Origin of the sequence: Rhizobium sp. P28RR-XV (assembly GCF_012641385.1) — a bacterium.
Taxonomy (GTDB): Bacteria; Pseudomonadota; Alphaproteobacteria; order Rhizobiales; family Rhizobiaceae; genus Rhizobium.
On sequence record NZ_JABAIG010000005.1, the window covers coordinates 229,980 to 286,201 of the forward strand.

Consider the following 56,222-nt stretch of genomic DNA (forward strand, 5'->3'; position numbering starts at 1 on the left):
GTAATCCAGCCCTTTGACGGCATGATCCCGGCGCTGAATGCCGGCAAGTTCGATGCGATCGTCTCCGGCATGTCGGCAACCGCCAAGCGTGAGGAAGTCATTGCCTTCAGCGATTCCTACGGCACGACGGGTCAGACCTTTGCGACATTGAAAGACTCCCCGCTTGCCAATCTGCCTTTGAAAGGTGAGGTATTTTCGCTGGCGACGGACGAGGCCGGTGCCGCCACCGCGCTGAAGCAGGTCGAACCGCTGCTCAAGGGCAAGACGATCGGCGTACAGACCGCATCGATCGCTGCGACCTTCCTCGACAAATATTTGAAGGGTATCGCCGATATCCGCGAATACAAGACGACCGAGCAGCACGATCTCGATTTGAAGGCTGGCCGTGTCGACCTCATCATGGCATCCATGGCCTATCTTTCGACAGCGGCGGCAAAGCCGGGCAATGAGGACATGATCGTCACAGGCCCGCGTTTCCAGGGCGGGATGCTCGGCCGGGGCAGCTCGGTTGGTTTACGCAAGGACGATACCGACCTGAAGGCCATGTTCAACGACGCGATCGCTGCAGCCAAGGCGGACGGCACGATCGCCAAGCTGTCGCAGAAGTGGTTCGGCTTCGATGTCACGCCGAAGTGAAACGGAATTGAAAACCGCGATCACAGCAGTTCACAAAGCCTGCGCGGCCCTCATGAACCTTGAGACCGAGGGTATCACCATGGCTGCCTGCTAACGGCCTTTCCGACGCAATTGAACGGTTCTGAAGCTCGGCGCACGGTCGCCGAGCTTCATCGTTGCAGGCCGATACTGGAATACCGATACTGCTACGAACTTTAAATGTCACTTGCCGCCTCAACGGCATGCATGAGGGACCTCTTCAACTGGTGAATGTGTCCCGCGCCAATCCCGCAGCAACCGCCGACCATGGTTGCGCCGGCATCGACCCATGAACAGGCGAAGCGTGAATAGGCGTCGTCGTTCAGGTCGTCGCGGGTCGCATGCAGGCCTTCGTTGGCGGCGGATTCGCCTTGTTCGCCCTCGAAGGCGTTGGCATAGACGCCAATCCGGAGGGCAGAACCGCCGCTCTTGAAGACCTGTCCAGCCGCGTCGACGGCTTCACGCATGACTTCCGGCTTGCTGCAATTGAACAGAAGCGCCTCTGCACCCGAAGAAGCGGCCCATTGGGCCGCATCCTCCACCGTTTCTCCGGATCGGAGCTTGGGAGAGGCGCCGTTCCGCTGTGCTGCGTCATCGGCGAGCGTGAACGAGATCCAGAACGGCTTGCCGGTTTCGGCGACGGCAATGCGAACGGCTTCCCCCTCGGCGATCAGGCTCAGGGTTTCGCCGAGCCAGACATCGACATAGGGATCGAGATTTGCCACCAGAACCTTGAGATAGTCCTGGACCCGAGACGGATCGAAGTTCTGCGGCTCATAGGAACCGAAGATCGGCGGCAAGGAACCGGCAACCAGGATTTTACGGTCCTTACAAGCGTCGGCGGCGTCGCGCGCCAATTGCCCCGCGCGCGCAATCAGGGCAGCTCCCTCCGCCGAGAACCGCTCTTCACCGATGTGGAATGGTACCAGCGCGTAGCTGTTGGTGGTTATGGCGTCGGAGCCGGCGGCGATAAATTCGTCATGGACCTGTCGAACGATCTCGGGCGAATTGATCAGCGCGAGTGCCGACCATTCCGGCTGCTTCAGCTCGGCGCCGAGGCGAAGAAGTTCACGGCTCATGCCGCCGTCGAGGATCAAGAGTTTGCTCATGAATGGGATCTCCAGAATAGATTGGACATGCGGAGAGGTGGGAGCCTGCGCGACATGCCGTGGTTAGCGCCGCACGGGAACCTGCGCCTCCAGGAAGCGGAAGGCTCGCGCGATAATGGCGGTGATGATGAGGTAGAAGATGGTCACGACGATCAGCGGCTCGTAGACGAGCAGTGTGTCCTGACGCACCTTCGTAGCAACGGCGTAGAGATCCATCACCGTGACGGTGAAAGCCAGCGGCGTCGCTTTCAGCTGCATGACGATTTCGCCGCCGATCGTCGGCAGCGCAATGCGAATGGCGCGCGGCATCCAGATGCGCCGCGTCAGCGTCAACGGCCGCATGCCGAAAGCGCGCCCGGCCTCCAGCTCGCCTTTCGGAACGGCAAGCAATGCGCCGCGCAGCACCTCCGCTTCGTATGCCGCGTAATTCAGCGTGAAGCTGACGGCGGCGAAGAAAAAGCCTTCGCGCAAGATCGGCCAAAGCAGGCTCTGGCGAAGACCGGGGATCATCGGCAAAAGAGAGCCGACGCCGTAATAGAGCAGCCAGAGCTGTATCAGCAGCGGCGTGCCCCGGAAGAAGGTGCAATAACCGCTGGCGAGATATCGGAGAAGACGACTGCTGCTAATCTGCGCGAAGGCGAGGCCGATTGCGATGATGAAGCCGAAGATGACCGAAATGGCGAGCAATGACAGCGTTTGCCAGGCCCCCGTCAACAGGAGCGGCCAATAAGAATTTATCCATGAGAAGGTCATGCCAACTCTCCTCACGCGAGCTTCGGTTGGCCGCGCCGCACCCGGCGTTCGATCAGCTTGAACACGGCATTCGAAACGAGCGTCAGGGCGAGATAGATGAGGGCGGAGGCCAGGAAAAAGATGAAGTAATGCTTGGTGCTCGCACCGGCGAGGCGCGTGGCAAGAGCGAGCTCCTGGTAGCCGACGACGGCGACGAGCGCGCTGTCTTTGGTGACCGACATCCATAAATTGGCAAGTCCAGGTAGCGCGTTCGGCAGCAGGGCCGGCAGGATGATGCGGCGGAAACGCAGACCAGGCCCCATGCCGAAAGCCTTTGCCGCCTCGACTTGGCCGATGGGAATGGCAAGGATTGCGCCGCGCAGCACCTCCGTCATGTAGGCGCCCTGCACGAAGCCGAGCACGGCGACGGCGACCGCGAAACCATTCAGTTCGAAGACCGGGAAATTAAGCGCCGCGAAGATCCGGTTGAGACCGTCCATTCCCGCATAGTAAAGCCCGACGATCAGGATCAGTTCGGGGACCGCACGGACGGCGGTGGTGTAGAGTTCCAGCAAAAGGCTCAGTGGCCTGATGCCGGAAAGCTTGCCAAGCGCACCGCCGATGCCGAGGGCGAGGCCGATCATAAAAGCACCGGCGGAGATGGCGACCGTGGAGGCGGCTCCCGTCAACAGTACTCCGCCCCATCCGGGCGGATAGGGGGAGAGCAGATCGAGAATGCCTTGCTGGGAGATCGCCATCGTCGCGTCGTTTACTTGGCGCCGTAGATGTCGAAGCTGAAATACTTCTTTGTGATTTCGTCGTATTTGCCGCTGGTGCGCACCGCCGCGATGGCTGCATTGAGCTTTGCCTTGAGCGCGGTGTCTTCCTTGCGCAGGCCACCGGAAACGCCGGCTCCGAGGATTTCCTTGTCGTCGGCCACGTCGCCCATCTTGGCACAGCAATCCTTGCCGCCGTCGCTCGTCAGGAAGGCATCGAGAGCAAGTGAATCACCGAAGACATAATCGATGCGACCGGCGGCAAGATCCTGAAACGCCTCGTCGAGCGTCTGGTAGGTCTTTTCGTCCGCGACCTTGGCAAAGTACTTCTTGTAGTATTCCGACTGAATGGTCGACACCTGGATGCCGATGGTCTTGCCCTTGACATCGTCCGCCGTCGCTCCGGGCTTCTGATCCTTCGGACCGATCAGCGTGCTGGGCGTATTGTAGTATTTGTCCGTGAAATCGATGACCTTCGAACGTTCCGCCGTGTTCGACATCGACGACCAGATGACATCGAACTTCTTGCTCTGAAGCGCCGGAATGAGACCGTCCCAGGAAAGCTCGACGATCGAGCACTTTTCTTTCATCTGCTCGCAAACGGCGTCCATCATGTCGATTTCCCAGCCCTGCCATTTGCCGGAGGCATCCTTGGCGAAAAATGGCGGATAGGATTCGTTCATGATTCCGAAACGGACCTCGGCCTGTGCCGTGATGGTGGAAAGGGCAAGTGTTACGCCGGCAAGCAGCATGGGAAGCAGTTTCATGTGCGGAGTTCTCCTGGTGTTGTTGTCTGTGCGGGGAGGATCAAGGTGAAAGCATGCCGGTGAATTCACGGCAGCGGGCGCTGAGCGGCGCATCGAAGACCTGCTCCGGCGCGCCTTCTTCTTCGATCCGTCCCTGGTGCAGAAAAAGAACGCGGCTCGAGACGTCGCGGGCAAAGCGCATTTCATGCGTGACCAGCAGCATGGTCCGGCCTTCTTCCGCGAGATCGCGGATGACCTTGAGCACTTCGCCGACCAGTTCCGGGTCGAGCGCCGATGTCGGCTCGTCGAAGAGCATCACCGCCGGGTCGATGCAGAGGGCGCGAGCGATCGCTGCCCTTTGCTGCTGACCTCCGGAGAGAAAGGCCGGATAGGCATCGCGCTTGTCATAAAGTCCGACTTTGTCGAGAAGAGCCTGCGCCTTTTCGATCGCCTCGCGGCGAGGGACCCCTAGAACATGCACCGGAGCCTCGATGACGTTTTCGAGTACGGTCATGTGCGCCCAGAGATTGAAGCTCTGGAATACCATGCCGAGGCCCCTGCGGATCCGCTCGATCTGCCGCCAGCTTTTCGGCTGCGTCCGTCCTTGGCGTGCCTGCTTCAAGGCGATTTCCTCGCCATTGACGACGATGCGTCCGCGGTCGGGCATTTCGAGCAGGTTTATGCATCGCAGCAACGTGCTCTTACCGGAACCGGACGAGCCGATGATGGCAATGACATCGCCTTGCCTGGCCGTGGTTGAAACGCCCTTGAGGACTTCGTGTGAACCAAAGCTCTTGTGAAGATCTTCCACACAAAGTGCCTGGGGGAACGGCTCTGCCATGCATAATTCCGATAAAAGACAATTCGCGGAGAATATCGCGAAGATGAGCGGAGTTTGCGCGCAATTTCCAATCATTTTGCACAAAAAAGGCAAAAATCTATTTCAAGCGCGTCTTTTGTGATAGAACAGGGATCTCACCACGCAATTTCACCGACCTGCCAGAGGAATGGGCCAGAGGAATGGGGATGGAAAGTCTGGATCGTTTTGATCGCGATATTCTCGATATCGTCCAACGCAACTGTCAGCTCACCGCCGAAGCAATCGCCGACGAGGTTGGCCTTTCGACCTCCGCCGTGCAGCGGCGTCTGAAGCGGTTGCGCGAGGATGGTATCATCAAGGCGGAAATTGCGGTCGTGGACCGCAAGGCGACCGGAACCTCGATGGTCTTCATCGTCGGCATGGAGATCGAGCGGGACAACTACGACGCGCTTGCCAAGTTCCGCCTTTGGGCGGAAAAACAGGATCACATCCAGCAGGTCTATTATGTCACCGGCGCTGTTGACCTCATTGCGATCGTCACCGCCAGCAATGTCGAGCACTATGACGACATCGCCGCCTTGATTATGGCGGAAAATCCCCAGATCCGCCGCATGCATACGAATGTGGTGTTGCGGGACGTGAAACTCGGATTATTCGTTCCGCTGGCAAATGGCGGCGAGGACGGCCGATAAATGGCAGATACGTGCCACGCATTCTTGCTAAGAGTTTGCCGGCAATGAGCGATCCTCAATAGGATCGACCCGCCTTATGGCGTTCACGGCGGCTATCATATCGCCATGCGTGTACCGTGTTGAGGCGGGCCTCTGTGCGTTTCGGATTTAAAGCTTGTAGTTTGTAGGCCTGGGATTGCCGGTCTCCGCTGACGTCTCTGAACATCAAAGAAAGCAGCACGACGAATATTTCGGTAGTGCTTTCTTTCCAGGAAAAGCGCTGCTGGCTTTTGGTGGAATTGCCGCAACATTGATATTACAGCAACCGTGCAAGCAAACGATCGTAGAGCACTATGCCGACCGCCATGGTAGCAACGAAGAGGAAGATGAGCGGCAGTGGCATCGAAAGGGCGGAAACGGCCGGGCCGGGGCAGAGGCCAGCCAAGCCCCAGCCACAACCAAAGATCGCTGAGCCCACAAGAAGGCGTGTATCGAGCGCCGTCGCCTGTGGCATGTGAAATTGCCCATCGAGCATGGGCTTCCGCAGCCGGCGTATAAGCATGACGCCGGGCGTTGCAACCAGCAGCGCGCCGCCAAGCACGAAAATCAGGCTGGGATCCCAATGACCGCCCGCCACATCGAGGAAGCCGAGGACTCGCGCGGGATCGATCATTCCGGACAAGGAGAGACCGAAGCCGAAGATTACCCCCGCAAGCATGGAGGCGGCTGACATTGCTAAGGTTTGGCTGTTCATCTCAGGGTTCCAATGATCGTCGCCATGACGATCCCTGCTGTAAGGAAGGTGACAGTCGCCGCGAGAGAGCGCTTTGAAAAGCGGGCAAGGCCGATAATGCCGTGGCCAGAGGTGCATCCCGATCCCATGCGGGTGCCGATGCCAACAAGTAGGCCGGCGGCCAGGACCATCGGCCAGGAGGTGGCAATTCTCACCACTGGCAGGTGCCCGAAGGTTGTCGCGTACGCAAGAGGTCCCACGGCTAGACCGAGGATGAAAGCCATGTTTGTCGCAACCTGATGCCCACCGAGAAGACGGCCGACAATGCCGCTGATACCTGCGATCCGGCCATTGACGAGCAGGAGCAGCACCGCCGACAGGCCGAGCAGCATGCCGCCGAGGAGTGCGGGCAAGTATGGGGTCATGACCTTTCCTCCGGCAGGCAGAAGATCGAATAGAGCGCTTCGATGAGCTGCGCGGCTTTCTCCTCCGTCAATCGGTAGAAGATCTGCTTGGCCTCTCGACGGGTCTCGACAATACCCGCTTCGCGCAACACGCCGAGCTGTTGCGACAGATTGGGCTGATGGATGTCGAGCTTTTCCTCCAATTCGCTGACCGAATATTCGCCTTCAGCCAGGGTGCATGCGAGTATCAGCCGCATGGGATGCGCCAATGTCCGCAAGAGAGATGCGACCTCGGCCGACCGCCTCGCCATATCCTCGAGTGACATGGCGGAGAGAACCGATTTTTCGATTTCCGTTACCATGCAGCCCCCTGCAATGCGTCGAGCGGGAACTTGAGATAACGGCGGCCGTTGCCCTCAGGCTCCGGCAAGCGACCACCCTGGACATTCACCTGAAGTGCGTGGAGAATCAGCTTCGGCATGGGCAGTGTCCGGTCGCGCGCTTCGCGCAGCGCCACAAATCGGTCTTCCGTCATGTCGGCGAGATGCGGATTGGACCGCTTCTGCTCATCGAGCGTGCTCTCCCATTTGGGGTTTCGACCGCCAGGTTGATAATCGTGGCCGGTGAAAAGGCGCGTTTCATTGGGAAGCGTCAGGATCGCCTGAATGGAACTCCACAAAGCCTTGGCACTGCCGCCCGGAAAATCCGACCGCGCCGTGCCCGAATCGGGCATGAATAGCGTGTCGTGAATGAAGGCTGCGTCGCCGACGACGTAGGTGACGGAAGCAAGCGTATGGCCGGGCGAGAATATTACGCGCCCCTCAAGATTGCCGACTTTGAACGTGTCACCATCGGCAAATATCCGATCCCATTGCGAGCCGTCGGCAGCCATATCCGGCTGATTGTAGACGTCTTTCCAGAGCTTCTGGATGTCAACCACATGCGAGCCTATCGCGGTCGATGCGCCAGTCTTCTGCTTAAGGTAGGAGGCTGCCGTGAAATGATCGGCATGGGGATGGGTATCGAGAATCCATTCAACGGTGAGTTCTTCGGCATGCACGTAATCCAGGATCGCATCGGCGTTGAGGGTTGCGGTGGCGCCGGATTTTTCGTCGAAATCCAAGACAGGATCGATGATGGCGCAAGTCCGAGTTGCCGGGTCGCTGACGACGTACTGGATGCTGCCGGTGCGCGCGTCGTAAAAGCCCCTGACATGGGGGATTTTCCTCTCTTTTCGAGCGAGCCAGTCGGCCGCGCCCGTCAGGTCAAACCCATGACCCTTACCGAAGGCCACCACGTCTTCGCGCTTCATCCGCCCGTCGAGCACCTCGCCGATCGCATAGAGCGCCAGCGCGCGCGTCCCGCTCTTGCAATGAGCAAGGACCGGCCCTTTCGCATCTTTCAACGTTTTCTGAAAGGCCTCGATATCCGCGTCGGTAATGGTGGAGTTGGTGACCGGCAGGAAGGTATAGCCGAGACCGACAGCGCGAGCGGCGGCGGCCTCGGCGGCGTTGCCGGGTTGACCCTGCTCTTCGCCGTCCGGACGAGCATTGATGACCGCCACGAAGCCGCGTTCCGCAAAGCCGGCGAAAGCGGCGGTATCCGGTTGGGCCGATACTGTCAGTCGATCATTGATTTGTGCGGCGTTCATGGCGCTGTTCTCTATTCAAATTAATATACATTATTATATATTGTATATTGAGTTGCGTCAAGAGAGCCTACAAGCCTCGCAAGACGGCAATGAGACGCTGTTGCCGGGCTGTCAAAGGTTCAGATTGCGGTAAATCCGTTGTCGACGAAAAGATGGATGCCATTGACGAAATTGGACTCGTCGGAGGCGAGGTAGAGGGCGGCGCGCGCTACATCTTCCGGCTCTCCGATCCGGCCTTGCTGCGCGGCGATTGCTGCATCCGAAACATCAACACCAAGGGCCTGCAGCGCTGCCACCTCGTGCAAACCATGCGGCGTGCGGATGAAGCCGGGGCAAACGGCGTTGCAACGAATATTGCGATCGCGAAACTCGACGGCAATTGCGCGGGCGAACATGTGCACGGCGCCTTTCGTCGTATCGTAAAGCACTTCCATCGGCGTTGCCGCAACCGCCGAGATCGATGATGTGCAGACGATGGAGCCGCCGCCGGCCCCAATCATGCCCAGCAGCACTGCCTTCGTCATGAGAAACATGGATCGCACATTGACGCCATGCAACCATTCCCATTCCTCCAATGTTGTCTCGAGGAACGGCTTGATGACTATGGTGCCGGCATGATTGAAGAGTACGGTCACGGCGCCGAAACGCTCTTCGATACCTTTGACGGCCGCATTGACGGCTGCTTCGTCCGAAACGTCAGCCACCCAATAATCGGCAACGCCACCTGCGTGTTGAATGGCCTGCACCGTCTCCGCCGCCGCTGTGGCATTTCTGTCGATGATCGCGACCTTCGCACCTTCTGCCGCGAACAAGCGCGAGGCGGCTCCGCCCATGCCGGTGGCCCCGCCTGAAATAATGGCAATCTTGCCCTTGAGCCTATCCGCCATTCGGTCCTCCCGATGTTCTTCACTTTGGCATGCGGCATTGATGCGTAATATAATTCTATGTATTCGCGGCGTCTCGCAAGCCCGGTGCGAGAGTAAGCCGTCTTTTGCTAGTAACGGAAAAGGATGTCACGGTCCGTATGTCCGCTTACCGGATCAGACTGCTTCGATCGCATGCCGCCCGCAATCGAGAGGACAGGTGTTCGCTTCAAGTGACCTATCGCAGATAATGGATATGCGGCCGCTCGTGATGAGGCGAGATCTCGACCCGGGCTTCCACGGCGAAGACGTCCCGCATAAGGTCCTCGGTTAGCACATCTCCCGGGGCGCCGGTGGCCACGATCCGGCCGTGCTGCATGATGATCAGCTCGTCGCAGAACATGGCGGCATGGTTGAGATCGTGAAGAGCGATGATGCTGGTGATCGGCAGGCCGGAAACCAGCCGCATCAGGCTGATCTGATGCTGGATGTCGAGATGATTGGTCGGCTCGTCGAGGATGAGCTCCTTCGGTGCCTGTGCCAGGGCGCGGGCAATGTGGGTCCGTTGCTTTTCACCGCCCGACAGGCTCTGCCAACGGTCGTTGCGCTTCTCCTTCATGCCGGCGCGCTCAAGGGCATTTTCCACCGTCTCGTCATCGGCCGAAGTCCAGCCTGAAAACATCGACCGATGCGGAAATCGGCCGAGCTTTACGACGTCGATGACCTGGAGATTGGCATTGGTCGTGCTGTGCTGCTCGACAAAGGCCACACGCCGTGCGATCGCCCGGCGAGGCATCTTCTCAAGATCGCGCCCGTCAAGCGTGATGCGGCCGGAATTGGGTCTCTTCAATCCGGCCAGTAGACGCAGGAGCGACGTCTTTCCCGATCCGTTCGGCCCGAGCAGGCCGAGCATTTTTCCCGCGGGCGCTTCGAAGGAGACGCCGTCGAGTATGGTCTTCCTGCCGATTTTCCAGATGATGTTATCAGCCTTGATGCTCATGATGCGCGCTGGAACCGGTAGAGAATGATCGCAAAGAAAGGGACGCCGACAAGCGCCGTGACCACCCCGATCGGCAGAACCTGCTGGGGGATGAGTGCGCGCGAGGCGATATCCGCCAGCACCATGAACATCGCGCCGATGATGGCGCAAGCCGGCAACAGCCTGACGTGAAGCGGCCCGACGACGAAGCGGGCCGCATGCGGGACGACGAGGCCGACAAATCCGATCGAGCCGACCATGCTGACGATGGTCGCCGTCATTATCGCGGTCAGCGCAAAGAGACCCACCCGCGCTCGCCCGACATTAACGCCAAGGGACGAGGCTGCCTCGTCGCCAAAGGCGAAGGCGTCGAGGACGCGGGCGTAGAGCAGACAGGCAGCAAGCCCGAAACCGACAACGGTCGATACCAGCGTGAATTCCGGCCAGCGGACACCGCCGAAACTGCCGAGCAGCCAGAACATCACATCCCGTGCCTGTTGTGCGTTTCCCGATGTCGTTACGATGTAGGACGTCGCTGCGTTGAATAGCTGCGAGGCGGCAACGCCGGCAAGGATCGTGCGGTCGGCGCCACCTCGTGTGCCGTTGGAAAGGAGAGCGACGAAGAAAAAGGCCGCGAAGGCACCAGCAAAGGCACCGGCCGACAGCGAAGCCGCCCCGGCGCCGATGCCGAGAATGACGATCGCGACGGCACCGGTCGAGGCGCCCGCCGAGATGCCGAGCACATAGGGTTCGGCAAGGGGATTTCGAAGGAGCGACTGCAGGATTGCCCCGGACAGCGCCAACCCCGCACCGCAGAAAGCCGCCACCAATGCCCGGCTGAGACGATAGTCCCAGATGACCGTTTCGTGGATGCGGTTGAGCTCCACGCCCGTCCAGCCGAGCCTATTGGTGATGGCGTAGAACGTCGTTGATAGCGGGATCGGCAGATCACCGATGCCGACGCTGACACCGATGATCAGGCCGATCGCTGCGAGGCAGGCCAATAGAAACAGGCCGAAGACAGCCAGGTGCTGGAGATTGCGATACGCGTCGATCACTTCAGCAGACCAAGCGCCTTGAGCTGCGCGGCCACCTGCTCGGCGCCATAGATCGTGCGGATGGTCGGGTTCATGGCCTGGCCGTCCATGACGACAATGGCCTTGTTCTTGACGGCCGGAAGCTGGCTGACGGCCGGGTCGCTGGTGAGAAATTTGATCTTGGCTTCCGGCTTATCGAGCTCCCAGCGATTGCGGTCGAGACTGGCGACGACAATGACGTCAGGATTGGCCGCGATGATGCTCTCCCAGCCGAGTGTCGGCCACTCCGCTTCGGCAGTAATGGCATTGCGGCCGCCAAGAAGGTCGGCGATGAAGCCGGAGGCGCCGTACTTTCCGCCCAGATAGGCGTCGGAAGAGGGGGATTGGCTCGAAAACCAGAAGACATAGGAAAGCTGCTTGCCGTCTTTCGACACGCGAGAGCGCAGTGCGGCCTCGCGCGCCTTGAAGTCCGTGATCAATGTCTGGCCGCGGTCGGACACATCGAAGATCTGTGAGAGCTCGTCGATCTCCTTATAGAGGAGATCCATGTTCCATAGTTCTTTGCGGCTGCCATACTGGTCCTTAACCGCGGCCGTGCTCAGGCACGTGCTGGGAGACAGATAGGTCGGGATGCCGACCTTCTCGAAATCCTCGCGCTTGGCAACCTTGCTGTTCGGTCCCATCAGGCTTGGTAAGGCAACAGCCACGAAATCGGGATTTTCCGAGAGGATCGATTCAAACGTCGGGAACTCGACGGTCAGCAATTTGACCTTGGAATTCGCCTCGGCGAGCTCAGGCAGAACCTTGCTCGGCCAGAAGGCGGTGGCAACCATTTTGTCCTGCAGACCAAGCAAAAGAAGAATTTCGGCACCGTTCTGGCCGAGCCCGATCGCCCGTTCCGGTGCTTTCTGAAATGTGACCTTGGCGCCGCAATTGTCGATTGTCAGGGGATAGCTGGTCGATGCGGCGGACGCCGCCGGTACAGCAAGGCCGAGCGCCGCGCAAAGGGCCGAGACGGCCAAAAGTGATTTCAATATGGTCACGAAAAACATCCTGATCGTTTGCGGCCAAATATGAACGGGTAAAAACACCCGCGGCGGTATAGCCTTGTCACCCGGTCACAAACAAGAGGAATTTACTCATATTTCTGCAGATTCCGCTCAAGGCAGATCACCTTCGCCCGGAAAGAAACAGCGGCATTTGGCCTGTGTTCCATCTCAATTTACGGTCGTTGGCGGAATGATATCTCAAATGGGCGACAAGATTTTCGATAACGAGATTGCCCATGGCGATCCATATTTCATGGGTCGCGCTGCCCCAAGGGGCATGAGAAGGCATTGCTCTAAATATTCGCTGCCGTGTGGATCTCGAAGGGGAGGATATGTTGAGACACTGTCGATGTTCTATGGGTATCCATGGCTTCGGCCATCGCGCGGACAAGCGTATCGGCAAGCAGCTTTGCGGGATGGGATAGGACAACCTTGATCAATCCCTCGGCCAGCCCAGCTCTCGTCTCGTTTGTCAATTCATGAGCAACGACCACCAATCGTTTGGCGGCGGGACCGCCATCTTCGCGCAGCGCTCTCATTACGCCCGTGACGCCACCTCCGGCAACATAGAGGCCAACCCAATTGGGTTCGGTTCGAAGCAGCCTTTGCGTTAGCTCGTAGGCGATCTGCGGCTCCTCGAGCGTGCCCAGCGTTTCCATCATCTGGAATTCCGACGCGCTTTCTCGGAAATAAGACCTGAATCCCATCTCGCAGAGTTCCTGCGACAGATAGCGATGGCTGCCGACGAAAACCCCGACTTTTCCCGGAGCTGAATTGACGTTGTCAATGAACCAGGCGGCAGTTCGGCCCTTTTTAACGCAGTCGTTTCCGACGTAACCGGCCCTTCCTGGCGCCGTCAGATCGGAAATCATCGTGAAGAGGGGAATGCCCTCCGCTTCCAGTCCGTCGACGGCATGGTTTACCTGGGGATGGTCCGAAGTAATGATGCTGATGGCATCGACCTCGCGGCTAAGGGCAAGGAGCGCGTCCGCAGTACGTTCCGGAGCGAGTTCGTCGTCGAAGCGCACAACCGCGCGCCCATGAGCATCAGGATAGGCCTCGACTGCCTTGGTCAGGACCTCCCCCCACATTTGATAGAGCTTGCGATGGGACTGCTTCAGCAGGAATCCGAACTTAATCACCGGCTTATCGTTTTCGAGCCGCCGTTTGATCGCGGTCACGCCATGAAAGCCGATCCGTTCGGCTGCAAGGAGGACACGCTCTGCCGTCTGGGGACGAACAGGATCGCGCCCGTTGAGAACGCGGTCGACCGTGGAAATCCCTACGTTTGCGGCCTTTGCCAGATCTGCGATGGTTGGTCTACTCATGATGATCTCTCAGAATTTGAAAGCAATCTTGGAATGTTTTGAAAGAAACGTCCAGGTGGAAATTGACAGAAACAGGGAAAGTATGGTGGTTTCACTTCACTGGAGGAAGCATTCAGTCATCACAAAGAATGCCGGAAGGGCGAATTGAGGGAGGAGGGCAGAGATGCCAGCAGCCGTTGACCAGGCGCGTCTCACCGAGCGCGCCAGCGAACATGTTTTGCCGAACGACGACATCGTTCTCGAGATGCGCGACATCGTAAAGGCATTCCCCGGCGTGCTGGCGCTCGATGGAATGCACCTCAAAGTCCGCGCCGGCACCGTCCATGTGCTTGTCGGCGAGAATGGAGCCGGCAAGTCGACGCTCATGAAGATTCTTTCCGGCGTCTACACGATCGACAGCGGAGAAATCGTGTTTATGGGCGAGACGCTGGGCGGACAGAATACCACTGCGGCGCTGGCGCGCGGCATTTCCATGATCCATCAGGAACTGAGCCCGGTCCTGGACATGACAATCGCGGAAAACATCTTTCTCGGGCGCGAGCCGGCAGTTTCGAAAAAGGGCTTTCTGTCCCCTTTCGTCGATTTCGCGAGATTGAATGCGGACACTAAGGCGCTTCTCGATCGGCTTGGCTTGAAATACAGCCCGGAAACAAAGATGCGCGATCTTTCGATCGCCGCCATGCAGCTTATCGAGATCGTGAAGGCGATTTCGAGGAAAGCATCGCTCGTCATCATGGACGAGCCGACTTCGGCCATCAGCGATACCGAGGTGGCTATGCTGTTCCGGCAGATTGCGGATCTCAAGGCGAATGGCGTGGCCATCATCTATATCACCCACAAAATGGATGAAATCTTCCAGATTGCCGACGATATCACCGTCATGCGGGACGGCCAGTTCGTCGCCGCCGCACCTGCCAGCGAATATGACGCATCCAAGCTTATTTCACAGATGGTCGGTCGTACCATTTCGAGCATCTTCCCGAAGGAAGAGGTTCCGATCGGAGACGTCGTCCTCTCCGTCGAGAATCTTTACCGCACTGGCGCATTCGAGGACGTTACCTTCACGGTGCGTGCCGGCGAGATTGTTGGCTTTTCGGGTCTGATCGGTGCCGGTCGTACCGAAGTCGCCCGCGTGATCTTCGGCCTCGAGCCGCCTGATGGCGGCACCATCCGGCTAAACGGTTCCACGTTGAAGCTGAGGTCGCCGAAGGATGCGATCTCGCACGGCATCGCCATGGTGTCCGAGGATCGGAAAGCTGAGGGACTCGTGCTGTGTCGTTCGGTCGGCGAGAACATTTCTCTTGCCAACCTCAAGAAGTTTGCCGGCGGTCTCTTCATCAGCGAGCGGCAGGAAGAAACCGCAGCCCAACGCATGATCAAGATGCTGCAGATCAAGACGCCCGATACAACGATGATTGTGGAGAACCTCAGCGGCGGCAACCAGCAGAAGATCGTGCTCGCCAAGTGGCTTCTCGGGGATCTCAAGCTGCTCATTCTGGATGAGCCGACGCGCGGCATCGACGTCGGATCGAAATCCGAGATCCACCGACTGATGACGGAATTCGCACGGCAGGGGCTGGCGATCATCATGATCTCGTCGGAACTGCCGGAAATCCTTGGAATGAGCGACCGTGTCGTCGTTATGTGCGAGGGCCGCGTCGCCGGCGAATTGACAAGAAGCGAGGCCAATCAGGAAAGCATCATGCGCCTCGCAACGGGAGGACAGTGATGAATACCGAACCGATGACTGCGGTCACCAAAGGCATGGCGCCGAAAGCCAAGGCCAAGTCGCGCGGGATCGACTTCGCTTTGATCTATCGCAAATACGGCACCGTGCTGATTTTCGTCGGTATCTGCATCCTGGCGTCGCTCCTGAGCCCGACCTTTCTGACGGAAGCCAATCTCACGAATGTTCTGCGCCAGGTTGTTGTCGTCAGCCTGCTGGCATGCGGCGTGACATTCATCATCATTCTCGGCCAAATCGACGTTTCCCTCGGATCGGTCCTGGCGCTGTGCGGCGTGATCGCGACCAGCGTCATGGCGACGACCGGAAGCATAGCGCTGGCCGTAGCAGCAGGCGTCGCGGTCGGAATGGTCACGGGCTTCGTTAATGGCTTCGTCATCACCTTCTTCCGCATTCCATCCTTTATCATGACATTGGCGATGACGACTGTCGCACGCGGCGCGGTGCTGCTCTACACCGGCGGAGCCCCGGTTTCGGGTCTGGGTGAATTCAAGGTGATCGGGCAGGGCTCCCTCGGACCGGTCCCCGTCTCCGTTCTGATCCTAGCGGCCTTTGTCGTGATCTCGTGGATATTGCTCAACAAGACCAAGTTCGGGCGCTACGTCTATGCCGTCGGCGGCAATGACCGCGCGGCTCGCGCTTCCGGCATCAATCCCAACAGCATCATCATCAAAGCGTTCATCTTCAACGGAATCCTATGCGCAGTCGCCGGCATAGTCCTCATGTCCCGCATCAATTCCGGGCAGCCCGCTGGTGGCGTCGGCTATGAATTCGATGCGATCACGGCAGTCGTCGTCGGCGGCACCAGCCTGATGGGCGGCACCGGGACCATCACCGGCACGGTCATCGGAGCGATGATCATCGGTGTCATCAACAATATCCTCAATCTTATGAATGTCAGCTCATACTGGCAGCAGATCATCAAGGGCCTGATCATCGCCATTGCGGTCGTCCTTGATGTTTGGACGAAATCGGCCCGCAGCAAGAAGAAGGCCTGATCAAAATGTCCCCGGAGAGCAGCGAACCGCTTTCGCGGAGGACCACCTGTGTGTCGGCGCAAATCGGCGCCGGAAAACCTCAAGTTTTGAAACGCCTATGGGAGGAGAACCAATGAAACTCATTGCCAGAATTGCACTCGCCTGCGCCGTATCCGCCGCCGCTCTTTCAGCAACCGGTGCGCTCGCCGCCGACAAGTTTGTCGTCGGCTATGCCAACATGGCAGACACCGACGTGTTCGTCATGGCGCGCAAGACAGCCTTCATCGATGCCGCGAAAACCGATCCGAACGTCGACATCAAGTTTGCCGACGCCAATAACGACGCCAGCAAGCAGCTCGATCAGATCGATAACTTCATCGCCCAGAAGGTCAACGCCATCGTCGTCGTTCCGGTCGACTATCAAGGCATCGTGCCTGGTGTCGAGAAGGCGAATGCCGCGGGTATTCCGGTCGTCGCGCTCGGCATCCAGTCGGCCGGCGGCAAATATACTTTCGTCGGATCAAAGAATATCGACGCAGGCAAGATGCAAGCCGAATACATGAAGGAACATCTGCCGAAGAATGCTCAGATTCTCTATCTGGAAGGGACTCCGGGCCTTTACCATTCGCAGGAGCGCAAGAAGGGTTTTGAAGAGTCTCTCGGCCGTCCCGATGTCAAGATCCTCGCGAGCCTAACGGGCAACTACGATCGTGCCGAAGGCATGAAGGTCACCGAAGACTGGGTCCAGAGCTTTCCGAAATTCGACGCGATCGTCGCCGCCAACGACCAGATGGCGCTTGGTGCTCTTCAGGCACTACAGGGCGCCGATCGCCTGAAGGGCGTGATGATCGCCGGTGTCGACGGCGTCCCGGACGCGCTCAATGCCATCAAGGCAGGCGAGATGTCGCAGACGATCTTTCAGAATGCCGATGGTCAGGCCAAGGCCGCTTTTGAGGTCGTTGAAGGTATCAGGAAGGGTGAGCAGCCGCCGGCCGAAAAGCTCGTGCCGTTCGAGTCGATCACCAAGGACAACGTCGATCAGTACATGAAGAAGTAAGTCCTCCTGAGCAAGCGTGTCGGGGCGGTTAGCCCCGGCACGCAGGGACATCATGCAAAGAATTTCCGGAGCTATGAAATGATGCGATTAAGTCTGGTAACCGACATTCTCGGATACCTCCCATTCGAGGATATGCTCGACACCGTTTCCGGGCTGGGCTTCGAAGCCGTCGAACTAGGTTGCGGCAACTGGTCGAAGGCGCCGCATCTGAAGCTCGACGAACTCTTGTCGAGTGAGCTTGCGCGGAAGAACTTTCTCGGCAGCCTCGAACGCCGCGGCCTTTCGATTGGTGCTCTCAATTGCTCCGGAAACCAACTCCATCCCGGGCCCAACGGAGAGGAGCATCGTGCCGTCGTCGACAAGACCCTCCGGCTGGCAGAAAAGCTTGGTGTCAAGACAGTCGTCATGATGTCCGGCTGCCCGGGCGGCACGCCGAAGGACGAACTCCCGAACTGGATTACGCACGTCATTCTGCCGGAGCATGAAAAAGCGCTGGATTATCAGTGGAACGATGTCCTAATTCCGTATTTTCAAAAAGCAGGAGCGCTCGCCAAGGAATGCGGCGTGCGGATCGCAATCGAGAATCTCGGTGCGACCATGATCCACAATCCGGCAAACATGCTCAGGCTGCGTGAACATGTCGACCCCGTCGTCGGCATGAATTTTGATCCGAGCCATCACATGTGGATGGGCGGCGATCCGATCGCGGCTGTCCGCCTGCTCGGTGATGCGATCCACTATATGCATGCCAAGGATGTTCGGCTCGAGCGAACACTGGCCGAAGCCAATGGTCTGATCGACACCTATTGGATCAACGACATCGCGAAGCGCTCATGGAACTACGTCGCACTCGGCCACGGGCACGACGTTCGGTGGTGGAAGGAGTTTTTCGCCGTCGCCCGTTTCGTTGGCTACGACGGTCCCGTCAGTCTCGAAATGGAAGACGCTGGCATGGAGCCGCTCACCGGCGTCAAGAAATCTCTGACCACACTGAAGCTCGCATTGCCCCGCGATCTCGACTGATACCCATTCAACAGGACAAGCCAAAATGACCCTCAAAATCGGCGTTATCGGAACCGGAGCCATCGGCCAGGAACACATCGAGCGCCTCCATAACCGCCTTGTCGGATCGACGGTCGTTGCCGTGAACGATATCAACAAAACGCAGGCGGAAGCCGTCGCAAAAAGCCTAACACCGGCAGCGCGCGTTTTTGACAGCGCACAAGAGCTGATAGCTGACCCTGACGTTGATGCCGTTGTCGTCGCCTCCTGGGGCCCGACGCACGACGAATTCGTTCTGGCCTCGATCGCGGCCGGAAAGCCAGTCTTTTGTGAGAAGCCGCTTGCGACAACCGCTGCGGCCTGCCGCAATATCGTCGATGCCGAGATCGCCAGCGGGCGGCAGCTTGTCCAGGTGGGCTTCATGCGCCGCTACGACAGGAGCTATCGCCTGCTGAAGGAGCAGATCGTCAACGGAAACCTGGGCGAGCCACTCATGGTGCATTGCGCCCATCGCAATCCGTCCGTCCCGGACGTCTATGCCGGCGATATGGCGATCACCGATTCCTTCGTCCATGAAATCGACGTGCTTCGCTGGCTTCTGGATGATGATTATGTGTCGGCGCAGGTGATTATGCCGCGCAAGACGAAGCATGCCCGCCAGGATCTCGATGATCCGCATATGATCCTTCTCGAAACGAAGAAGGGCATTAGGATCGATGTCGAGGTCTTCGTGAATTGCCCCTATGGTTACGATATCCAGTGCCAGGTCGTCGGCGAAGATGGCATCGGCTACCTACCCGAACCCATGAGCGTTCTGCTGCGCAAGGATGCCAAGCTCAGCCATGAAATCCTTCAGGACTGGAAACTTCGCTTCATCGACAGCTACGACGTGGAGCTTCAGGAGTGGATTGAATCCGTCAAGGAAGGCGTTGTTCGCGGCCCGACCGCCTGGGACGGTTATTTCGCCTCGGTGACTGCCGACGCCTGCGTCGAAGCAAAGCACTCCGGTCGGATCGTGCCCATCCAGATCGGCGAGCGGCCTTCGTTTTATGCGCACAGCGTCCTGAAGCCCGCAGCCTGATTGGTTCCAGCAAGGGAAAATAGACATGAAGATCGCGCTAGATCCCCACATGCATCGGCATCTGCCGCTTAACGATCTGTGCCGTAAAGCCGCGGAGCTGGGATATGAGTATATCGAGGTCTCGCCGCGCGACGACCTGCTTCCGTGGTGGGTGCGACCGCGTGCTCACAAGGAACGCATCAACGAATTCAAAAAGGCACTGAAGGATCATGGCGTTCAGGTGGCTTCGCTGCTGCCGATGTATCGCTGGGCAAGCCCACATGAAGATGAACGCAAGGCAGCCGTCTCTTATTGGAAGGAAGCCATTCATCTCGCCGTCGAGCTCGGCGTCGATACCATGAACTCCGAATTCGGCCGTGGCCCGTCTCCGGATCGCGGCCATCGCTCCAATTGCTGCGGCGGCCACTTCACGCACGAGCACAGCGAAGCCGCATGGTGGCGCTCGATCGAGGAACTGGTGCCGGTCTTCGAAAAGGAAGGCGTCAATCTCAATATGGAACCGCATCCTGAAGACTGGTGCGAGGCGCTGCATCCGGCGATCGACATGCTGAAGACGATCGGCTCGAAGAACGTCAGGTTTCTCTATTGCGCACCGCACACCTTCTACTTCGGCGACGATATGGCGAAGATGATCCGTGACGCCGGCAATCTGATTGCACATGTACATGTGGCCGACACATATAATCACAAGGCATCGTCGGGATTGCGGTACATCATCAACCCGCCGGGCGCGAAGGTGACCATCCATCAGCACATGGATATGTACCAGGGCGAAATCGATTGGGACGCATTTTTCTCATCGCTGGCGGAAGTCGGTTTCGACGGGATCGTTACGGCCTGCGTATTCGGCTGGGAAGATCGGGCTGATGCTTCCGGACGATTCATGCGATCAGAGATTCAGAACTATGTAGACAAGTACTGGAAGAAGTAACAGCTGCCAGCGGACCCAGCCTGATTGCTGATCTTGGAGAGACGCTATTCGCTGTGAATGGCGCTCAACCGGTCTTCCAATACCCGGTGCAGTGTGAGTCGGAAACCATGTGGGGTCGCCCGGATGAAGATTACCGAGCTGGGAGTAGTTCCGAGGACAAGGTTCTGCACGATATCACAGATCGTTAGGATGACCGGATACGGAAGGGCGACCGTGCACAGGGCGCTCGAGAACGACAAATCTGTCTTGCTGGAAACGCGCATTGCAATTTCGCATGCCGTGCTCGTCTTGAATCAACAAGCTATCGCCCGTTACGAGGCCGAGCTTGGCTGCTATGAGTGAGCCAAGAAGGGCGTAGCTTCGCTAGAGCAATTCCAGTGCATCGCGGTTTCCCGTCCGGAATTGCGTAGAAGCAAAAACGCTCTAGGCCCGAACCATGCCGAGTCAGATCGGCGGTATAGCTCCCGTGACCGACCGTCAGATACCGAGATCGAGCTGCGATTGTGATCGGCTGTCGTCGGTTCCTTCGTTCGTCAGGGAGGAAAGCGTGATGCCGAGCAGCCGAATGGGTCGCTTGAACGGATGGACGGTTGCCAGAAGCGCGGTTGCCGCTTCAAGGATTTCACCCATATTTGTGACCGGAAATAGGGTTGTCCGACTGCGCGTTGCCTGCGTGAAATCCGAATATTTGATCTTCACGGTCACCGTCTTGCCGCTGATGCCGCTTGTCTCGCAGTAGCGCCAGACCTTTTCTGCCAACGGCCGCAATTCTGCCGTCGCCGGACCGAGCTCGTCGATATCCTCGGGAAACGTATCTTCCGCGCCGACGGATTTACGGACCCGGTCGGGCCTCACCTGGCGTTGGTCGATGCCGCGGGCAATCCCATAGAAATATGGCCCGGCCTTTCCGAAATGCTCCTGCAGGAAGGCCAGCGACTTCGATTTTAGATCGAGCCCGGTTTCGATCCCGTACTTGCGCATACGCTCGGCGGTCGCCGGTCCGACACCATGGAATTTGCTGACCGGGAGAGCCTCGACAAATGCCGGTCCGTTCTTCGGCGTGATCACCGCCTGGCCGTTGGGCTTGTTCAGATCGCTCGCCATCTTGGCAAGGAACTTGTTATAGGAGATGCCGGCTGAGGCATTGAGTCCGGTGATCTGCTTGATCCTCGCCCGGATCTCCAGCGCGACCTCGGTGGCGATCTGCATGCCCTTGAGGTTTTCGGTGACGTCGAGATACGCCTCGTCGAGCGATAGCGGCTCGATCAGTGGCGTATATTCGGCGAAGATCTCGCGGATCTGCTGCGATACGGCCTTATAGACGTCGAAGCGCGGCGGCACGAAAATCAAATCCGGGCATTTGCGCTTCGCCGTCACCGACGGCATGGCCGAGCGAACGCCGAAGGCGCGGGCCTCATAGCTTGCTGCCGCCACCACGCCGCGCGCGGCGGACCCGCCGACCGCAAGCGGCTTGCCGCGCAGTTCGGGATTGTCCCGCTGTTCGACCGACGCGTAAAAGGCATCCATGTCCACATGGATGATTTTGCGGACAGGCGTCGAGCTCATATCGTTCATTATCGTCTCGGCAATCGGAGTTCCGTTTCAGCATTACCGCAAATCGTGGCGGACTGAAACAAATGCGGAACATATCATCCTTAGCGGCGATATCAAACCGACTGCGGAGCTTGTCGGACAGAGCTTAGTGACATCGCGGCAAGCCGGATTGTCAAAGCCCAAGCGTGCTGAGCCAATTATCGAAACTCGACACAGCCGTGCGCGACGGCGCTTCCATCTTGAAATCCCGTGAATGCCTGCGCACTTCGCTTGGATTGTAGCCGAACTCATGCGTGAAGGCCCGGCAGAAGTTGGCGGCGGACTCGAAGGCGAATTGATTGGCGATCTCGCCGATTTTCCGGCCGTCGGCGGGATCGTTAAGTGCGGCGCGCGCAGCCAGAAGCCGTCTTCTTCGGATGTAGTTGAGCACTCCGCTCGAGGTTTGGAACAGCTCGTAAAGACGGGTCCGCGAAATTGCCAGTTCACGGCTTAGCGTTTCCGGCGTCAATTCCGCGGATCCGAGATTGTTCTGAATGAAGTGCCTTGCCCGGGTCATCAACCCGCTTTGCGATATCTCGCCATCGATCTGGCCGTGCACCAAGGGGGAAATTGTGTGAAACACCATCTCGCGAAGCTGATTCCTGATGCTTGGAAGATCGTCTCTGGTTAAACGAAGAAGATTGACTTCGAGAAAATCTATGTAACTCGAAAGTAACGAGACGCGCTCACCTCCAAGCACAATATTGCTGCTGGCGCTCGGCAGTCCACCATGAGCGGCAAACAGATCGCATGGCAGGATCAGCGTCGTGGATCGCGCCGGCAAGGTCCGTCCGTAAAAGGGGTAGCCCAGCATTCGGATTTCCATCATGCCGGGCTCGTTTTCCACGACATTGCCGTTGACGCTCGTCCATGTCTTTCCGGTGCGCAGGAAGGTGATCTGCCAGTGATCTATCGAACTGAAGCGCACCTTTTCCGCGGAGCGTTCGAAGCTGAACGCTGGGGCCTCCTGCTGAATGAGCAAGACACCTTCGAGGTTCCATGCGACCTGCTTAACCGCGAACGGCTCATCGGCTTTTGCTTGATTCTGCAATCGCATATCGATCAGCGGGGCCATGCGCTCCTGCCAGGCCGCAAATTGCCGATCGGGACGCAGTTCCTCCGTTGAAAACGGCAGCGACGCCAATTCCGTACTTTCCGGGATCTCGCTGTAAAGCGGCATCTGCGCAGAACGAGGCCAGCGCCGCCGCTCGGCAGCCTTGGGCTGTTCACAAGAAATATCTGCTTTGCCCCACATCATTGCGGCGATCCCTCGATACTACATGGCGAGTTTAGTTGCCGTGATTGCAGCGCGCCCACCGAAAATTCCGCAGCTGACGCACAGCAGTTGATCATATTAAAGCCGGAATTTGTTTGTGGATTAGCCGCCGTCTCGTGATACCCAGCCTGATTTCCAACTTTTCAAGCCGGCACAAATCTGATCCCATAGTGTAACAGGAAGAGAGAGGGATAAACGCACGATAGGTTGCGTCCTCATCGTTGATGAGGCGGACATTTCTGTTCGGTAGCGCGGCGAGCAGCCTGGCAAAAGGCCAAACTGCCCGGCTGATGATTTCCTGCGGCCATCGCAAGGAACGCAAAACTAATACCCGAGAGGGTCGCATTGCCGCAAACCTTACTTCAATACTTGTAACGGTTACTTAAGCATTATTCTCTAATAATTTCAAGAATTTTATCGAGAGACCGCAATAAATTAATGGCTACACAAACGAACGTAGAGGATATGGAAGTAAGCAAATGGTAGTAAACCCGATTGAGCCGAAGTTTTATCTTTCCCGCCTTGTATCAAGCTTGACTTCTGTTTGCTTGTGCGCCCTTTTTCTTGTCTATCCGGTGGAAAATGCGGTTTCCGCACCTGTGGACAAATATAAGTACAAGACCATCGATCTGTACATGAAGAAAAGCGAAAGCAATATGTACTTTTATGGGACCGGTCAGATTCGCAAGAGGGCAACGGTTTCCGCTGATGAGTATTTCAAGGGGGCGCCCTATATCTGCACGCCAAGCGGCTTTGGACACACGTCACATTGCTACAATCGGTGACCAAACGGAAACCGCCTGGCAATTGATCCCGCCTTGCCAGAACGGTCCCGGATGTCTCGATCCATCGCGATGCGTCGGTTGATCTCGACTGCTCGATATCTTTTCCGTGTCCGGTCTTAGCTGGGCAAGTGCCGGATGACGTCGTTGCTTCCGCGCAGTTTCATTGCCTCGTCGTCATGTCTTAGCGGGTTGTGACGAAATACATACCACTTCCCGTCAGGTAGACGCTTCTGATAGACGGCGCCGTCTTTTTCACGGTGCAGAAAGCAGGAGGTCTTTTCCACATCGTACTTCTTGCTTTGCCAACGTGCCTTCATGCATAGCTTGCCGTTGAAGGTCGCGTACCAGGTGCCTTTGGCATAGGTTCTCTCGGCACCGTTATGCGACCAGGCGATGAAGGTGCCTTGTTTGGCCGAAAAGTAGCCGGCACCGTCTTTCCAGATCCAGGATCGGCCGGAGTAGAGGCTTCGCACGTCTGAAGCGCTGATCGATGTTGCTTGAATGGCCGAGCGCTCGGTCATCCAATCGGCATGCTCACGGCTCGCAGCATGTGCCGGTCCGCCCAGCAGTAACAGCGATATGGCTGCACTTGATATCGAGAGTCTTAAGAGGGACATCTTTGCCTCCACTTCCGTTGTTGTTGGTTCAATTCAACAGAGGGCTGGCCACACGCCAGTCCGGCCGTCCGAGACCATGGGGCCACGGATAAACCTCGCGATCGTCGAAATACACCACCGCCACGATGTTCTTGAATTCGTCATGCGGTTTGGCGGCCTCTTCAGCCCAGGCATGGACATAGGCTTCGCTTCCCTGGTAGCCCAGCTCGGCGATAACAATCGGCTTTCCAAAGGCTTTGACGCGGTCATAGCCCGGTTTGGTCGCTTCGACGAAAGTCGAATCACGCCCGAGCATGAGCTGATCAAAAGGTTGATAGCCGAAGACCGAGAGGCCCACGACATCGACATATCGATCGCCAGGATAATAGGCTTTGAGCCCTTCCTTGCCCATCGGCGACCACATGTATTTGGCGGATGGAAGATCGCGACGGCAGACGTCGACGGCATGTCTATATGCCTTTACATATTGCGACGGGCTCCAGTAGGCCCAGGTGAACTGCCCGTTCTTCTCGTCCATTTCATGGGCCCAGCGAATGGTCACCGGTTGCTTGAGCTTGGCGGCGGCCGAGCATATCGATGCCATGTTCGTATCGTAGTGCCCATCCATGATCCCCTGGAAAAGATCGTCTGGCGTGACGCGCCAGTTGCGCGCCCAGGACCAGGGCTCGACTGTAATCAACAAGGAGCGACCACGTTGGCGGGCATAGGTGTCCGCGACCCCAAGTGTCGACAGATCGACATCCTCCCAGGGAAGGAAGACATGCTCGATCTTGGGATTGGGGTCATTTGAGAAATCGCCGTTCGGATCGTATGCGCCTGACGGCAACGATTGCGGCGTGATGATCGGCCTCTTGTCGTGGAACATGCTTTGACCGCCGCCCGCCGTTTCGAGACCATTATTTGCTGCGTAAATCGCTCCGGACAAACCTGCGAAGCAAACGACGGCTGCGGTAAACTTGAATGCCGTTTTCATTGGACTGCCTCCTTCTTCAGTTCGGCCTTGCTCGTGCTCAAGGTGGCTTTCACGATGCTCAGTCGTTCAGTAACCAGATCGTTGGCGACCAACTTTTGCGCCTCATCGGCGTCTTTGGCCGCGGCATGGCGAAATATGAACCATGCCCCACCGGGCTCACGCTTCTGGTATACGGTTTCATTGAGAATGCGGTGCAGGAAGCAGGTCTTGGCCGGGAACTTGCCGTTCGCCGCGTACCAGGTTGCTTCGAAGCACATACGTCCGGCATCGCTGACGCTCCAGCGGCCCTCGGCCCAGGATTTACCTCCCTTGCCGTCGACCCAGGCAGCGAAATGACGATTTGCGTCCTGCATTTGCCCTGCGCCATCCGGCCACTGCCAGTTCTTGTCGCGATATAGTTGGTAAAGCTCAAACGCCGTCATGGGGCGAGCGTCGACCGGCAGTTTAAGGCCCTTGCTCGCGGCAGCCGCGCTGCTTGACGCGACGGATCCAAGGGCGATGACGGCGGCAAGCGTCGCCGCGCCTAGGCGGATGAGGGCGCGCGGTTTGTTATATAATGATACCATTGTCTTTCTCCCGCATAGCAATTGGTATGATTTTCGCGGTCCCTAGGGACCTGTTCCTCTGTCTCGCCATGCTACGAACATCGCCCTTTGTGCTGGCCGAATTTCCGATGGTGGAAATGCGGAATCCGAGTTGCACGGCAGCGTCCCTGCGAAAAGCGTTTCTGAGATCCACCAATATCGGCTGGCGCATGTTCGCCTTGATCTGGACCAGGTCGAGATCCCTAATGATTGCCCATTCCGTCACGACGACCGCTGCGTCAGCGTTTCGCGCACATTCATAAGGATCGTCGCAGAACACCACATCATCGAGGACCTTCGCGGCATTCTCGATACCCATCGGATCATAAGCTCGAACATGACCGCCAAAGCGCTGGAGCGCTTCGATCAGCGGGATTGAGGGGGCTTCGCGCATGTCGTCCGTGTCGGGCTTGCAGGTGAGGCCGAGAATGGCGATGGTCAGACCGTCTATGTTGCCGCCAAGCGCTTCGACGACCCTGAGCGCCATGCGCCGTTTGCGGGCATCATTCGCCGCAACGGTTTCCTCGATCACACGCAGCGCGACGCCATGATCCTGTGCGGTTCGCAGAAGAGCGAGCGTATCCCCAGGAAAACAGGAGCCGCCAAAGCCGGGACCTGCCGTCAGGAAAGTCGCACCTATGCGCTTGTCCAATCCCATCCCGAGCGCCAGTTCCTCGACATCGCTGCCCAGCCGTTCGCAAAGGTCGGCGAGCTCGTTGATGAAGGTTATTTTCGTCGCCAGAAATGCGTTGGCGGCATATTTGATCAATTCCGCAGTTCGCCGCGCCGTCACCACAACCGGTATATCCTGGAGGTCCATCGGGTCGGCGTAGAGTTCCAGGAGCCGCTTATAGGCGCGCTCATCGTCGACGCCGACAACGACACGGTCCGGCATGAGCGCGTTCTTTACCGCAACGCCTTCGCACAGGAATTCCGGGTTGGACGCTACGGAAAACGTGCATGGTTTCCGCGTCGCAGCGATGATCTTCTGCACCATGTCGCCGGTGCCGACCGGCGCGGTCGATCTAACGACGACAACCGTGTCGTCCGCTATCAACGGCGCAAGGTCGCTTGCTGTACGATAGAGGCAGGAAAGATCGGATTCCCCGCGGTCGCTGCGAGGCGATGTGCCGACGGCGATAAAGACGATAGCGGCTTCCTTTAACGCCTTGGCGAGGTTGCAGGTGAAATCGAGCCGTCCCGACGCGCAGTTTCGTTCGACCATTTCGTCGAGGTGCGGCTCGTAGATCGGCATCCTACCCTGCCGCAGGCCGGCAATCTTCGGCGGATCCTTGTCCACGCAGACGACGGTATGACCCCACTCGGCGAAGCAGGCGCCGCTGACCAAACCCACATATCCCGTTCCCACAACAGCTATTTTCATCTTTTGTCGCGCTTATGCGCCCCTCCTGCCGGGAATTTCCGTCATTGCGTTGGCGTCATGCCAGTGCGGGTCGAACGTAATACGGTGCAGCTTGTGTCCGCTGACGCCTGCCCCCGCCACCGACGAACGCTCCACGAAAAGCGCATAGCCGCTGGCGCTCCATGTCAGCGACAGCACTCCGTCGGGACCGCGCTCTGTGGCCGCAAGCCCTGGCAGAGCGATGAGAACAAGCAATGCACTTGCAACGGCAGGGCGATAGAAGCGGCTGCTCATGGAGATGGTGTTCTCCTGCGCATGCTTCAGAATGATCACCAATAGTAGCAGCGTGTAGACCGTCGCATTCATGGTCGCGAAGATATAGAATCCGCTCGTTTCTCCGGCATCATGAACCGTCAGGACAGGCGTTATGGAAACGAGAGACAGAAGCGCATAAGGCGCCAGCACGCGGAAAGGCAATGGATCGACGTTGGACGTGCCTTTCGGGGTGACGCGAAAATCGACGAAAGATCCAGTTGTCCAATCGCGTATCGCCGCGATTGTCCCGGCAAGCGCCCATGGCCAGCGCGCGAACAGAAACAGCGTCACTTCCCAGCTGAGAATTTTGGCATCCACCGGCCTGAACGTGCCGGTACGGCGCCAGCGATAGGCGAATGCGATCAGCAGGAACGATTGCGGCAGGAAGTGCAGCAGAAAATCGGGATAGGACACATTGACGAAGTTCCGCCCTCCCATGAGCGCTATTATCGGCAGCACGAACATCAGAGTCATGAACAGTGCAAACAGCGGATACCAGAGCTGCGAGAACAGGAATTGCGCTCTTAACCGAGGCGGCAAGCAGGGCAGCAATTTAGGTGAATACTGCAGCAAGATCATCATCAGGCTGCGTGACCATTGGAATTCCTGGGTGATGAGGTCGGTAAAGGTGCGCGGGCCATCGCCGTGAGCAATCGCATCGATGGCGTGAACGCCGCGCCAGCCGTGCGCATTCATCATGAGCGTCGTCGAATGATCCTCGGCGAGTTCCGGTCCAAGGCCCCCGATATCTTTCAGAGCTGCGGTGCGGACAGCATAGTGCGAGCCGATGCAGAGGGGTGCCAGGCCGTTGTTGAAACCGGCTTGCAGCGATCCATGCATACTCGCCTCGGCGTAGAGACGTCCCCGAGCAGACCAGCTCTCGTGAGCGTTGCTATCGCAGATGCTGGGTGCCGACACGTAGCCAACCGCAGGATCGGCGAATGGACGCAACATCTGATAAAGATAGTCATGGCTCGGTACATGATCGGCATCGAGCTGGACGACGTAGTCATAACGTTCATAGCCATAATGGTCATAGAAGAAGGCGAGATTTCCCTCCTTGCAGCGTGTGCGCCGCGGCCAGGTTTGGCGGTGATAATCGTCCCGCCCTTTGCGGGTAGACAGCTGAACGCCGTGCCTGCGGCACCAATCGATCGTCGCAGATGAGGGGTCCTCGTCAGCCAGCCAGGTATCGTGCGGCACTTCCTGGGCCAGCATGGCTTGCAGGGTGCGGGCAACGACATCGAACGGTTCCGACGGCGCCTTTGTCACCACCATTGCCACACGGCTGCCCGCAGGCAGGCGCAGCGGCCCGTTTGGCTTCCGCGCGCGATAGAATACGACTACGAAATAGGCCGGAAGAAGGGTCGTCCATGCCAGAACGGTGGTGATCAGAATCGATCCGAGCGGATCGATATGATGGGTCGGCAGGAGCCACCAGCGCCAAAGGTAAACGAGCGCCGCAAACCATATCGCGGCACAGACGATATATTCCGTGCGCCGATAGCCTGAGAGGATCGGAACCATCAGTGGCTGGTCCTGTGCGGCGGATCTGTTTATCTTGGGCGTCCTCACGATTGCGTCTCCAATCCGAAGAATGGAGCCGCCGTTCGGATGATGGTTCCGATATCGGAATACAGGGGCTGGAAGCCAAGTTTTTCGGCGGCGAGATCCGATGCCGCATAGAGCGCTGGCGGATCGCCCGGCCGGCGAGGGCGCATGGTGACCGGCACGGAGCGTTTCGAGGCAAGTCCGATGGCGTCCAGAACCTCTCTGATCGACGTCCCGTGACCGGTTCCCAGATTGATGGCGAGGTTGCCGCCGCCCGCCATCAGATATTTCACGGCGAGAGCGTGGCCGCGAGCAAGATCCATGACGTGGATGTAATCGCGGACGCAGGTGCCGTCCGGGGTGTCGTAATCATCGCCATAGACCTCGAGGCAGTCGATCGATCCCGTCGCGGCAAGCAGCGCGCGGGGGATCAGGTGCGTCTCCGGAGTGTGCCATTCGCCGAGCTCCTGCTCGGGGTCGGCTCCCGCCGCGTTGAAATAGCGCAACGCAACGTAACGGAGCCCATAGGCTGCCGCATAGTCGGCGAGCATGTGTTCGGCGATGAGCTTTGTTCGGCCATAGGGATTTATGGGGCGCTGCGGTTCACATTCGCGGATCGGTAGCTGATCCGGAATGCCATAGACGGCACAGCTCGATGAAAAGATGAGCTTGTCGGTACCGGTGGCGCGGCAGGCTTCCAGCAGCGAATGCGTGCCGTTGACGTTGTTGGCGTAGTATTTCGCCGGCTCCTCGACGGATTCGCCGACGTAGGCCGAAGCTGCGAAATGGATGATTGCATCGGGCTGGTATGTCTTGATGGTCTCGACCAGGCGAGGGGTGTCGAGAATATCCCCCTCTATGAATGGCCCCCAACGGACCGATTCAAGATGGCCCGTGGAAAGATTGTCATAGACGATCGGTTCGTAACCGTCTTTATGCAGAAGCTTGGCCGTGTGGCTGCCGATGAAGCCGGCTCCGCCCGCGACGAGGATGGTGCGCGCAGACATCAGATGACCTCTACGAGTTCGCTGCCTTGCCGATGAAGCTGACGTTCGAAATAGGCGGCCGTCGACTTCAGACCTTCGGCCAGAGCGACCGTCGGCTCCCATCCCAAGTCCCGCTTGGCGATCGTAATGTCGGGACGACGCTGTCGAGGGTCATCGATTGGCAGCGGTTTGTAGACAATTTTCGATGGCGAACCCGTCAGCGCGATGACCTGTTCGGCAAGTTCGCGGACGCTGAATTCGGCCGGATTGCCCAGATTGATCGGCGAATGAAGCGCGGACGGATTCCTCATCAGCCGAACGAAGCCTTCGATAAGGTCGTCCACATAGCAGAAGGAGCGCGTCTGCGATCCGTCGCCGTAAACGGTGATATCCTGCCCCTTGAGTGCCTGGACGATAAAATTGGAAACGACACGGCCATCATCGGGACGCATGCGCGGCCCGTAGGTATTGAAGATGCGCGCGATCCTGATGTCCACGCCATGTCTCATATGAAAGTCATAGAAAAGCGTTTCGGCAGAGCGCTTTCCCTCGTCGTAGCAAGAGCGCGGGCCAAACGAGTTGACATGGCCCCAATAGCGTTCCGGCTGGGGATGTACCTGTGGATCTCCGTAGACTTCCGAGGTGGAAGCCTGGAATATGCGGGCTTGGTGACGTGTCGCCAGTTCAAGCAGGTTCAGCGAACCGAAGACGCATGTCTTCATCGTATGGATCGGGTCTGCCTGATAGTGCACGGGGGACGCGGGACAGGCCAGATTGTAAATCTCGTCAACCGGTAGATCGATGGGATTGACGATATCGTGACGAACGAAGCTGAAGGCGTCGTAGCGGAGCAAATGCCGCAAATTCTCCGTCCGCCCTGTCGAGAAATCGTCGGCACAGATGACCTGACAACCATCCCGCAATAGCCACTCACAGAGATGAGAGCCCAGAAAACCGGCGCCACCGGCAACAAGAACGGTACGGCGTTCGGAATTTCTCGAATACAAATTCGTATATCTGAGCGGCATATTCATAGAACTCTCCACTTGTACGATGATACACAAACATAGTCGCGACGGCTGTACTGTTTACGTGCCGTGGTTTTTCCTCGCGCCTAAATATAGTTTCGGCGAGGACTATAATTAACAAATTACTAATGTCTGGAGTTTCTGTCGTTATCGGGCAATTCGAAATTTTTACAATCTGTACATTTGTTGACCACAAGAGACGTTAGGTAAGTAAAACCAAGCGCTGCTTGCGAAACACGATCGCTGAGCACTTTTAGGCGGGGCGTTCGGCATCGACTGCCGGAATTGCCGCCTTTTTTGCAATTTGCCGCGTGACACGAAGCATTGCTTTCGGCGGCGGCTACAGAAACTTCATTCGCAACGATCATTTTTGCAACAGGACGCTGTGCCCCGCCGCTTGAAGCCTTTGTGGATCAATCGCCGTCAGTTCCAGTAACTATTGCTTCTCGGGGGTACCGGTCCGGCATTCGGCAGCCTTCCGCCACTGCCCGGTGTCGCTGAAACACCGGTCAGCGCTGGAACTTTGAGCTGGTCCATTGTGCCGACCCGAGGGCGCTTTTGGCGGCATCATGGTCCATTAGGGGTGACGGCTCCGCTACATGTTTGCGCTCTGCATGATCGATCGCTATTGCGCCAGCATGTCGGCGAGCGCATGCCGCATGGACGTGCTCGAAATACCAAAAAAGCCGCCATAGGGAAGATCAAGATCCAGGATGACGAACATCACGCTCGCCACCGAAACGATGGCGACGGCGACAATGGAGCCTGTAAGCGGGTTTCTAGGCGCCTGAAGACCGAAGCTCAGAAATACCAGCATAAGCCAGAAGATCAGGACGTCGAGAAACGGCGCCGAAAGCGAGCCGTGCGCATCTTCTATGACGGTCCATCGCGCGACCATGAGATTGCTGAAGAGCTGATTGCAACGGGTCACGAGCACCTGGTGCAAGGGATCGTTTGGCTGCTGGTGGGCAATGCTGAGGCCTATAGTGTTCAGAAGCGCCCCAAGGGTGGGTGCTTCGCCAATCAGAGGCAATTTTGATACGTCAGGATAGATCATTCCCGGCGGAAGCGGTTCTCCCGGCCATGTGCTGGCAATGACAGCCACGGTGTAGCTGTGCAAGAGTTGTCTCTCACTATCCAATGCGGACCCGTAGTTTTTGAGGCAGACGTCCATTTCCGCCAGACCGGCGGCGTAGCGGTTGCGATCGCGGGAGGCAGTGGTGAATGCGGTCAATTCCGATGCCAAAAGCAGGCTCATCACGAGCGCCGCAAAAGTCACAAGCAAAGCCGTCACCACTCGAAGGAAGTCTATCGTCTCGGTACCGCGGTGCGGAGCAGGCAGCCTGGCGCGTAATATCGAACCGACTGCGGCGCTCACTATGAGGAGAACAAACAAAACCAGGGTCCAGACGGCTTCTCGCGGCATCGGAAAATGCTCCAGCTACATCTGGTTATTGAGTATGTCATGTATTTCGATGGGGCGGGAGGACAAAAGCTCCGCGATCGCGCAGCGTGAAGGCGAATTTTACTTGCGCCGTTCACATCGACGAAACAGATGGCGAGACAAGCTTGGCGCTGCCGGCATCGCTCTCTTCAAGGCGAGCTCGATCGCAACCGGAAATCTCAACGAACCGGCCAGCGCGAACAGAACGCCGCGAAGTCAACAGCGCCGATCTTAAACGCCATAATCGTTGTCACGCGCTCTGCCGAGGTGAGGGTCCCACAGTTCCCTTGGATCGTGCTTAACGCTCTAGGTGAGCCTACTTGATGGAGAAGTCGACGGTCTCCATCACCTTGCCGTCCACCGACAGGACGGCCTCGTATTTGCCGACGGGGAAGCCCGCGTCCGGTTTGCTAAGCGACGAGTTGACATGGTTTTCCAGAGAGCCAATATCGAAACTGACTTCGTCAATCTTGTAATTCGCGGGCGCTACGTCGTTAGTATCAACGGCGATCCAGGAAACGGTGATTTTTGAGCCAGAGCTGACGTCATCAATGTCCGCTGACAGATAAATCGCAGCACTATTTGCCGGAAGCGTCGTCTCCGTCACATCGGCATCCTTAGCGTTCGAGACGATGATGTTCTCAAATCCTGACGCCCAAGCTGTCGACGTCGAGGCCAGGGTTGCCGTAAATGCAATCGCCTGAAGGGCCTTCTTAATCTCATGCATTTTGAATTCTCCCAATTGATGGGATTTTCCTAGGCTGACTGCATGAATGCATTGTTAGCTGGTGAGCAGCGGCAGCAAATATTTAAGCGTTATTGCGCATCGAACCAAAAATAGTCGCAGTATTTATCGGATATTGCTTGGTACACGGACCAGCGAGCCTCCGGCGTGGATCTTTTGCCCAGCCACAGCTCCATTGTGAATCCGCGGCGAATATCCCATCAGCATTCAGTCGGGCTGCGGTGCGCAGGTAGTTTCACCATAAGATAGCTCGCAGGCCAACAAGACCGGATGGTCAATGCTCGATGCGCCCTGCTCATTCAGAAGAACTTCCACTGCGGCTGTCGCGATCTTCTCAATCGGTTGCTTCACCGTCGTTAAGCGCGGGATGGTCATATCCGAGAGCGGGATGCCATCGAACCCAAGAATGGAAAGCGCTGCCGGAATTGGGATACCAAGGTCATATGCCGCTCTCATGCAGCCGATCGCCTGCTGATCCGAGCTTGCGAAGATGGCGGTCGGACGCTCGCTGCGGGCACGCGCCAGCAGATAATTTCCTGCCTGCCGTCCGCTTTCATAATCGAAGTTGGCCTCGGCAACCAGCGGCGAGGCTGCGGTTGCCGCGCTATCGCCGGCTTGTATCATCGCATCGAGATAGCCCTTGAGGCGATCATTGGCTGGAACCGAATGTTCAGGTCCTGAAATGAAGCCGATACGGCGATGCCCCAGCTTTAGGAGATATTCGACGCCGAGACGGACACCATTGCGATGATCGGAGGCAATGCCCGAATACCCCGGCATAAGACGGTCGACGACAACGATTGGCAGCCCTTTTGGCAGCCTAATCGGATGGAAGTCGTTGCTCGGAACGAGGATGATGCCGTCCACCCTCCGGCTCGTCAGTTGCCGGATACGGTCGGCTTCCTTCGCAGCGTTATCGAAGGATGTCATGACGATGATGTTGTAGCCGTGCGTTGCTGCGGCTTGCTCGGCAGATTGGACGAGTTCGGAAAAGAATGGATTGGTCAGATCCGGGATGACGATGCCGATGAGGCGACTGATCTTGCTGCGCATGCTTCTTGCCGACGGATCCGGCGTGTAACCGAGTTCCTCTATGATGGTATTGACCCGCGTCCTTAATTCGTGCGTGACGGATGGGTGATCATTCAGGACTCTCGAGACGGTCCCCGTAGAGACCCCTGCGAGCTTGGCAACGTCGCGAATTCCGACTTTTTGCATAACAGAACATATGTCCTTTTTCTCCGGAACCAGTGCCCAACAACAGCCCGACCCAGGCGGTCTCTAGCGCCTTCACCCAAAGTCTGCACGTCAAATTCATCGACCGCATATAGTCTAACGGAAGGCATTTCCCAGCGCCGTTGGAAACGGTTCATGGCATATACTGCAACATACGAGCGAAAGTGCAAGCCTTGTTAATTTCTTTCGCCATTTCAATCGCCTTGACAATGTTCGGGGGCGTTGTTACCCATTGCCTGGTGAAACGGTTCATTGTCGTTGACAACTCAGGTGGAGCTGAGCCCAGGACCGTCGGGAGGAAAGAAATGTCTAATTCCAAAAACCATGAATCCGTCTTGATCAGCGCCTCGCGTCGTGCGGCGTTGAAGTTTGGTCTTGCAGGCACTTTGGTGCTTGCGCTGTCTTGCGGCGTGTCGCCCGCCTTTGCGGCCGGTAAGCCTAAGGTCGGCCTGATCATGAAGTCCTTGTCGAATGAGTTCTTCAAGCAGATGAAGGCGGGGGCCGACAAATATGCGGCTGAAAACAAGGACAAGTTCGACTTCAAGGCCGTCGGCATGAAGGACGAGCGTGATTTTGCCTCGCAGGTCGATGCGGTCGAAAACTTCGTGACGCAGAAATACGATATCATCGTCGTCGCGCCGGCCGACTCGAAGGCGATGGCCACTCCGCTTGCGAAGGCCGTAAAGGCCGGGGTCAAGGTCATCAACATCGACGTGCCGTTGGATGCCGACGCGAAGAAGGCAGCCGGTATCGATCTTGCCTTCTTCGGGCCTGACAATGCTGAGGGCGCCAAGCTTGCGGGCGATGCGCTTGCCAAGGATCTGGGGCCTGGCGCGAAGGTCGTGATCCTGGAAGGCAATCCTGAGGCTGACAACGCCAAGGAGCGCAAGGTGGGCTTCATGGACTCCATCAAGAACGGCAAGCTCCAGCTTCTCGACAGCAAGACCGCGCATTGGGAGACCGAGGAAGCGAACACCGTCATGACGAATTTCCTGACGAAGTATAAGGATATTCAGGGCGTCATGGCTGCAAACGACTCCATGGCTCTCGGTGTCGTCAAGGCGCTTGATGCATCCGGCCAGAGCGGCAAGATCAAGGTGGTGGGTTTCGATAACATTCCGTCTGTCAGGCCGTTGATCAAGGACGGCAAGATGCTTGCCACTGTCGAGCAGTATGGTGCCGAGATGGCAGCCATGGGCATCAAGTATGGCCTTCGTGAGCTCGCCGGCGAAAAATTCACCGGTTGGGTCAAGACGAACGTCACGCTCATTACCGCCAAGGATATCAAATAGTCGGGGCTTAGCTCCGAGGCTAAAGGAGGCGCCGGCTGCTTGGCCGGCGCTATTCGCTGCCCGATCGCTTTCATGTTGAATGCTCCGACGTCGCTCGTTTTCGAGCAGCCTGGGCGTCAGCCATGGCGGGTGGCCATTTCCGATCCGAAATAGACCATGCGTGAGGTGGGACGTGTCAGGCACACCAGATGACTACATCCTGAAGCTGGAAGGAATAGGTAAGCGCTTCCCGGGCGTCGTCGCGCTCAAAGATGTTTCCATTGGCATTGGTCGCGGCAAGGGACACGTCCTTCTCGGCGAAAACGGTGCCGGAAAATCCACGCTGATCAACCTCCTTGGCGGTGTCTTTAAGCCGGATGACGGTCATATCGTGTTCGACGGCCAGCGCTACGATCCGGCTTCTCCTCTGGAGGCCTTTAAGGCCGGCATTCGCGTCATCCATCAGGAACTGCATCCCCTATCCAACCTCACCGTTGGTGAAAATCTCCTTTTCGAACATCTCCCACGCCGATACGGCCTGGTGAACTACAAGCAAATGAACGCCAGGGCCGCAGAGTTGCTGGCAGAAGTCGGCCTCAACGTGGCGCCGACAACGCTTGCCAGCAGCTTGAGCCTAGCGCAGCTTCAGCTTCTCGAGATCGCCAAGGCGCTCTGTTACGAGAGCAAGCTTCTGGTCCTTGACGAACCGACGGCAACCTTGACCTCCAAGGAAGTCGATCGTCTCTTCGAAATTCTGAAGCGGCTGAAGGCACGGGGCGTAACCACGCTTTACATATCGCACAGGCTCGAAGAGATTTTTGAGGTAGGCGATGACGTGACCATCTTGCGCGACGGCCAACATGTGATCACGCGACCGCTTGAAGGGCTAGGAATTCCAAAAATCGTTGAACTGATGGTAGGGCGAACGCTCGCGAAACACGACGCTTTTCGCGGCGACAGCGTCATATCGGGTGAGGCGCTCGGTGTCTCCGGTCTGAAGGTGACGCACAATAGTCCAGAGCTGTCATTCTCCGTGGCCAAGGGTGAAATCGTTGGCATTGCCGGGCTTGTGGGTAGTGGTCGGACCGAGGCAGTTCGCGCCATATTCGGCGCAGATGCAAAAGCCGGGGGGGAAATTCGCATTGACAGTGAGCTGGTCGAGATCAATTCGCCCAGCGATGCTGTCGCGGCAGGGCTGTGTCTGGCAACCGAAGATCGCAAGATGCAGGGCCTGATGCTCGACATGAGCTGCGCCGAAAACACCACCATCACAGATCTCGGCAAAGTCTCCCGCAACGGCCTGATCAGCCGGAAGATCGAGAATGACAATTCACAGCGTCTCGCACGCGAGCTGCGCATTAAAACGCCGTCCATCCACCAGGTGGTCAGGACATTTTCCGGCGGCAACCAACAGAAGGTCGTCATTGCCAAATGGCTGTTCCGCGGCCCCAAAGTGTTGATTTTCGACGAGCCGACCCGCGGGATCGACGTGGGTGCAAAGGCCGAAATCTATGACCTTCTATGGAGGTTCGCCGCCGAGGGAAAGGGTGTTCTGGTCGTATCGTCCGATCTGCCGGAGCTCATGAGCATTTGCCATCGCATTATCGTTTTCTCGAACGGCAAAATAGCCGGAGAAATGCCTCGGGACCAATTCGAAGAGAGCAGGATCCTCTCACTCGCCTACAAGGAGTACAGTCGTGTCCGGCAACATTGAAAAAAATATGGAGGCGAAAGAGAGAAGCTTCTGGGACAAACTGATTCGGATATCGATGAAGGAAGCGGGCGTTGCCATTGCCCTCGTTCTGATCCTGATCTTTTTCTCGGCGACGGCACCATACTTCGCAACGCCGGAGAATTTTCTGAAGATCTTCGTGCAGATCGCCATCAATACCGTGCTCGCCTCGGGCATGACCTTCGTCATCCTTACTGGCGGCATCGATCTGTCGGTCGGCTCGCTGCTGGCGCTTTGCACTGTTATCGGGGCGACGATCATGGTCGATCCGAGACTTTCTCCCTGGCAGGCGATCGTGCTGGCTTCGGTAGCCTCGATGGGAGCGGGCGCCGTGCTGGGTGCGATCAATGGATGGGTATGCGAGAAATGGAAGCTTCCGTCCTTCATCGTGACACTTGGCATGTTGAACATCGCAAGCGGCTTGGCGCGCGTCGTCAGTGACAATTCCACCATTACCGGCCTGCCTCAACCTTTTGTCGATTTCGGAAACCTGATCTTCTGGGACGTATTCCCTTCAATCTTTCTGATTGCGATCGTCGTCGTGCTTATTGGCTGGTTCGTGCTGCGTTATACCGTGTTCGGGCGTTTTGTTTTTGCGATCGGCACCAATGAGGAAGCCGTCCGACTGTCAGGGCACGAGCCCAAAAGGTTCAAGATCGCCGTCTTCACGATTTCGGGACTGACGGCGGGCATTGCAGCTATGGTCTATCTGTTGCGCCTCAATGTCGGCAGCCCGGTTGCCGGTATTGGCTATGAGCTCAATGCCATTGCAGCTGTAATCATCGGCGGGACCAGTCTTTCTGGCGGCAAGGGATCGATTGTCGGTACGCTGGTAGGCGCATGCATTCTGCAAGTACTATCCACGGGCCTGCAACTGCTCGGCGCCGACGATAACATCAAGCCGATCGTCATTGGCGCGGTCATCGTGCTGGCCGTCATTCTCGACAGCTACCGCGGTCGATTGATGAGGATATTGGAAACGCGATGAATGATATTCAACGTGCCAGCCCCAATAGTGCGTTCGTCCTTGAAGCTGAAGTCGTTTCGATAATCTCGTCATTTCTGCGTCGAGCCGATTGTCTCGATGCCGAGGATGATGCTGCGTAGCGGATAGCCAGGTCTTGGGATAACACGCTCCGGAATAGGCGCTAACGGCTCCCCATCGAGGTGAGGGCGGACCGCTGTCCGTCCCTGACCGGTGGCAGGCGCCAATTTATCGCAATGGCACCGTACTGAAACACGATCGAGGTCGTGCGAAGCGATAGTTACTGACATGATTTCATTCTATTGATTTCAAGCCGCCGTGGGTGACTGTCATGCTTTTTATTCCATTTCCCTTTGCCGTCGCCATCGTGCTGCTCGTGCTGTTTGCCGTGGTGTTCAAGCCGGATGACGAACGCCCCGCCAACGTCCCGTTCCTTGCGCTTATTCTGGTTAGCGCTTTCCAGTCCGTGTTGTCAGGGTTGCGATGGGGTTACGGGGTCCAGGCCGTTATGTATGTGGCCCCTTTGGTCGCGGCGATTATGCCGCCGCTGGTTTATGTGGGCGTGTTCCAGTTGGTCAGGAAGAGCGGGCAACCGCCTTTCCTGCGCGCCGGCATTCATGTCGTGCCGGCGATCCTCGTTTTGATATCGATGATCGTTTGGCGCGACGCGATCGACGTCATTCTTGTTGTCGTCTTCGTCGGCTATGCGGTTGCCATATTGCGCCTGATGCGGCCGGGAATGGACGCCCTTCGGCTTGCTGCCCTCGACGAAGCCAGGCCTACCTATTATGCGATCCTGTTTGCGGCTGCCTCGCTGCTTCTTTCTGCGGCACTCGATACAGTTGTAATGTTCGATTTGATATGGACACATGGCCGCTACGCGCCGACGCTCATTGTCGGTGGGAACCTGGTGGCGCTCGTCATCTTATCCACCGCGGCCGCGGCGGCCAGCCGTGGTGGCGCAGCGGCAAGGGAAACGCCCGACATCGCCGAGGTCCCGAAAGCGGATACGGGCGATATCGAGACGATGGCTGTCGTTCAAGCGCTGATGTCGGACAGGCGGCTCTATGAGGATCACGATCTGACCTTGAACAGACTGGCGCGCAAAGCCGGCCTGTCGACGCGTCAAATTTCCGAGGCGATCAACCGCGGCACCGGAAAAAACGTCTCGCAATATGTCAATGAATTTCGTATCGCGGCCGCCTGCAAGCTGCTGACCGAAACCGAAAAGTCGGTCATCGAGATCATGTATGCGGTCGGCTTTGAGACGAAATCCAATTTCAATCGCGAGTTCCGCCGCGTGACCGAGGTCACACCTGTGGAGTGGCGGAAGAAGACCATGGCAGCCGCATAAGGAAGGCAAAGGTGCCAGATCGCGATCGAGGACGATCTGGAACGCGTTCGAGGTCGAACTTCCTCCCGTCCCGTTCATGTTGGCGGCATGAATACGATCACCGAAGACAATCGCAAGCTCGCCGAAACGCTCAGGTCGCTTTCCCTTGGGCCTTCGTTCCCATCATTGGAGCCGCCGGCCAAGAAGAGTCGACGGCTTCTGCTTTCCAGTATTTTACTTGCGCTCGGTGCAAGCGCGATCACGGTCGCCATCTTCTGGTCGGAAATCACGCCTCGGCTCAAAGGAATGGTGCAGCAGAAGCCGGAAATCGCTCTCGCGCCGAGCATCGGGCGGACGAGTGACCAAACGGGCCTGACAGCAAGCTGGGCGACCGCAGACGTCAGCGCATCCACTTCGGCTCTCAATCCACCTCGATCGGCGACCGTGCCGGAGATAACCGGTTCCGGCTATGTCGTCGCTCCCAGCATCGTGACGGTCTTTTCCAAATATGAGGGAGAGATCGCCTCGGTCGCGGCTCGGATCGGCGATCGCGTCGAAGCGGGGCAGGTTCTCGTTGGGGTCGACGATATCAGCGCCGACCTCGCGCTCGAGCAGGCCAAGGCGGACAGCGATGCCGCCAAGCTAGTCTTTGACGGAAAGATCCTGGAACTGAAGCAGGCGCGCAGCACCCTGGAGCGCAACGAGGCGCTTTCCGCAAAAAGCGTCGTCTCGGCACAAACCGTCGAGGAAACACGAACGGCGAGAGATACCGCCCTCAATGCTGTCGATCAGGCACGCCAAGCTTACGCCAAAGCGCAACTCGGCGTTAAGATCGCTGAGGAGCATGTCGATGCGCTGACGGTGAAAGCTCCGATCTCCGGCACGGTAACGCGGCTCGATGCCCATGTCGGTGGCCGCGTTCTGGCCCGGGTAGACAGCATCAAGGAAAATGAAAGCCTTCTGACGATCACCGATACAAGCAGCCTCGTGATCGACGCTGATGTTGCCGAAACCAATATCGGCGCGCTTCGGCCGGGCCTTCGCGGCGAAGCCATCCTCGATGGCTTTCCCGACAAGGCCTTTGCCATCGAGATCCTGCAGCTTTGGCCGATCGCTTCGGCCGAGAAAGGCACGATTACCCTGCGCCTTGCGCTCCTCAACCCACCCGAGGGCATCATGCCCAACATGGCTGCGCGCATTCGTATTTCGATCGCTTCAGCACAACAGCCAGGAGGCACTCTTCAATGACCTCTTCGACAAGCAAAGAACCCTATATCGCGCTCAGCGGCGTCAGGAAGGCATATAGGATAGGAAACGAGACCGTCCGCATCTTTTCCGATCTGGATCTCCAGATTGCTCGCGGCGAGTTCGTCGCGATCATGGGGCCTTCGGGGTCCGGAAAATCGACGCTGCTGAATATGCTATCCGGCATAGACAGGCCGGATTCAGGTCGTTTGCGCATCGGCGTCAGCAATCTCGATCAGATGGGCGAGTCGGCTCGCTCCGCCTGGCGCGGCCACAATATGGGGATCGTCTTCCAGTTCTATAACCTCCTGCCGATGCTGAATGCGGCCGAGAATATCGAGTTGCCGCTTCTGCTGAAGCCGCTCTCGTCCCGGGAGCGACGGGCTCGGGTCGACAAGGTTCTGGATCTGGTCGGACTTGCCGGACGCCAGAAGCAATATCCAAGGCTGATGTCGGGTGGACAGCAGCAACGCGTCGGCATCGCGCGCGCCATCGTAGCGGATCCGGCTTTGCTGCTCTGCGATGAACCGACGGGCGACCTCGATCGCAGATCGGCCGACGAGGTGTTGGAGATGTTGCGCTTTCTAAATCGGGAGCTGGGCAAAACGATCATCATGGTCACCCACGATCCGCAAGCCGCAAGCTATGCCAGCCGAACGCTGCATCTCGATAAGGGTGAGTTTGTCGAGGCGGGGAGGGCCGACGCATGACGGTCTTCGATCTCGTGCGAAAGAGCGCATGGCGAAAGCCGCTGCGCACTACGCTGCTGATGATCAGCGTGGCCACGGCCTTTCTCATTTACGGTCTGACGACGAGCTTCGTCGATGGCAGTCAGGGTTCGTCGGCGGCCAGCGACGACATTCTCGGCGTCATGAGTCAGGCCGGCCGCACCCAGCCGCTGCCGATCTCTTACCTGAACCGAATTACCGCCGAACCGGATGTGGCTGCCGTCGGCTATATGTCGCGCCTGCGCGGGTTTGCGACCGTCGAAAAGAACATTATCCCCGTGAGTGCCGTCGATCCTCGGCGTCTTTTGAGTTCGAACGGGAAGGAGCTCGGACTGACGTCCGATCTGATCGGTGCGCTCGGCAAGGACCGCAGCACGGTCCTCGTCGGCCGGGCGCTTGCCGACGCGCAGGGTTGGACGGTCGGCCAGAGGATCACGGTTACCAGTTTCGATACGGCGAAGCAGGACGGCAGCCGCGACTGGGCCTTCGAGATCGCCGGCATTTTCGAGGGCGAGAATGCCTCCACCGACACCTATTTCGTCATCGCCCAATACGACTATGTCAATGCGCTGCGTACCCGCAACAAGGATACGGTCGACGCCTTCATCGTTCGACCGCAACCAAATATATCGGCCGGGGAACTCGCTTCCAGGATCGACCAATTGTTCGCCAATTCAGCCGCGCCAACGCAGACCAGGTCGGAAAAGCAATTCCTCGAGGCCTTTCTGCGTCAGTATGCGGATATCGGGTTGATCGTGAACATGGTTGTCGGGGCGGCCTTCGTCACGCTGCTGATGATCGTCGGGAACACCATGGTGTTTGCCGTTCGCGAGCGTACCTTCGAGATCGGTCTCTTGAAAACCCTGGGCTTTTCCGGCTCCTGGATCATGGCTCTCATCCTTTGCGAAACACTCCTCATATTCCTGGTGGGCGGAGCGACGGGATTGCTGCTTGCACTGCTTGCAACGAGGATCACTGGCCCAGCAATCGGCTTGGTCTTTTCCAGCGTCATCTTTGCAAAAGCTCTCGGAATGATCGTTCTGCTTGCGCTCGTAACCGGAGCGCTTCCAGCCCTGAACGCACTCAGGATTCCGATCACTTCCGCATTCAGAACGAGGTAGATCCATGTCTTCCAATACCAGGCAGGCCGTCGTCATGATCCGGGCAAACCTGTTCAGCATGCCACGACGCGTCTCCATCTCCGCTTCCATGGTAATCTCCGTGGCGCTGGTCGTCTGTGTCCTTGCTGGTTTTCTGGCGATGGCGAGAGGTTTCGAAATGGCTCTGCAAAGTGCCGGTTCGAATTCGGTGGCGGTTATCCTGGGCGGAGGCACCAATCAGGAGGCTGGCTCCGACGTTCCAGCCTCGGTCATCCGCACGCTCGCTGCGATGACCGGCGATATTGGCGTCACGCGGGATGCAAACGGGACGCCGATCTTTTCGCGAGAAATCGTCGTCGCCGTCGATTCCAAGTCGGGCAGCGCTGTCACCGCGCAGACATTAGCTTTGCGGGGTATGGACGCAAGCGGCCCGTCGATCCGTGACAATATTCTTCTGTCGGCCGGACATCTATTTGCACCCGGTACGCGCGAGATCGTCGTTGGAGACCGCCTCGCGCTACAGTTTGGATTTTCGATCGGCAATGTGGTGCGGCTCGGTACGGTCGACTGGACGGTGGTCGGTCTGTTCTCGGCGCGCGGCAGTGCGTTCGAGTCCGAAATATGGGCCGATTTTGATGCGGTTCGCTCGGCTTTCGATCGTCAGGGACAAGTGCAAAGCCTGCGGATGCGCCTTGCCGACGCCGCCTCGCTGTCACGACTTCAGGATAGGCTCGACACGATCAAGACGCCGCCGCTGCGTGCCGTCGTTGAAGCCGAGCTTTATGCGGCGCAATCGGCCCGCACGGCAAGCTTGATCCGACTGTTCGGATGGCCGCTTGCACTGCTGATGGCGATTGGCGCGACCGCGGGCGCATTCAATACGATGATGAACTCGGTCTTAGACCGCACGGTTGAGATCGCAACGGTCCGGACGCTGGGCTTCAGCCGCATCTCCGCTTTTCTTGGGACCTGGGTGGAGGCGGTCCTGCTTGCGACCGGAGGCGTGATGGTCGGACTATTGGCCTCATGGCTCGCCTTCAACGGTTGGCAGGCAAGCACCGTCGGCGCCAATGGCGCTCGCATGGCCTTTCAGCTTTCCGTCACCGGCGATGTCATGGCAACCGCCGGTCTGCTTGGACTTGCAATCGGTATTCTGGGCGGCGCGTTGCCGGCAACCGTTGCAAGCCGCCTTCCCCTGACCGCAGCCTTGCGATCACGGGGATAGGGTCTTGGCGTGCCATCGCATGGTTTGGCGAAAATTTCAGGCGGCTTGTTCGCAGGTCTCCTTCAAGTTTCCTCTCGAGCAATATTCGAGCTCGAGCTCGAGCAGCCTTGTCGCCTGGGCAAGGGCATCTTCGGCTTCCGCGAACAACAGCGACTTATCACCCATTCTTGCCTCGCCATAATTTTGGGCGCGCAGCAAGACGAGTTCGGCCAGATCGAAGCATTCCGGCGTCGGTTGGACGAGGTTCAGGCAATAGCGCAGATTGATGGCAACCTCGACGGCAAATTCGGCCGCTGAGAAGCCTAGTATCGCACCCGGCGGGGCTATACGGGCCAGAAATATCCTCCAATTTTGGTTCATAATACTCTCCCATCGGACCGGTCGCGAAGCTGCTGACGCATCGCGCGTGCCAATTTTTTCAGAGACGGGATCCCGACCGCCGCATCTGCGTCGTCAGGGTCGCGCCGTGCCCGCAGTGATATCGGCCGGAGAAAATCGCTTTCAATAATGCCGTCATGCAATTGGGCTTCGGTCGGTCTCCTTCTCCGACGTTGGTCTGATGCCGTGCCAGCAAAAGGTCCCGGGAGCGATTGCTGAAGTCCCAGCTGAGCTTTGCCTGCGTGATAAACCTTGACCCGTCGCTGTGTTGCGACGATCTGATATGGAGATCGGAACTTACCAATCGGCGATGGAGGGCGGCGCTTTCGTGCCGGGGAACGATGACCGCCCGTCGCTGGAACTACTCCAAGCCTCAGGAGGCTACAGTTGTCACTGCGTCGAAAGCTTATCGCTGCCTTGCCATGCTTGTTGCTGACCTTCGTCAGCACCGCGCTGCCTTACACTGTCAAAATTCACGGTGGTTCCCCGACATTTGGCCCGCAGATGGCGGAGGCCAAGGGCGGGAACGGCAATGGCGGTGGCAATGGTGGCAATGGCGGGGGTAACGGGAATGGCGGAGGCAGCGGCAACGGCGGCGGCAATAGCGGCAACGGAGGGGGTAACGGCAATGGAAATGGGAAAGGCAACGACAAGGGCCAGTCGTCCAGCGCCAAGAGCGCGACGCAGAGCCAGGTCGATGCCGATCAGTCCACCGACGCGGGCAACGGCTCGATTACAGTTCGCCATCAGGATGGCATGAGCGAAAAGATACAGAGCGGACGCTACGTTATGCAGGATTCAAAGGGCCGCACGATCGTCAACCGCATTGCCACGGTTTCAGACGAGCAGCGGCTCAAGTCCTTCCTTCACTGACGGCGCCTTTCAAGCTCATCCCGGAATGCCATCGCCGCTTCCGTTCTATTGCTCACCTCGAGCTTGGTGAAAATCTGGGTCATGTGATGCTTGATGGTCTTTTCATGTAAATCGAGCTTCAACCCGATATGCTTGTTGCTCAATCCGGCGGAGGCCAATTCCAGCACCTCCCGTTCCCGATCGGTCAGCGCGGTGAAGGGATTTATTTGAGTGCTCGACCCGGTTTCCGAAATCAGGCGAGCCGATAGCGTCGGTGCGACATAGCTGTCACCGGCGGCGATGCTGCGAATGATGTCGGCGAGCATCCTGGATCCAACACCCTTCAGGACATAGCCCTTCGCCCCGCTCTTGAGCGCGGCCATGACGTCATCGCTCGCCTCGGAGACGGTCAGCATCACGATCTTCTGATCGGGTATCTTTTCGAGAATGAGAGGAACAGCCTCCAGCCCTCCTCCGGGCATCGAGATGTCGAGCAGAAGGATGTCCGGCCGGCACTCCGCCGCGATCCTCAGCGCGTCCTCCTTGCTGCTTCCTTCGCCGACGACGCTAAATCCATCCATTTCAGTCAGACTTCGGATGACGCCTTCCCTGAAAAGCGGGTGATCATCGATGACTGCCAAGCTAATTGATGTTGTCATGCCTGCTCCATTTCCTCGATGTTCAGAGCCATTCGAACGGTGGTTCCCCGGTTCGATGATAGAAGCGCAAACGTGCCTCCGAGGCTCTCGACCCGATCTCTGAGGCCGGCGAGGCCCAGTTTTTGCGGACCGACCTCTTTCGGATCAAATCCCGGCCCTTCATCGGCAACCTCGATCACGATCTGGCCGCCTTCCAAGGATTGTAAGACTTTTTGTCCGATCCCGCCGGCATGGCGATAGCCATTGTTCAAGGCTTCCTGGACAAATCGATAGACGCAGATCTTTGCGGAGTTGGAAAGATCAGCCGGTGTCGCGCCCACGACGAGCGAAACCCCTACGCCGGTGCGCCGCTCATGCGCGCGGATCGCGCGCGTCAACAGGTCGGTCAGATTGTCCGTCTCGATATGGGGCAGCATCAACCCGCTGCAGATGCCTCTGATTTCCGTCATCGCATCGTCGAGGCTGGCTTTGATGGTGCGCAGAGATGCTTCACGTTCTTCCGGCGCGGTGGCGGGACTTGTGAGGGCCTGGCTGTCCAGACGTAAAGAGGCATAAGCGACCAATTGGGCAGGGCCGTCATGCAGGTCGGCTCCGATTCGACGCAAATAGCTCTCGTTGAGCGCAGCCGATCGCTGCGTCGCGCGCTGAACGCGCGCGCGCAACGCCTCGTTTTGCAGAAGGAGCGCCGACAGCTCCCCGATACGGCCATTGAGAGCCTTGCGCTGATTATCGATGGTGCGGCTGCCGCGCAGGACGATAATCGACAAAAGCGCGAAGAATGTCAGTGTAAACAAGGCGACCATAAGCCAGCTCAACAGCCGGGCTTGTATCAGGCTTCCTTCGAAGTCGTTCGCCACTTCGTAAAACTCGGATACGGCAACAACTTTGCCTGACCAAGGCTGTAATACCGGGTTGTAGATTTCCAGCAGCGGTTTGCCGCTTTCGCGCTCGGCAACGCTCTCCACATCATCGATCTGATTGAATTTCGCGACCATCCGGCCGGAAAAAGCGGTCTTCAGACTGTCTGAGAGCGGAAACTGCTTGCCGGAAAGATTTTTGTTATTGGAGTAAAGGATCGTCCCGTCGCTACGCCACAATCGGAACGAAAACAGCCGGGTACCAAGCGCGCCCTGACCGAGTGTCTCGTCAAGAGCCCGTGTTACGGTGTCATCGAGGACCTGGGTGGTTTGCATATCGGGTAGAAGTGGGGCGATGACGCTGTCGACGTAAAGGGCCGTCGTCGCCGCGGAATTGCGTGTCACCGCGTTTTCGATCAGGCCGGCAACGAAGGAGCCGACAACGATCATCGCACAGATCGCGACGAAGCCGCCCGCGAGCAAAAACTGTCTGGCCAAGGATTGAGAGTTCCAGCGTTCGATCAGACCTGCCAGAGATAGCTTGTGTTTACGATGTGCTCGCAGAACTGGCATAGTCAGCACTGATCTCCCAACCCCTTATAGCTATCCCAGCTGGATCGAGTGTCAACCATTGCCCGTCCGTACCGGCCGGGTCGTCACCTGAAGATGGTATTGTTATCCGGCCCACGCAATCTAAGGGACCATCGCACGGGATCAATCAGACGATGGTCCTAATACCCAAGGCATAGGTCCGACCGGTGTAGAAACGCGGGAATTCGGTAATATTGTAGGGCGTATTGATTTGCTGGCCGCTGCCCCAGGCGACGGACATTTTGTGAAGGAAATGCGCATGAAAATCGGCTCTATCATCGGTACCACAAGCCTTGGCCTGGTGTTGGCTGTCGCTCCCATGGTTGGAACTGCCGCCGGCTTCGTAGAGACGGCATTCGCAAAGGGCGGAAATGGCGGCGGCAACGGAAATGGTGGTGGTAACGGCAACGGCAATGGCGGCAGCCATGGCCAAGGAAATTCCGAGCACGCAAAGTCCGGTGACGACGATGCCAGCGGCACCGCCACGAATACGGCCACGGCGTCGGGCACTTCATCGTCCTTGTTGGCGCATCACCCCGACAAGCGCTCCCAATCCCATAGCGCGAGATCCCGTAGCGCAAGCGCGAAGGTCTCGAAGCCCGGCCTCGGCAGCCTGAGTTCGCTCAAGAGAGATTACCACGCCTACCTGAATTCGAAGGATCCCAAGATGGCGGCGCTCTCGGCCTATGTAAAGGCATATGCAGAGTTCGAGATGCAATACGGAACGACGGCCGTGCCGACCGATCCCGCGCTGAGCGACAGCGCTTTGCGTTCGGCACTGGCGCAGCTGTCGAACAAACCAGTGACGGACCAGACGTTTGCCGAGGCAAAGAGCATTCTCGGGGCCGGAACGAATACGGGAAAAATAGCAGAAGTTCGCGACGCCCTGGAAAAGCAATCCACGTCCCCGTCTCAGAGCGATAACGGGGTCGACGACTGAAGCTCTGCCATAGCGGCTTTGCAGCATAAGCAGATTGACTACCGCGCGTCGGCCTCGACGGTTCCTTAGGCCTTCCTTTGAGGGGTTCCGCTAAACTGACGCCACTTCATAGCCGGTCCGCCCACCGGCTCTATCGCCGGGTCGAGCTTTCCGCCCCAACGCTGCTCGATCCGGCGATAGGCAATTACAACCTGACGTTTCCACCAGATTGAATGGCCAAATGCAAAGCTCGGGAAAGGTTGGAGAGCGCGTATCTTCGCTCCCCACCTCGGTCACTTGATAATCTGGATGACCTTTCGCGATGACGGTTCAACAATCACGCGTTCGTGGTTGACCACCGCATAAGCATATCGTGGGTTTGTGGGAACGGTTCTCACCACGATGGTTTCCGGCAACGGTTGGCCGACCACCACCCGGTCGCGGACCACCATTCCATCATCAGGCAGCGGCTGTTCGCGGACGTAGGTAACCACCTTCTGCGGCGGCGGATCGATGGCGGTACCGACGATGGCGCCTGCCACGCCGCCTATGGCAGCTCCGACAGGTCCACCGACCACGGCTCCTGTTGCGGCGCCACCTGCCGCGCCGGTGACGGTCGACGACTGGGCGAAGGCACTTCCGGCGGCCAGGCCAAGCGAGAGTGCCGCAATACTAAGTACTTTCATTTTCATCAGAATCTCCTTTCACCTATTATTCGTCCGTCATCGACGGAGCTGTTGGTAAAACAGGACCTGACTGTAATCTGTTCCTTTCGTCGGGCTTCAGTCGATTGGGTTGAGACATCGGTCGCAAGGGGAATCGGACCAAAGCCTCAAATGCATGGGTTAATGCTCACTTGAAGCTCCATTGAGGCGCGGTCTTGTCGTTCGTCAGGTCCGTTCCATCCGCAGTGGAAATTCGCCACGGACGAGCAGAGGTTCGAAACCAGCCTCAAACCGGCCCAGCCGGATCAGTCCGGCCGAATATCGATAGCCGCCATAAAACAGCGCAAGATTGCCCCAGGGAGCGAAATAGCAGAGATCTCCCGCCCGTTCATTTCCGAAGGGGCCGCTTCCGGCCGGGGTCAGTTTTCGCGGCAGATAGGCGACCTTCTCGTTGTTCGCATAGTTGTCGATCGTCAACTCGAGCGGCAGCATGGATGCGAAATCCGCCGCCGATGGATTGTCATAAAGGCTCGCGATCATGTGCTGATCGTTGAATGTGAAACGTACCTTCATGCCATTTGTCTCCTGACTTGCCGGATCGCTGCCGTTCTGTGCGTTGGTAATGCCGGGACGAATGATGGTTGCGATTGCACCAGCGAGAACCGATCGGCGAGAGAATGATCCAGCCCTCATGTCAAATCCTGGTTGCCGAACGCCATGCAACGATGGCAAACAATGACGACGTAAGAAGCAGCGCTGCTGCAAAGGCAAACGTGACCCACCAGCCCGCGGCATCGAAGAGAGCGCCTCCGGCCGACGCGCCGATGGTGATGGCAAGCTGGATCGTCGCGACCTGGAGGCCGCCCCCGGCTTCCGCGTCATTCGCCATGTATCTGCTAAGCCAGGTGCCCCACCCGACCGGAGCTGCAGTGCCGAAGAAGCCCCAGCCCATCAGAAGCACCGCAGTAACGGAGGGCGATGTCCCGAACAGGACGAGCCCCGTTGCAATGATTGCCATCACGAAAGGGATCGCGGCGAGGATGCTGAACAGCCGTATGCGCAGCAAATGGCTGACCGCATACGTGCCGGCCACCCCTGAAAGCCCCATGAGCAGGAGAAGGAGCGACAGCGTGGAGATGGAGACATCGGTGACGGTCTCCATAAACGGTCGCAGATAGGTGAACAGCGCGAACTGGCCCATGAAGAGCATCATGACCGAGGCCATGCCAAGAGCGACCTGTGGCCGTGCGAGTAGACGAAACACGTTCGGCGGCTTCTCCTTCTCCCGCGAGGGGAGGGGTGGGAGGCTGATCCATTGCCAGACTAGAGCAAGCAATGCCAGCGGCACGACCGCGAAGAAGGTGCCGCGCCAGCCTATATAATTACCCAGCAGGCTGCCCAGCGGAGCTGAAATCGTGGCCGCAACGGCATTTCCGGCGTTGAGCATGGCCAGGCCCCTCGGCACCGATTCCTCGGGCACGAGACGCATGACAATCGCCGTCGACATCGACCAGAAGCCCCCGATCGCCACGCCAAGCAGGGCGCGACCAACCATGAGAACGGCATAATTGGGCGCCAGCGTTACGATAATACCCGACAGGATGAGGACGGCGGAGAAGCATATGACCACGAGCCGGCGGTCCATGCCGCGCGTGATATTTGAAATGAAGAGGCTCGTCAGCACCGCGAAGACGCCCGAGATCGATATGGCCTGTCCCGTCTGGCCCTCTGTCACGCCGAGATCGCCGGCGATCGGCGTAAGCAGGCTGACCGGCAGGAATTCGGAGGCGATGAGAACGGCGACGCAAAGAGCCATCGACAGCACGGCGCCCCAGGGGCGCTTTTCCTGGGCTGCCGTCGCTACGGATCGGGTGCTGTCGTGCGGGTCGGCGATGTCGCCGTCCAATGGTCGTGCGAGTGATTGCTGTGTCATGACCGCAAGATAGACGTTGCGCATTTCCATGATTAGCCATTGCAATTCGCTTGGACTTATCGATCTTTGACATCAATCGATGATCGAGTCGGAGATGAGAGATGAAGCGCGAAGACCTGAACGAGATGCTATGGTTCCTGGCGGTCGCGGAGGAACGGAGCTTTACGAAGGCCGCGGCGAAACTCGGTACGTCTCAGTCCTCGATCAGCCATGCGGTCAAGCGCCTGGAGGCCCGCATGGGACTTCGCCTTTTGACGCGCACAACTCGCAGCGTCGTGCCCACGGACGTGGGAGAGCGGCTTATCCGGTCGCTTGCACCGCGACTTGCGGAGATCGAGACCGAAATAGACGAACTCATGGTATTTCGGGATAAGCCTTCCGGCACCGTGCGCATGACGCTCTCGGACCATGCTCTCAACAGCGTCGTCTGGCCGAAGCTGCGTCCTATCTTGAAGGAATATCCGGACGTGAAGCTGGAGCTGAACATCGATAACGGTTTTCGAAACATCGTGGAGGAAAGGTTCGATGCAGGCGTCCGGCTTGGCGAAAGCCTGGACAAGGACATGATCGCCGTCAGGATCGGCCCCGACTGGCGCCTCGTCGCCGTCGCATCTCCTGAATACCTTTCCGTGCATAATGTTCCGAGCCATCCGGAGGAGCTTGTCACCCATATCTGCATCAATCATCGACAGGAACGATCGGGTGGCCTCTATGCTTGGGAGTTCGAGAAAGGCGGCAGGGAATTGCGCGTGCGCGTCAACGGACAGCTGACTTTCAACACTTCTTACGCAATGATCGACGCAGCCCTGAATGGATACGGTATCGCCTACCTGCCGGAAGATCTCGTTCAAGCGTCTATTGCATCGGGACGTTTGGTTCAGGTTCTGGACGATTGGTCTCCGGTCTTCCCCGGCTACTATCTCTGCTATGCGAGCCGGCGGCAGAATTCGCCCGCATTCAGGATCGTGATTGATGCCCTCAGGCAGTAGGGGTGGCGCTGTACGAAGGCCGTCGCGGGCGAATAAAGATCGAAGCCATTGGAGCGATGGGTATTGCCCTTCAGCTCGTCCGAAACAGCGTCGGCCAATCTCCGAGTTGGCTGCCGCCGCAGTTCCTTTGATAGGAAACCGCCGCCAGTTGAAACTGCATGCCATCCCATACCCATTCGGCGGCGAGCCCACAATCGCCGACTGCGCGCCCCCTGCCTGCCATCTGTAATGATCCCGTATTCGTATCGAAGCCCGGTTCCGTCAGTATTTTCATTTCGGTTCCGTCACCGCCGAGAGGAAGTCTGGGCCGAAATGGGACAGCGGAACCATTTCCGTTCCGCGGCATGATGAAGACTAGCGACGATCCTTGGTACGCGCCCATGATGCAGGGAATGAATACAAGGGCATGATCTGCGTCGAGGGGGTAAGCTTCCTCGTCAAGGCCTCCCTTCGAAGCGTCGGCCTGGCATTCTTCCACCTCAAACAGGGCCTTGCCGGAACCCTTGGCCAGCATGATAAGGCGTTGTTTCTCCGCATCCGACAAGGCGATATCAATCTTTCGGCGAGCGAGGATGGGCAAGGCAGGCGCGGCCGCGACGTTCGAAGCAGGAGCGGCTCCCTTCTTGATCAGGGCGGTAACATTGCCGAGGCGGCCTTGACGATCATCCATATGCAACAGCGCGGCGACCATGCCGTCAAGCGGAATGACGGCTTTAGCGTCTCCGACCTGCAATTCGGTGGCGTTGCGCAAAGCGGAAAGCAGTTCCACGACCGCCTCCGGGCTTTTGGTCGAGATTATTGTGAGATTTTCGTCGCGGCTGAGCTGCCAGGCCGAGCCAAAATGCAAAAGTGTACCATCGGCGCGAAATTCGTTAAGTTCGACTGGAAATGGAACGCTGATTGTCACCTCCGTGACCGCATCGGGACCAGCGGCGCGATGAAAGCGCAAGTCTGGGATGCTTATGATGCCGTTCGTGAAACCTTTAGCTTCGCAGGTCAAACCGTTGTCGCACGCAATCAGCCAGGATTTATACTGATCATACGAGGATTCCGCCGCGATTGCTGCGCCGCCCGGGGCGAGGCTTGAGAGCAGGATTGCCATGACGCGCTTATGGAAATTCTTCATGCAGATTTCCTCATCAGTCGCCCAGAATGCAGTGGCGAAATAAGCATTCCGGCCATTGCCAAGGGTACGCGGCGATGGCCACACATCTCAAATGAAAGAGAGGCCAATGCCTCCCGCGCCCATCATGAGCACCACTACCCACGGCGGCGCGCGCCAGGCGGCGAGCAGCACAAAGCCGATCAACGCCAGCGCAAAATCATAAGACCTTAGAATAGCGCTGGTCCAAACCGGATCATAAAGCGCCGCCCCAAGAATCCCGACGACCGCGGCACTTGCGCCGCGCAAGGCGGCCTGTGCTAGGGAATGTCGACGGAAATCGTCCCAGAACGGCAGCGTGCCGATCAAGAGCAGGAGACCTGGCAAGAATATGCCGACGAGCGCAATCGCAGCCCCGGCGACACCGTTTGGGGAAGGGCCCATCACCGTGCCGAGATAGGCGGCGAAGGTAAACAGCGGACCCGGCACAGCCTGGGCCGCACCATAACCCGCCAGGAATGTGTCCGCGTTGACCCAGCCGGTGTTGACCGCCTCCGCCTTCAGGAGCGGCAGCACGACATGTCCACCCCCGAAGACAAGCGCACCCGAGCGATAGAAGGCATCAAACAGGGATATTCCCTGGGACCCGATAATGTTGACGGCCAGCGGCAGCAGGCCCAGGAGACCGAAAAATATCAACAGGCACGAAACACCGATCCATCTCGGGACCCCAAAAGAAAAATGGTGGGAATCGGATGATATCTCGCCACGACAAAAGAGCATTCCCATGAGCGCTCCCGCCATGATCGCCACGATCTGACCGAATGCGCTCGAGACAAAAACGACGATCAAAACAGCTGCGAGCGCAATGCTCGCTCGCTCCTTGTCGGGCGCCAAGTTGCGTGCCATGCCCCAGACCGCTTGCGCGACGACCGCGACGGCAACAATCTTTAGACCATGCAGGAGGCCATTTCCGACCGGGCCGCCGAAGGCCGTGGCCGCCATGGCAAAAGCGACCAAAAGTAGCGCGGAAGGCAGCGTAAAGCCGGCCCAGGCTGCAACAGCGCCTCGAAAACCCCCACGCAACAGGCCGAGGGCAAATCCAACTTGGCTGGATGCGGGACCTGGCAAAAACTGGCACAGCGTCACCAGATCGGCATAGCCCTCTTCGTTGATCCAGTTTCTGCGCGTGACAAGCTCATTGCGGAAATAGCCGAGATGGGCGATCGGACCGCCAAATGAGGTCAGGCCAAGTTTCAGGAAGGTCAGGAAGACTTCACCGGGCGTTCCTTGCGGGCGGTCGGTGACGGTGTCAGGGAGTGCTGCCGTCGACGACTTCACGAAACAGCTCCTTGGCTTTCTCTCGCGCTATTTCCAAAGCTTCCTTGCCATAGGGAGTCGCGTTGTAAACCCTGCGATGGGTGCGCCCGACGCGCTCGGTGCGTGAGATAAGATAGCCTTTCTTCTCCATCGAATGAAGCATCGGATAGAGTGTGCCGGCACTGACCTTGTAGCCGTGATGCGCTAGCTCCTCGATCATCCAGAGCCCATGCAGGTCGGCTTTGGCTGCATGGAAGAGGACATGAAGCCGGATGAAGCCGGAAAGAAGATCCTGGTGTTCCATTTCCCACCATAAAACAATCTCGCGCTCGAATTTCGATATCGGAAATCGATAGTAATTTGATCCCATCAACTAGGCAACGCTCGGCAGATCAAGCGATGGAAATCGTAAGCCGACTTAGGCGATCTGATTCCGACCGCTGCAGGCCCGCCCCGGAGGCTTCCCTTGCTTTTCCTGGCAACCACAGCCATGAAAACCAGGAACCAAGTCGGTTGCAGGGCAGTTAGGGTCAAGCGGAGGACGGAGAAAACAGAGATAGGAGGATATCATGTCGAATGTTTCGAGAACGGGAAGCGACGATATCAACAATGCAACCAGCCGCACAAGGTTCGGACGATCCGTCGAGAGCAAAGCCCAAATGCAGGATGCGGCTGTCCTCTCAGCAGCAGCCGATGGTGACGAGATGTTGAATATTTATCGCTTGGAACCCATCGCCGCTCCGGAAGATCCGCGTTGGGGCAATGCCCCCAATCAGGGCACGGTCGTTGTGGCAGCCAGAACTGCGGGCGACGCGCGCATCGTGGCGGCGGGCAAAGAGCTTGATTTTATGGAAGTCGACGCGGCCCCCGCCGAAGATGTAACGACCAGTAATGCAAGCGCGTTTCGAGATGATAAGCTTTACACCGTCATCGAGATCGCCCGCGGTCGAACCGACCTGAAGCGGGGCATATTGGAGGGCGAGGTCTCGGTCGACACGATCCTTCCCACGCAAATCGACCGCTAATCGTCCAGCCTAATGGCGAGCCTTTGATGCCCGGAGCAGATCGAGTGATGCACTCAAGGCGTTGGAACAAATCTTTCAAATCGCCGTTGCTTTCAGAGGAGTTTCCATACGGCCGCGGCAAGTGTTGACTGGACAACGTCTTGCGATCTGATCTTTGTTAACGGAGCGAAAAATGCCCGAGCGAAATGAGTCACCAGCAGTTCAATCCTTACGAAAAGAACAAAAGCGGCAGCAACGAGCCCAGTCGGCAAGCGAACTTGACAAAGCGCTTGAAGATACTTTTCCAGCCTCAGATCCGGCTTCGGCGACGCATACGGCTACCCTCGGCGGTCTTGCCCTTGACGATAGCGCAGAAGGAAAATCAGAGTACCTGCTTGAAGGCGGAAGCACGCAAGCAGATGACACTGCCAAAGAAAAGCATAGGGTGAACGCGCTCTATAGGGCCGCACGGCAGGAAGACCGATCCAGTACTG

The 56,222-nt window shown here is 57.9% G+C and carries 57 protein-coding genes (2 of these 57 cut by a window edge); 22 read left to right on the plus strand and 35 right to left on the minus strand.

The features are described from left to right. Window positions 1-636: the 3' portion of a transporter substrate-binding domain-containing protein gene (locus tag HGP12_RS12630; RefSeq protein WP_409527211.1), read on the plus strand. 189 nt of this gene lie to the left of the window's left edge; 636 of the gene's 825 nt are visible here — the last part of the coding sequence; its start codon lies off the left edge, out of view; the stop codon is at window positions 634-636. A 194-nt stretch (window positions 637-830) separates the two neighbouring features. Here HGP12_RS12630 and HGP12_RS12635 read toward each other — a convergent pair whose 3' ends face one another. The 5 genes from HGP12_RS12635 to HGP12_RS12655 all read right to left on the minus strand — a co-directional run bounded on the left by HGP12_RS12635 (window position 831) and on the right by HGP12_RS12655 (window position 4,858). Next, window positions 831-1,763 (minus strand): homocysteine S-methyltransferase family protein, encoded by a 933-nt coding sequence (locus HGP12_RS12635; protein WP_168878955.1) that lies wholly within the window; start codon window positions 1,761-1,763, stop codon window positions 831-833. 63 nt (window positions 1,764-1,826) lie between these two features. After that, window positions 1,827-2,516 (minus strand): ABC transporter permease, encoded by a 690-nt coding sequence (locus tag HGP12_RS12640; protein ID WP_168878956.1) that lies wholly within the window; start codon window positions 2,514-2,516, stop codon window positions 1,827-1,829. Between the two features lie 11 nt (window positions 2,517-2,527). After that, complete coding sequence (locus tag HGP12_RS12645; protein WP_168878957.1) at window positions 2,528-3,253, minus strand: ABC transporter permease; 726 nt, start codon at window positions 3,251-3,253, stop codon at window positions 2,528-2,530. Window positions 3,254-3,264: 11 nt separating this feature from the next. Beyond that, complete coding sequence (locus tag HGP12_RS12650; protein ID WP_168840692.1) at window positions 3,265-4,038, minus strand: transporter substrate-binding domain-containing protein; 774 nt, start codon at window positions 4,036-4,038, stop codon at window positions 3,265-3,267. 40 nt (window positions 4,039-4,078) lie between these two features. Beyond that, on the minus strand, window positions 4,079-4,858 hold the full coding sequence (locus tag HGP12_RS12655; protein WP_168878958.1) for an ABC transporter ATP-binding protein: 780 nt from the start codon (window positions 4,856-4,858) through the stop codon (window positions 4,079-4,081). 185 nt (window positions 4,859-5,043) lie between these two features. On the opposite strand from HGP12_RS12655, the gene HGP12_RS12660 reads away from it, so the two are divergent. Next, window positions 5,044-5,529, plus strand: coding sequence for an Lrp/AsnC family transcriptional regulator (locus HGP12_RS12660; protein WP_168840690.1), 486 nt, complete (start codon window positions 5,044-5,046; stop codon window positions 5,527-5,529). Window positions 5,530-5,824: 295 nt separating this feature from the next. On the opposite strand, the gene HGP12_RS12665 is transcribed toward HGP12_RS12660, so the two are convergent. From HGP12_RS12665 to HGP12_RS12705, 9 genes are all read right to left on the minus strand, one after another. After that, the gene (locus HGP12_RS12665) at window positions 5,825-6,262 is read right to left on the minus strand and encodes a YeeE/YedE family protein (RefSeq protein WP_168878959.1); all 438 of its coding nucleotides are present in this window, start codon (window positions 6,260-6,262) and stop codon (window positions 5,825-5,827) included. Continuing rightward, a complete protein-coding gene (locus HGP12_RS12670; protein ID WP_168840688.1) occupies window positions 6,259-6,666 on the minus strand; it encodes a YeeE/YedE family protein in 408 nt (135 codons plus the stop codon). The genes HGP12_RS12665 and HGP12_RS12670 overlap by 4 nt, the downstream gene beginning before the upstream one ends. Then, window positions 6,663-7,007, minus strand: a complete 345-nt coding sequence (gene bigR / locus HGP12_RS12675) for a sulfite-sensing transcriptional repressor BigR (protein ID WP_168878960.1) — start codon at window positions 7,005-7,007, stop codon at window positions 6,663-6,665. The genes HGP12_RS12670 and bigR overlap by 4 nt, the downstream gene beginning before the upstream one ends. After that, window positions 7,001-8,296, minus strand: a complete 1,296-nt coding sequence (gene blh, locus HGP12_RS12680) for a bifunctional sulfur transferase/dioxygenase Blh (protein WP_168878961.1) — start codon at window positions 8,294-8,296, stop codon at window positions 7,001-7,003. Before blh ends, bigR begins: the two co-directional genes overlap by 7 nt. Before the next feature lie 119 nt (window positions 8,297-8,415). Next, window positions 8,416-9,183 (minus strand): SDR family NAD(P)-dependent oxidoreductase, encoded by a 768-nt coding sequence (locus HGP12_RS12685; protein ID WP_168878962.1) that lies wholly within the window; start codon window positions 9,181-9,183, stop codon window positions 8,416-8,418. A gap of 214 nt (window positions 9,184-9,397) precedes the next feature. Then, window positions 9,398-10,159 carry an ABC transporter ATP-binding protein gene (locus HGP12_RS12690; RefSeq protein WP_168878963.1) on the minus strand — a complete coding sequence of 254 codons (762 nt, stop codon included), beginning with the start codon at window positions 10,157-10,159 and terminating at the stop codon, window positions 9,398-9,400. Further along, on the minus strand, window positions 10,156-11,166 hold the full coding sequence (locus HGP12_RS12695) for a FecCD family ABC transporter permease (protein ID WP_205926453.1): 1,011 nt from the start codon (window positions 11,164-11,166) through the stop codon (window positions 10,156-10,158). Before HGP12_RS12695 ends, HGP12_RS12690 begins: the two co-directional genes overlap by 4 nt. A gap of 26 nt (window positions 11,167-11,192) precedes the next feature. After that, the gene (locus tag HGP12_RS12700; protein WP_168878965.1) at window positions 11,193-12,218 is read right to left on the minus strand and encodes an ABC transporter substrate-binding protein; all 1,026 of its coding nucleotides are present in this window, start codon (window positions 12,216-12,218) and stop codon (window positions 11,193-11,195) included. 299 nt (window positions 12,219-12,517) lie between these two features. After that, window positions 12,518-13,552, minus strand: a complete 1,035-nt coding sequence (locus HGP12_RS12705) for a LacI family DNA-binding transcriptional regulator (protein ID WP_168878966.1) — start codon at window positions 13,550-13,552, stop codon at window positions 12,518-12,520. A gap of 163 nt (window positions 13,553-13,715) precedes the next feature. Between HGP12_RS12705 and HGP12_RS12710 the strand changes: the two genes are divergently transcribed. From HGP12_RS12710 to HGP12_RS12735, 6 genes are all read left to right on the plus strand, one after another. Continuing rightward, window positions 13,716-15,281 carry a sugar ABC transporter ATP-binding protein gene (locus HGP12_RS12710; RefSeq protein WP_168878967.1) on the plus strand — a complete coding sequence of 522 codons (1,566 nt, stop codon included), beginning with the start codon at window positions 13,716-13,718 and terminating at the stop codon, window positions 15,279-15,281. 14 nt (window positions 15,282-15,295) lie between these two features. Next, window positions 15,296-16,294, plus strand: coding sequence for an ABC transporter permease (locus HGP12_RS12715; RefSeq protein WP_168879129.1), 999 nt, complete (start codon window positions 15,296-15,298; stop codon window positions 16,292-16,294). 112 nt (window positions 16,295-16,406) lie between these two features. Beyond that, complete coding sequence (locus HGP12_RS12720; protein WP_168878968.1) at window positions 16,407-17,330, plus strand: sugar ABC transporter substrate-binding protein; 924 nt, start codon at window positions 16,407-16,409, stop codon at window positions 17,328-17,330. Between the two features lie 78 nt (window positions 17,331-17,408). Further along, on the plus strand, window positions 17,409-18,353 hold the full coding sequence (locus tag HGP12_RS12725; protein WP_168878969.1) for a sugar phosphate isomerase/epimerase: 945 nt from the start codon (window positions 17,409-17,411) through the stop codon (window positions 18,351-18,353). A gap of 25 nt (window positions 18,354-18,378) precedes the next feature. Further along, window positions 18,379-19,413, plus strand: a complete 1,035-nt coding sequence (locus HGP12_RS12730) for a Gfo/Idh/MocA family protein (protein ID WP_168878970.1) — start codon at window positions 18,379-18,381, stop codon at window positions 19,411-19,413. 25 nt (window positions 19,414-19,438) lie between these two features. Next, on the plus strand, window positions 19,439-20,344 hold the full coding sequence (locus HGP12_RS12735) for a sugar phosphate isomerase/epimerase family protein (RefSeq protein WP_168878971.1): 906 nt from the start codon (window positions 19,439-19,441) through the stop codon (window positions 20,342-20,344). A gap of 477 nt (window positions 20,345-20,821) precedes the next feature. Here HGP12_RS12735 and dinB read toward each other — a convergent pair whose 3' ends face one another. Together dinB and HGP12_RS12745 are read right to left on the minus strand one after the other, a co-directional pair. Next, window positions 20,822-21,919, minus strand: a complete 1,098-nt coding sequence (dinB, locus tag HGP12_RS12740; RefSeq protein ID WP_168878972.1) for a DNA polymerase IV — start codon at window positions 21,917-21,919, stop codon at window positions 20,822-20,824. Window positions 21,920-22,070: 151 nt separating this feature from the next. Next, window positions 22,071-23,195, minus strand: coding sequence for a helix-turn-helix domain-containing protein (locus HGP12_RS12745; RefSeq protein ID WP_168878973.1), 1,125 nt, complete (start codon window positions 23,193-23,195; stop codon window positions 22,071-22,073). A gap of 497 nt (window positions 23,196-23,692) precedes the next feature. On the opposite strand from HGP12_RS12745, the gene HGP12_RS12750 reads away from it, so the two are divergent. Continuing rightward, the gene (locus HGP12_RS12750) at window positions 23,693-23,998 is read left to right on the plus strand and encodes a hypothetical protein (RefSeq protein WP_168878974.1); all 306 of its coding nucleotides are present in this window, start codon (window positions 23,693-23,695) and stop codon (window positions 23,996-23,998) included. Window positions 23,999-24,114: 116 nt separating this feature from the next. Here the strand turns inward: HGP12_RS12750 and HGP12_RS12755 are convergent, their stop codons facing one another. The 10 genes from HGP12_RS12755 to HGP12_RS12800 form a co-directional block, all read right to left on the minus strand. After that, entirely contained in the window at window positions 24,115-24,615 is a 501-nt protein-coding gene (locus HGP12_RS12755; protein ID WP_168878975.1) for a DUF995 domain-containing protein, read from the minus strand. A 28-nt stretch (window positions 24,616-24,643) separates the two neighbouring features. Next, window positions 24,644-25,588, minus strand: coding sequence for a glycoside hydrolase family 26 protein (locus HGP12_RS12760; protein WP_168878976.1), 945 nt, complete (start codon window positions 25,586-25,588; stop codon window positions 24,644-24,646). After that, the gene (locus tag HGP12_RS12765; protein WP_168878977.1) at window positions 25,585-26,154 is read right to left on the minus strand and encodes a DUF995 domain-containing protein; all 570 of its coding nucleotides are present in this window, start codon (window positions 26,152-26,154) and stop codon (window positions 25,585-25,587) included. The genes HGP12_RS12760 and HGP12_RS12765 overlap by 4 nt, the downstream gene beginning before the upstream one ends. Continuing rightward, complete coding sequence (locus HGP12_RS12770; RefSeq protein WP_168878978.1) at window positions 26,138-27,556, minus strand: UDP-glucose/GDP-mannose dehydrogenase family protein; 1,419 nt, start codon at window positions 27,554-27,556, stop codon at window positions 26,138-26,140. Before HGP12_RS12770 ends, HGP12_RS12765 begins: the two co-directional genes overlap by 17 nt. 12 nt (window positions 27,557-27,568) lie before the next feature. Further along, entirely contained in the window at window positions 27,569-29,377 is a 1,809-nt protein-coding gene (locus HGP12_RS12775; protein WP_168879130.1) for a glycosyltransferase family 2 protein, read from the minus strand. 44 nt (window positions 29,378-29,421) lie between these two features. Beyond that, complete coding sequence (gene galE, locus HGP12_RS12780; protein ID WP_168878979.1) at window positions 29,422-30,408, minus strand: UDP-glucose 4-epimerase GalE; 987 nt, start codon at window positions 30,406-30,408, stop codon at window positions 29,422-29,424. Next, window positions 30,408-31,421: a UDP-glucuronic acid decarboxylase family protein gene (locus HGP12_RS12785; protein WP_168840673.1), complete on the minus strand. Its 1,014-nt coding sequence runs from the start codon at window positions 31,419-31,421 to the stop codon at window positions 30,408-30,410. The genes galE and HGP12_RS12785 overlap by 1 nt, the downstream gene beginning before the upstream one ends. 619 nt (window positions 31,422-32,040) lie before the next feature. Then, the gene (locus HGP12_RS12790) at window positions 32,041-32,841 is read right to left on the minus strand and encodes a hypothetical protein (protein ID WP_168878980.1); all 801 of its coding nucleotides are present in this window, start codon (window positions 32,839-32,841) and stop codon (window positions 32,041-32,043) included. Window positions 32,842-33,175: 334 nt separating this feature from the next. Continuing rightward, the gene (locus HGP12_RS12795) at window positions 33,176-33,586 is read right to left on the minus strand and encodes a hypothetical protein (protein ID WP_168878981.1); all 411 of its coding nucleotides are present in this window, start codon (window positions 33,584-33,586) and stop codon (window positions 33,176-33,178) included. 225 nt (window positions 33,587-33,811) lie between these two features. Then, window positions 33,812-34,822 carry a LacI family DNA-binding transcriptional regulator gene (locus HGP12_RS12800; protein ID WP_168878982.1) on the minus strand — a complete coding sequence of 337 codons (1,011 nt, stop codon included), beginning with the start codon at window positions 34,820-34,822 and terminating at the stop codon, window positions 33,812-33,814. Between the two features lie 323 nt (window positions 34,823-35,145). Between HGP12_RS12800 and HGP12_RS12805 the strand changes: the two genes are divergently transcribed. The 8 genes from HGP12_RS12805 (at window position 35,146) to HGP12_RS12840 (ending at window position 44,459) form a co-directional block, all read left to right on the plus strand. Further along, window positions 35,146-36,132: a sugar ABC transporter substrate-binding protein gene (locus tag HGP12_RS12805; RefSeq protein ID WP_168840669.1), complete on the plus strand. Its 987-nt coding sequence runs from the start codon at window positions 35,146-35,148 to the stop codon at window positions 36,130-36,132. Between the two features lie 172 nt (window positions 36,133-36,304). Next, on the plus strand, window positions 36,305-37,825 hold the full coding sequence (locus HGP12_RS12810) for a sugar ABC transporter ATP-binding protein (RefSeq protein WP_168878983.1): 1,521 nt from the start codon (window positions 36,305-36,307) through the stop codon (window positions 37,823-37,825). After that, window positions 37,809-38,831, plus strand: a complete 1,023-nt coding sequence (locus HGP12_RS12815; protein WP_168840667.1) for an ABC transporter permease — start codon at window positions 37,809-37,811, stop codon at window positions 38,829-38,831. The genes HGP12_RS12810 and HGP12_RS12815 overlap by 17 nt, the downstream gene beginning before the upstream one ends. A 328-nt stretch (window positions 38,832-39,159) precedes the next feature. Further along, window positions 39,160-40,182 (plus strand): helix-turn-helix domain-containing protein, encoded by a 1,023-nt coding sequence (locus tag HGP12_RS12820; RefSeq protein ID WP_168878984.1) that lies wholly within the window; start codon window positions 39,160-39,162, stop codon window positions 40,180-40,182. 87 nt (window positions 40,183-40,269) lie between these two features. Further along, window positions 40,270-41,409 carry an efflux RND transporter periplasmic adaptor subunit gene (locus tag HGP12_RS12825; protein ID WP_168878985.1) on the plus strand — a complete coding sequence of 380 codons (1,140 nt, stop codon included), beginning with the start codon at window positions 40,270-40,272 and terminating at the stop codon, window positions 41,407-41,409. After that, window positions 41,406-42,116, plus strand: coding sequence for an ABC transporter ATP-binding protein (locus HGP12_RS12830; protein ID WP_168878986.1), 711 nt, complete (start codon window positions 41,406-41,408; stop codon window positions 42,114-42,116). The genes HGP12_RS12825 and HGP12_RS12830 overlap by 4 nt, the downstream gene beginning before the upstream one ends. Continuing rightward, on the plus strand, window positions 42,113-43,255 hold the full coding sequence (locus HGP12_RS12835; protein WP_168878987.1) for an ABC transporter permease: 1,143 nt from the start codon (window positions 42,113-42,115) through the stop codon (window positions 43,253-43,255). The genes HGP12_RS12830 and HGP12_RS12835 overlap by 4 nt, the downstream gene beginning before the upstream one ends. A 4-nt stretch (window positions 43,256-43,259) precedes the next feature. After that, a complete protein-coding gene (locus tag HGP12_RS12840) occupies window positions 43,260-44,459 on the plus strand; it encodes an ABC transporter permease (protein WP_168878988.1) in 1,200 nt (399 codons plus the stop codon). Window positions 44,460-44,495: 36 nt separating this feature from the next. Here HGP12_RS12840 and HGP12_RS12845 read toward each other — a convergent pair whose 3' ends face one another. After that, window positions 44,496-44,819 (minus strand): hypothetical protein, encoded by a 324-nt coding sequence (locus HGP12_RS12845; protein ID WP_168878989.1) that lies wholly within the window; start codon window positions 44,817-44,819, stop codon window positions 44,496-44,498. 405 nt (window positions 44,820-45,224) lie between these two features. Here HGP12_RS12845 and HGP12_RS12850 point away from each other — a divergent pair, with 405 nt between their 5' ends. Then, window positions 45,225-45,710 carry a hypothetical protein gene (locus HGP12_RS12850; RefSeq protein WP_168878990.1) on the plus strand — a complete coding sequence of 162 codons (486 nt, stop codon included), beginning with the start codon at window positions 45,225-45,227 and terminating at the stop codon, window positions 45,708-45,710. On the opposite strand, the gene HGP12_RS12855 is transcribed toward HGP12_RS12850, so the two are convergent. Together HGP12_RS12855 and HGP12_RS12860 are read right to left on the minus strand one after the other, a co-directional pair. Next, on the minus strand, window positions 45,704-46,348 hold the full coding sequence (locus HGP12_RS12855) for a response regulator transcription factor (RefSeq protein WP_168840659.1): 645 nt from the start codon (window positions 46,346-46,348) through the stop codon (window positions 45,704-45,706). The two genes, HGP12_RS12850 and HGP12_RS12855, sit on opposite strands and share 7 nt — an antisense overlap. Beyond that, the gene (locus HGP12_RS12860) at window positions 46,345-47,778 is read right to left on the minus strand and encodes a sensor histidine kinase (protein WP_168878991.1); all 1,434 of its coding nucleotides are present in this window, start codon (window positions 47,776-47,778) and stop codon (window positions 46,345-46,347) included. The genes HGP12_RS12855 and HGP12_RS12860 overlap by 4 nt, the downstream gene beginning before the upstream one ends. 277 nt (window positions 47,779-48,055) lie before the next feature. On the opposite strand from HGP12_RS12860, the gene HGP12_RS12865 reads away from it, so the two are divergent. Next, complete coding sequence (locus tag HGP12_RS12865) at window positions 48,056-48,736, plus strand: hypothetical protein (RefSeq protein ID WP_168878992.1); 681 nt, start codon at window positions 48,056-48,058, stop codon at window positions 48,734-48,736. Window positions 48,737-49,008: 272 nt separating this feature from the next. Here the strand turns inward: HGP12_RS12865 and HGP12_RS12870 are convergent, their stop codons facing one another. The 3 genes from HGP12_RS12870 to HGP12_RS12880 form a co-directional block, all read right to left on the minus strand. After that, window positions 49,009-49,407 carry a DUF1236 domain-containing protein gene (locus HGP12_RS12870; protein ID WP_168840656.1) on the minus strand — a complete coding sequence of 133 codons (399 nt, stop codon included), beginning with the start codon at window positions 49,405-49,407 and terminating at the stop codon, window positions 49,009-49,011. Between the two features lie 198 nt (window positions 49,408-49,605). Next, entirely contained in the window at window positions 49,606-50,073 is a 468-nt protein-coding gene (locus tag HGP12_RS12875; protein WP_168840655.1) for a cyclophilin-like fold protein, read from the minus strand. 1 nt (window position 50,074) lies between these two features. Continuing rightward, complete coding sequence (locus HGP12_RS12880; RefSeq protein ID WP_409527212.1) at window positions 50,075-51,274, minus strand: MFS transporter; 1,200 nt, start codon at window positions 51,272-51,274, stop codon at window positions 50,075-50,077. A 140-nt stretch (window positions 51,275-51,414) separates the two neighbouring features. On the opposite strand from HGP12_RS12880, the gene HGP12_RS12885 reads away from it, so the two are divergent. Next, complete coding sequence (locus HGP12_RS12885) at window positions 51,415-52,302, plus strand: LysR family transcriptional regulator (RefSeq protein ID WP_168878994.1); 888 nt, start codon at window positions 51,415-51,417, stop codon at window positions 52,300-52,302. Window positions 52,303-52,372: 70 nt separating this feature from the next. On the opposite strand, the gene HGP12_RS12890 is transcribed toward HGP12_RS12885, so the two are convergent. From HGP12_RS12890 to HGP12_RS12900, 3 genes are all read right to left on the minus strand, one after another. Beyond that, window positions 52,373-53,428 (minus strand): DUF1176 domain-containing protein, encoded by a 1,056-nt coding sequence (locus HGP12_RS12890; RefSeq protein WP_168878995.1) that lies wholly within the window; start codon window positions 53,426-53,428, stop codon window positions 52,373-52,375. 87 nt (window positions 53,429-53,515) lie between these two features. Next, window positions 53,516-54,745 carry a chromate efflux transporter gene (chrA, locus tag HGP12_RS12895; RefSeq protein ID WP_168878996.1) on the minus strand — a complete coding sequence of 410 codons (1,230 nt, stop codon included), beginning with the start codon at window positions 54,743-54,745 and terminating at the stop codon, window positions 53,516-53,518. Next, complete coding sequence (locus HGP12_RS12900; protein ID WP_168878997.1) at window positions 54,717-55,028, minus strand: PadR family transcriptional regulator; 312 nt, start codon at window positions 55,026-55,028, stop codon at window positions 54,717-54,719. The genes chrA and HGP12_RS12900 overlap by 29 nt, the downstream gene beginning before the upstream one ends. A 265-nt stretch (window positions 55,029-55,293) precedes the next feature. Here HGP12_RS12900 and HGP12_RS12905 point away from each other — a divergent pair, with 265 nt between their 5' ends. Then, a complete protein-coding gene (locus HGP12_RS12905; RefSeq protein ID WP_168840650.1) occupies window positions 55,294-55,749 on the plus strand; it encodes a hypothetical protein in 456 nt (151 codons plus the stop codon). A gap of 172 nt (window positions 55,750-55,921) precedes the next feature. Next, a protein-coding gene (locus HGP12_RS12910; protein WP_168878835.1) for a hypothetical protein crosses the window boundary here: on the plus strand, window positions 55,922-56,222 show its 5' portion. It continues 119 nt past the right edge of the window; the window shows 301 of its 420 coding nt (coding positions 1-301); the start codon lies at window positions 55,922-55,924; the stop codon falls past the right edge of the window.

Bases quoted from the DNA above. Each gene is read 5' to 3' on its own strand.
- HGP12_RS12635 (WP_168878955.1), bottom strand. From the start codon at position 1,763: ATGAGCAAACTCTTGATCCTCGACGGCGGCATGAGCCGTGAACTTCTT.
- HGP12_RS12640 (WP_168878956.1), bottom strand. From the start codon at position 2,516: ATGACCTTCTCATGGATAAATTCTTATTGGCCGCTCCTGTTGACGGGG.
- HGP12_RS12645 (WP_168878957.1), bottom strand. From the start codon at position 3,253: ATGGCGATCTCCCAGCAAGGCATTCTCGATCTGCTCTCCCCCTATCCG.
- HGP12_RS12650 (WP_168840692.1), bottom strand. From the start codon at position 4,038: ATGAAACTGCTTCCCATGCTGCTTGCCGGCGTAACACTTGCCCTTTCC.
- HGP12_RS12655 (WP_168878958.1), bottom strand. From the start codon at position 4,858: ATGGCAGAGCCGTTCCCCCAGGCACTTTGTGTGGAAGATCTTCACAAG.
- HGP12_RS12660 (WP_168840690.1), top strand. From the start codon at position 5,044: ATGGAAAGTCTGGATCGTTTTGATCGCGATATTCTCGATATCGTCCAA.
- HGP12_RS12665 (WP_168878959.1), bottom strand. From the start codon at position 6,262: ATGAACAGCCAAACCTTAGCAATGTCAGCCGCCTCCATGCTTGCGGGG.
- HGP12_RS12670 (WP_168840688.1), bottom strand. From the start codon at position 6,666: ATGACCCCATACTTGCCCGCACTCCTCGGCGGCATGCTGCTCGGCCTG.
- bigR (WP_168878960.1), bottom strand. From the start codon at position 7,007: ATGGTAACGGAAATCGAAAAATCGGTTCTCTCCGCCATGTCACTCGAG.
- blh (WP_168878961.1), bottom strand. From the start codon at position 8,296: ATGAACGCCGCACAAATCAATGATCGACTGACAGTATCGGCCCAACCG.
- HGP12_RS12685 (WP_168878962.1), bottom strand. From the start codon at position 9,183: ATGGCGGATAGGCTCAAGGGCAAGATTGCCATTATTTCAGGCGGGGCC.
- HGP12_RS12690 (WP_168878963.1), bottom strand. From the start codon at position 10,159: ATGAGCATCAAGGCTGATAACATCATCTGGAAAATCGGCAGGAAGACC.
- HGP12_RS12705 (WP_168878966.1), bottom strand. From the start codon at position 13,552: ATGAGTAGACCAACCATCGCAGATCTGGCAAAGGCCGCAAACGTAGGG.
- HGP12_RS12710 (WP_168878967.1), top strand. From the start codon at position 13,716: ATGCCAGCAGCCGTTGACCAGGCGCGTCTCACCGAGCGCGCCAGCGAA.
- HGP12_RS12715 (WP_168879129.1), top strand. From the start codon at position 15,296: ATGACTGCGGTCACCAAAGGCATGGCGCCGAAAGCCAAGGCCAAGTCG.
- HGP12_RS12720 (WP_168878968.1), top strand. From the start codon at position 16,407: ATGAAACTCATTGCCAGAATTGCACTCGCCTGCGCCGTATCCGCCGCC.
- HGP12_RS12725 (WP_168878969.1), top strand. From the start codon at position 17,409: ATGATGCGATTAAGTCTGGTAACCGACATTCTCGGATACCTCCCATTC.
- HGP12_RS12730 (WP_168878970.1), top strand. From the start codon at position 18,379: ATGACCCTCAAAATCGGCGTTATCGGAACCGGAGCCATCGGCCAGGAA.
- HGP12_RS12735 (WP_168878971.1), top strand. From the start codon at position 19,439: ATGAAGATCGCGCTAGATCCCCACATGCATCGGCATCTGCCGCTTAAC.
- dinB (WP_168878972.1), bottom strand. From the start codon at position 21,919: ATGAACGATATGAGCTCGACGCCTGTCCGCAAAATCATCCATGTGGAC.
- HGP12_RS12745 (WP_168878973.1), bottom strand. From the start codon at position 23,195: ATGATGTGGGGCAAAGCAGATATTTCTTGTGAACAGCCCAAGGCTGCC.
- HGP12_RS12750 (WP_168878974.1), top strand. From the start codon at position 23,693: ATGGTAGTAAACCCGATTGAGCCGAAGTTTTATCTTTCCCGCCTTGTA.
- HGP12_RS12755 (WP_168878975.1), bottom strand. From the start codon at position 24,615: ATGTCCCTCTTAAGACTCTCGATATCAAGTGCAGCCATATCGCTGTTA.
- HGP12_RS12760 (WP_168878976.1), bottom strand. From the start codon at position 25,588: ATGAAAACGGCATTCAAGTTTACCGCAGCCGTCGTTTGCTTCGCAGGT.
- HGP12_RS12765 (WP_168878977.1), bottom strand. From the start codon at position 26,154: ATGGTATCATTATATAACAAACCGCGCGCCCTCATCCGCCTAGGCGCG.
- HGP12_RS12770 (WP_168878978.1), bottom strand. From the start codon at position 27,556: ATGAAAATAGCTGTTGTGGGAACGGGATATGTGGGTTTGGTCAGCGGC.
- HGP12_RS12775 (WP_168879130.1), bottom strand. From the start codon at position 29,377: ATGGTTCCGATCCTCTCAGGCTATCGGCGCACGGAATATATCGTCTGT.
- galE (WP_168878979.1), bottom strand. From the start codon at position 30,408: ATGTCTGCGCGCACCATCCTCGTCGCGGGCGGAGCCGGCTTCATCGGC.
- HGP12_RS12785 (WP_168840673.1), bottom strand. From the start codon at position 31,421: ATGAATATGCCGCTCAGATATACGAATTTGTATTCGAGAAATTCCGAA.
- HGP12_RS12790 (WP_168878980.1), bottom strand. From the start codon at position 32,841: ATGCCGCGAGAAGCCGTCTGGACCCTGGTTTTGTTTGTTCTCCTCATA.
- HGP12_RS12795 (WP_168878981.1), bottom strand. From the start codon at position 33,586: ATGCATGAGATTAAGAAGGCCCTTCAGGCGATTGCATTTACGGCAACC.
- HGP12_RS12800 (WP_168878982.1), bottom strand. From the start codon at position 34,822: ATGCAAAAAGTCGGAATTCGCGACGTTGCCAAGCTCGCAGGGGTCTCT.
- HGP12_RS12805 (WP_168840669.1), top strand. From the start codon at position 35,146: ATGTCTAATTCCAAAAACCATGAATCCGTCTTGATCAGCGCCTCGCGT.
- HGP12_RS12820 (WP_168878984.1), top strand. From the start codon at position 39,160: ATGCTTTTTATTCCATTTCCCTTTGCCGTCGCCATCGTGCTGCTCGTG.
- HGP12_RS12825 (WP_168878985.1), top strand. From the start codon at position 40,270: ATGAATACGATCACCGAAGACAATCGCAAGCTCGCCGAAACGCTCAGG.
- HGP12_RS12830 (WP_168878986.1), top strand. From the start codon at position 41,406: ATGACCTCTTCGACAAGCAAAGAACCCTATATCGCGCTCAGCGGCGTC.
- HGP12_RS12835 (WP_168878987.1), top strand. From the start codon at position 42,113: ATGACGGTCTTCGATCTCGTGCGAAAGAGCGCATGGCGAAAGCCGCTG.
- HGP12_RS12840 (WP_168878988.1), top strand. From the start codon at position 43,260: ATGTCTTCCAATACCAGGCAGGCCGTCGTCATGATCCGGGCAAACCTG.
- HGP12_RS12845 (WP_168878989.1), bottom strand. From the start codon at position 44,819: ATGAACCAAAATTGGAGGATATTTCTGGCCCGTATAGCCCCGCCGGGT.
- HGP12_RS12855 (WP_168840659.1), bottom strand. From the start codon at position 46,348: ATGACAACATCAATTAGCTTGGCAGTCATCGATGATCACCCGCTTTTC.
- HGP12_RS12860 (WP_168878991.1), bottom strand. From the start codon at position 47,778: ATGCCAGTTCTGCGAGCACATCGTAAACACAAGCTATCTCTGGCAGGT.
- HGP12_RS12865 (WP_168878992.1), top strand. From the start codon at position 48,056: ATGAAAATCGGCTCTATCATCGGTACCACAAGCCTTGGCCTGGTGTTG.
- HGP12_RS12870 (WP_168840656.1), bottom strand. From the start codon at position 49,407: ATGAAAATGAAAGTACTTAGTATTGCGGCACTCTCGCTTGGCCTGGCC.
- HGP12_RS12875 (WP_168840655.1), bottom strand. From the start codon at position 50,073: ATGAGGGCTGGATCATTCTCTCGCCGATCGGTTCTCGCTGGTGCAATC.
- HGP12_RS12885 (WP_168878994.1), top strand. From the start codon at position 51,415: ATGAAGCGCGAAGACCTGAACGAGATGCTATGGTTCCTGGCGGTCGCG.
- HGP12_RS12890 (WP_168878995.1), bottom strand. From the start codon at position 53,428: ATGAAGAATTTCCATAAGCGCGTCATGGCAATCCTGCTCTCAAGCCTC.
- HGP12_RS12900 (WP_168878997.1), bottom strand. From the start codon at position 55,028: ATGGAACACCAGGATCTTCTTTCCGGCTTCATCCGGCTTCATGTCCTC.
- HGP12_RS12905 (WP_168840650.1), top strand. From the start codon at position 55,294: ATGTCGAATGTTTCGAGAACGGGAAGCGACGATATCAACAATGCAACC.